Source organism: Membranihabitans maritimus (assembly GCF_021729145.1).
Lineage (GTDB): Bacteria > Bacteroidota > Bacteroidia > Chitinophagales > Saprospiraceae > Membranihabitans > Membranihabitans maritimus.
In genome coordinates this window covers 115343-173013 of sequence record NZ_JAJSLW010000010.1, presented here as the reverse complement: position 1 = coordinate 173013, position 57671 = coordinate 115343, and the positions used below count along the sequence as shown (strand labels likewise).

Annotated in this window: 38 protein-coding genes (2 of these 38 running past the window's edge); 13 read left to right on the top strand and 25 right to left on the bottom strand. The window is 39.2% G+C overall.

The window, feature by feature from the left end; translation table 11 throughout:
- Positions 1 to 846, bottom strand: partial view of a FecR family protein gene (locus tag LVD47_RS13615; protein ID WP_236977307.1) — the 5' portion only. It extends 84 nt beyond the left edge of the window; the window shows 846 of its 930 coding nt (coding positions 1-846); its start codon is at positions 844 to 846; its stop codon lies off the left edge, out of view.
- A gap of 204 nt (positions 847 to 1050) precedes the next feature.
- Between LVD47_RS13615 and LVD47_RS13610 the strand changes: the two genes are divergently transcribed.
- The gene (locus LVD47_RS13610; protein WP_236977305.1) at positions 1051 to 1593 is read left to right on the top strand and encodes an RNA polymerase sigma factor; all 543 of its coding nucleotides are present in this window, start codon (positions 1051 to 1053) and stop codon (positions 1591 to 1593) included.
- A gap of 100 nt (positions 1594 to 1693) precedes the next feature.
- Here the strand turns inward: LVD47_RS13610 and LVD47_RS13605 are convergent, their stop codons facing one another.
- Positions 1694 to 2317: a porin family protein gene (locus tag LVD47_RS13605; RefSeq protein ID WP_236977303.1), complete on the bottom strand. Its 624-nt coding sequence runs from the start codon at positions 2315 to 2317 to the stop codon at positions 1694 to 1696.
- Between the two features lie 641 nt (positions 2318 to 2958).
- Between LVD47_RS13605 and LVD47_RS13600 the strand changes: the two genes are divergently transcribed.
- The 5 genes from LVD47_RS13600 (at position 2959) to LVD47_RS13580 (ending at position 6582) form a co-directional block, all read left to right on the top strand.
- Positions 2959 to 3291, top strand: coding sequence for a hypothetical protein (locus LVD47_RS13600; RefSeq protein WP_236977301.1), 333 nt, complete (start codon positions 2959 to 2961; stop codon positions 3289 to 3291).
- A gap of 4 nt (positions 3292 to 3295) precedes the next feature.
- On the top strand, positions 3296 to 3595 hold the full coding sequence (locus LVD47_RS13595; RefSeq protein ID WP_236977299.1) for a hypothetical protein: 300 nt from the start codon (positions 3296 to 3298) through the stop codon (positions 3593 to 3595).
- 9 nt (positions 3596 to 3604) lie between these two features.
- The gene (locus LVD47_RS13590) at positions 3605 to 5224 is read left to right on the top strand and encodes a PepSY-associated TM helix domain-containing protein (protein WP_236977297.1); all 1620 of its coding nucleotides are present in this window, start codon (positions 3605 to 3607) and stop codon (positions 5222 to 5224) included.
- A 185-nt stretch (positions 5225 to 5409) separates the two neighbouring features.
- Positions 5410 to 5841 carry a hypothetical protein gene (locus LVD47_RS13585; protein ID WP_236977289.1) on the top strand — a complete coding sequence of 144 codons (432 nt, stop codon included), beginning with the start codon at positions 5410 to 5412 and terminating at the stop codon, positions 5839 to 5841.
- A gap of 24 nt (positions 5842 to 5865) precedes the next feature.
- Entirely contained in the window at positions 5866 to 6582 is a 717-nt protein-coding gene (locus LVD47_RS13580) for a rhodanese-like domain-containing protein (protein ID WP_236977277.1), read from the top strand.
- A 153-nt stretch (positions 6583 to 6735) separates the two neighbouring features.
- Here LVD47_RS13580 and LVD47_RS13575 read toward each other — a convergent pair whose 3' ends face one another.
- The 3 genes from LVD47_RS13575 to ileS form a co-directional block, all read right to left on the bottom strand.
- The gene (locus LVD47_RS13575; RefSeq protein WP_236977275.1) at positions 6736 to 7665 is read right to left on the bottom strand and encodes a hypothetical protein; all 930 of its coding nucleotides are present in this window, start codon (positions 7663 to 7665) and stop codon (positions 6736 to 6738) included.
- Between the two features lie 210 nt (positions 7666 to 7875).
- The gene (gene recO / locus LVD47_RS13570) at positions 7876 to 8604 is read right to left on the bottom strand and encodes a DNA repair protein RecO (protein ID WP_236977273.1); all 729 of its coding nucleotides are present in this window, start codon (positions 8602 to 8604) and stop codon (positions 7876 to 7878) included.
- A 5-nt stretch (positions 8605 to 8609) separates the two neighbouring features.
- A complete protein-coding gene (gene ileS / locus LVD47_RS13565) occupies positions 8610 to 11906 on the bottom strand; it encodes an isoleucine--tRNA ligase (protein ID WP_236977271.1) in 3297 nt (1098 codons plus the stop codon).
- A gap of 380 nt (positions 11907 to 12286) precedes the next feature.
- Between ileS and LVD47_RS13560 the strand changes: the two genes are divergently transcribed.
- The 3 genes from LVD47_RS13560 (at position 12287) to LVD47_RS13550 (ending at position 15518) form a co-directional block, all read left to right on the top strand.
- Positions 12287 to 13519 (top strand): glycosyl hydrolase family 18 protein, encoded by a 1233-nt coding sequence (locus LVD47_RS13560; protein ID WP_236977261.1) that lies wholly within the window; start codon positions 12287 to 12289, stop codon positions 13517 to 13519.
- Between the two features lie 131 nt (positions 13520 to 13650).
- Entirely contained in the window at positions 13651 to 14283 is a 633-nt protein-coding gene (locus tag LVD47_RS13555; protein WP_236977251.1) for an ABC transporter ATP-binding protein, read from the top strand.
- On the top strand, positions 14280 to 15518 hold the full coding sequence (locus tag LVD47_RS13550) for an ABC transporter permease (protein ID WP_236977249.1): 1239 nt from the start codon (positions 14280 to 14282) through the stop codon (positions 15516 to 15518). The genes LVD47_RS13555 and LVD47_RS13550 overlap by 4 nt, the downstream gene beginning before the upstream one ends.
- A 504-nt stretch (positions 15519 to 16022) precedes the next feature.
- Here LVD47_RS13550 and LVD47_RS13545 read toward each other — a convergent pair.
- On the bottom strand, positions 16023 to 17048 hold the full coding sequence (locus tag LVD47_RS13545) for a metallophosphoesterase (protein ID WP_236977247.1): 1026 nt from the start codon (positions 17046 to 17048) through the stop codon (positions 16023 to 16025).
- A gap of 209 nt (positions 17049 to 17257) precedes the next feature.
- On the opposite strand from LVD47_RS13545, the gene LVD47_RS13540 reads away from it, so the two are divergent.
- Complete coding sequence (locus LVD47_RS13540; RefSeq protein WP_369427798.1) at positions 17258 to 17518, top strand: RNA polymerase sigma factor; 261 nt, start codon at positions 17258 to 17260, stop codon at positions 17516 to 17518.
- 169 nt (positions 17519 to 17687) lie between these two features.
- Here the strand turns inward: LVD47_RS13540 and LVD47_RS13535 are convergent, their stop codons facing one another.
- The 3 genes from LVD47_RS13535 to LVD47_RS13525 all read right to left on the bottom strand — a co-directional run bounded on the left by LVD47_RS13535 (position 17688) and on the right by LVD47_RS13525 (position 23459).
- Positions 17688 to 18800 carry a Gfo/Idh/MocA family protein gene (locus LVD47_RS13535; RefSeq protein WP_236977235.1) on the bottom strand — a complete coding sequence of 371 codons (1113 nt, stop codon included), beginning with the start codon at positions 18798 to 18800 and terminating at the stop codon, positions 17688 to 17690.
- Between the two features lie 729 nt (positions 18801 to 19529).
- Entirely contained in the window at positions 19530 to 20381 is an 852-nt protein-coding gene (locus tag LVD47_RS13530) for a sugar phosphate isomerase/epimerase family protein (RefSeq protein WP_236977233.1), read from the bottom strand.
- 9 nt (positions 20382 to 20390) lie between these two features.
- Complete coding sequence (locus LVD47_RS13525; RefSeq protein WP_236977231.1) at positions 20391 to 23459, bottom strand: PVC-type heme-binding CxxCH protein; 3069 nt, start codon at positions 23457 to 23459, stop codon at positions 20391 to 20393.
- 150 nt (positions 23460 to 23609) lie between these two features.
- On the opposite strand from LVD47_RS13525, the gene LVD47_RS13520 reads away from it, so the two are divergent.
- Positions 23610 to 24488 carry an AraC family transcriptional regulator gene (locus LVD47_RS13520; RefSeq protein WP_236977229.1) on the top strand — a complete coding sequence of 293 codons (879 nt, stop codon included), beginning with the start codon at positions 23610 to 23612 and terminating at the stop codon, positions 24486 to 24488.
- A gap of 200 nt (positions 24489 to 24688) precedes the next feature.
- Positions 24689 to 25873 carry an AAA family ATPase gene (locus LVD47_RS13515; protein WP_236977227.1) on the top strand — a complete coding sequence of 395 codons (1185 nt, stop codon included), beginning with the start codon at positions 24689 to 24691 and terminating at the stop codon, positions 25871 to 25873.
- Between the two features lie 213 nt (positions 25874 to 26086).
- On the opposite strand, the gene LVD47_RS13510 is transcribed toward LVD47_RS13515, so the two are convergent.
- From LVD47_RS13510 to LVD47_RS13465, 10 genes are all read right to left on the bottom strand, one after another.
- Positions 26087 to 27757: a sodium:solute symporter family protein gene (locus LVD47_RS13510; RefSeq protein ID WP_236977225.1), complete on the bottom strand. Its 1671-nt coding sequence runs from the start codon at positions 27755 to 27757 to the stop codon at positions 26087 to 26089.
- 218 nt (positions 27758 to 27975) lie between these two features.
- Positions 27976 to 29421: a Gfo/Idh/MocA family protein gene (locus LVD47_RS13505; protein WP_236977215.1), complete on the bottom strand. Its 1446-nt coding sequence runs from the start codon at positions 29419 to 29421 to the stop codon at positions 27976 to 27978.
- Between the two features lie 20 nt (positions 29422 to 29441).
- Positions 29442 to 31202 carry a RagB/SusD family nutrient uptake outer membrane protein gene (locus LVD47_RS13500; protein WP_236977213.1) on the bottom strand — a complete coding sequence of 587 codons (1761 nt, stop codon included), beginning with the start codon at positions 31200 to 31202 and terminating at the stop codon, positions 29442 to 29444.
- A gap of 30 nt (positions 31203 to 31232) precedes the next feature.
- Positions 31233 to 34385, bottom strand: a complete 3153-nt coding sequence (locus tag LVD47_RS13495) for a SusC/RagA family TonB-linked outer membrane protein (protein ID WP_236977211.1) — start codon at positions 34383 to 34385, stop codon at positions 31233 to 31235.
- A gap of 654 nt (positions 34386 to 35039) precedes the next feature.
- A complete protein-coding gene (locus LVD47_RS13490) occupies positions 35040 to 36374 on the bottom strand; it encodes a dipeptidase (protein WP_236977200.1) in 1335 nt (444 codons plus the stop codon).
- A gap of 47 nt (positions 36375 to 36421) precedes the next feature.
- Positions 36422 to 38608 (bottom strand): dienelactone hydrolase family protein, encoded by a 2187-nt coding sequence (locus LVD47_RS13485; RefSeq protein ID WP_236977198.1) that lies wholly within the window; start codon positions 38606 to 38608, stop codon positions 36422 to 36424.
- Positions 38580 to 40664: an alpha/beta hydrolase gene (locus LVD47_RS13480; RefSeq protein WP_236977196.1), complete on the bottom strand. Its 2085-nt coding sequence runs from the start codon at positions 40662 to 40664 to the stop codon at positions 38580 to 38582. Before LVD47_RS13480 ends, LVD47_RS13485 begins: the two co-directional genes overlap by 29 nt.
- A gap of 88 nt (positions 40665 to 40752) precedes the next feature.
- Entirely contained in the window at positions 40753 to 42420 is a 1668-nt protein-coding gene (locus LVD47_RS13475) for a RagB/SusD family nutrient uptake outer membrane protein (protein WP_236977194.1), read from the bottom strand.
- Positions 42421 to 42431: 11 nt separating this feature from the next.
- The gene (locus LVD47_RS13470; RefSeq protein ID WP_236977192.1) at positions 42432 to 45863 is read right to left on the bottom strand and encodes a SusC/RagA family TonB-linked outer membrane protein; all 3432 of its coding nucleotides are present in this window, start codon (positions 45861 to 45863) and stop codon (positions 42432 to 42434) included.
- A 144-nt stretch (positions 45864 to 46007) separates the two neighbouring features.
- Positions 46008 to 46976, bottom strand: coding sequence for a FecR family protein (locus LVD47_RS13465; protein ID WP_236977185.1), 969 nt, complete (start codon positions 46974 to 46976; stop codon positions 46008 to 46010).
- 550 nt (positions 46977 to 47526) lie between these two features.
- Between LVD47_RS13465 and LVD47_RS13460 the strand changes: the two genes are divergently transcribed.
- Positions 47527 to 48102, top strand: coding sequence for an RNA polymerase sigma-70 factor (locus LVD47_RS13460; protein WP_236977183.1), 576 nt, complete (start codon positions 47527 to 47529; stop codon positions 48100 to 48102).
- 383 nt (positions 48103 to 48485) lie between these two features.
- Here the strand turns inward: LVD47_RS13460 and LVD47_RS13455 are convergent, their stop codons facing one another.
- From LVD47_RS13455 to LVD47_RS13430, 6 genes are all read right to left on the bottom strand, one after another.
- Positions 48486 to 49943, bottom strand: coding sequence for a hypothetical protein (locus tag LVD47_RS13455; RefSeq protein ID WP_236977181.1), 1458 nt, complete (start codon positions 49941 to 49943; stop codon positions 48486 to 48488).
- Positions 49944 to 50045: 102 nt separating this feature from the next.
- Positions 50046 to 52106 (bottom strand): heparinase II/III domain-containing protein, encoded by a 2061-nt coding sequence (locus LVD47_RS13450; protein WP_236977178.1) that lies wholly within the window; start codon positions 52104 to 52106, stop codon positions 50046 to 50048.
- A gap of 151 nt (positions 52107 to 52257) precedes the next feature.
- Complete coding sequence (locus tag LVD47_RS13445; protein ID WP_236977176.1) at positions 52258 to 53178, bottom strand: glycoside hydrolase family protein; 921 nt, start codon at positions 53176 to 53178, stop codon at positions 52258 to 52260.
- 13 nt (positions 53179 to 53191) lie between these two features.
- The gene (locus tag LVD47_RS13440; RefSeq protein WP_236977166.1) at positions 53192 to 54439 is read right to left on the bottom strand and encodes an FG-GAP repeat domain-containing protein; all 1248 of its coding nucleotides are present in this window, start codon (positions 54437 to 54439) and stop codon (positions 53192 to 53194) included.
- A 35-nt stretch (positions 54440 to 54474) separates the two neighbouring features.
- Positions 54475 to 56715 carry a beta-N-acetylhexosaminidase gene (locus LVD47_RS13435; protein WP_236977164.1) on the bottom strand — a complete coding sequence of 747 codons (2241 nt, stop codon included), beginning with the start codon at positions 56713 to 56715 and terminating at the stop codon, positions 54475 to 54477.
- A gap of 49 nt (positions 56716 to 56764) precedes the next feature.
- Positions 56765 to 57671: the 3' portion of a nitrilase family protein gene (locus LVD47_RS13430; RefSeq protein WP_236977162.1), read on the bottom strand. The gene runs 53 nt beyond the window's last position; 907 of the gene's 960 nt are visible here — the last part of the coding sequence; its start codon lies beyond the right edge, outside the window; it ends in the stop codon at positions 56765 to 56767.

Below are 57671 nucleotides of genomic sequence, written 5' to 3'. Positions count from 1 at the left end.
TGCATAGGGAAGTGTAAATTCCATTTCAGTATCAAGGACTGTAGTATCTACAACTTTGATATCTTTACCATATATTTCTTCAAGACGCTCGATAATCGTGGCTAATTTCATGTCTGAAAACTGCAATAACCCATCTTTCCAGGCTGCTTCATTTTCTACCATTTTATTCACCGAGACCTGTATTGCCGGTCCGGCCTTCTCAACTATAGCAGATTCACCAGGCCTAAGCAAAACCATTTCAGGACTTTTCTCTCCAGACTTTTCAAGTTGAATACTACCTTCTTCAAGAAAAATCTTATCATTTTCACGACTATTAATATTAAAGGATGTGCCTAATACTGTAATTTTTGATTGGTCGGTCTCTACCACAAACTTCTGGTCATCAATAGTATGTTTGACATTAAAAAATGCTTCACCGGACAGCTCTACTAATCGTCCATTCTCCGAATCATTACGCCATTTCAATGTCGAATTAGCGTTCAACTTTACCAAACTGTTATCAGGTAATTGTATCTCAAGAATTTCACCATTTTCCGTCGAATAAAAAATTTCGCCTTGTCCCTTTGCAAAAAACATATAGCTAAAAATCCCTATCATTCCCAATAGTAATAGAATCGATGCTGCCTTTATCGTCCACCTCCAGTTGAAGGGTTGCTCTGATCTATTCTTTAAAGCTAAATGGCTATCCAGATACTTACCAGCAGCCTCTTGATCCAACACTTCCTTTACCATATACTGATTCTCTGGTTGATTGATATATTCCAAAAATGATTTGAATTCTTCTTCTGAGATTGAACTGCTTTTCAACTTAGTATATAAACTTTTAAATTCTGATTTATTGATCACATTATTAGTTTAAATGATTTATCAAATGTCATTTTATCCCAAGGACGAAAACACAACAGGGGTAGGTCTAATAAATTTCATTTTTTTTTGTTTTTTTATAATTTTATATTTGCATATCCCGATTTTATAAAACTAATAACTGAATTAATTTTTAACCGAATCCGTAATTACCATTTTTGAAAAGATCAATCAAGGCTGTGAGGGATGAAGCGTAAAGCATTGGAAGAAATATTTTTAGCACACAGGGATGACCTTTATGACTACCTTATGCTACACATAAAGGATCATGACCTTGCTCAGGATCTCACCCAGGATGTTTTCCTGAAATTATCAAAACGGTCAAAGGATCAGGAAGTAATCGACCAGCCTTCCTCCTATTTATTTATACTTGCAAGGAATATGGTCATCGATTACTGGAGAAAAGCGGCGGTAAATGAACGGGTTCAAAAAGAATTTTGGTCAAACGTGGAAAAAGAGAAGTATGTATATCAATATCCTTCGCTTCAATACGACAAAAAGGTGATCTTCAATGAGATCACCCAATTACTTACCGAACAACAAAAAACGATATTTATACTCAATAGAAATGAAGGATTTTCCTATAATGAAATTGCAGACAAATTAAATCTCTCCCGAAGTACGGTGAAAAATCACATGGTTTCGGCATTAAAAAAAATTCGCTCCCATATCATTAAAAATAAATTGTATCCGGTTTTCCTTCTTATTTTACACTGGCTAGATTTATAATGAGCTTATTTCACTGGCACTTTTACCATGTATGAGCTGACGATATAATACTATCAGGAAAGATAACTATAGACATAACCATTACATAATTTTCAAAATATTAAATCGTGATCCTTGCGACCAAAGAAATATTTTGATTATACAAATTAATTTTGGTCCCGGAAAAAGGGCCAAATTCGTTTATATTCAAACTACTCAAAGGTGTCAAATTCCTATTGTATTGAACACCTATAGAGACCGGCGCATCAAAGTGGAAGTCAACACCTGCCGACACCCCCAATGAAAATTTATTTTCTATAGGACTGGCGATCATATTCAGAAAATCAATATTGGAATCTGCCAGGTAGGATAGTTCCGGACCAACTGAAATAGATACATATTCCCGCGGATACAATGAGAAGAGAATAGGTAACCGGACATAATCCAGTTTGATCCTGGTATTTAAATTAGTCATACCCGGCAATATACCTAATTGGCCACCCCTGCGGGCATACCCGGGTTCTACAGAAATACCCCATGACTCACCAACCCTGTAATCTAGTAAAGCACTGACCTGATACCCCACTATCGGATCATTACTGTAAAATGGTAAATCATCAATTTGTGAAAACTGTAATTGGGAAATCCCTACTCCTCCGGAAATTCCATAGGTAAAATTGGTTGATTGTGCAAAGGTAAATACCCCGGAAACCATCAATGCAAATGCAATAACATACTTTTTCATAGCTGTATTATTTTGAGTGATTAGAAGAATAATTGGGCTTCGAAGCTTGTATAATTATGACGGCAGCAGGTATCCCTATTGTCTCAAGTAAATATTAAAATGTATTAAGGAATTGGTAAATCCCATTCAATTTTTATTCGAACGGAAATGAATTCCTTTTGATAAATTGGGTCAATATCCAATGTTTGTTGCGGATTCCATTAATAGGGGGCCCTTTGACAGCTTATTCAATATCACCTTTCAGTTGGGAATAATCTTCACCGGTGTTGATCATCAACTCAATGGCTCCATCCGGGATCAATGATTCCCGCGGTGGAAAAGCCGGCTTGTTCGATTGGTCGGCCCAAAAGCATACTACCTATTGCGAAAGAACCGGAACATGGTCGAACTCTTTGTACTCCATAGGATCTAGATAACTAAAAGTTGATTTCAGAAAAAAAAACCGTGTATAACTCTCCTCGAATAATAATTGTCCAAATCCTTATTGAAACTCCAGGAGCAAGGTAATCGGTCAATTTAATTTTTTAGTCGGCATTTGGAATACAAAAAAAGTCATCTTATATTCGTCATTATTTTTAATTAATCTAAATACACATAACAGCAGTAGCAATTCGTCGAAACAACGCTTAAAGATTAATAATATGATTTCATTTACCATATGTATCACTTTTCTCGGCTTTTTTGTATTGTACAATACTTCGAAAAGGGCGAAATTGTCTTCACAACTTCAATTGGAAACATGGGTTCAACGACATGCGCAATTATCAAAAAAAATAGGATCGGGGATGCTAATTACAGGCTTAGTTTCCGGAGTTTTGGCCTTTGGTTTTGCATCCGGCATTTTCTCGTATTTAGTTATACTAATGACGATCGCCAGCCTGATAGTATTAGTAGCTCCTTTGCGGTTTCTAAACTATCACATAATAATTTTGATAGGGATTTCATCCATTCTACTTGAAATTTTCATCCAATAAAATTATGCCGGCAAATAAAAAACACCTAACAAAATCTCCCATGCAGCGGTTTGCAAAAATCAGTGCGGGATTTGCAGGTGGATACATAGTCACAGAAGCTCTTCACATGGTCCTGGCATTGTGGGTAGATGCGTCAGGTGCTTTGATTACGCTTCGGTTCGGAGGATTTATTCTTTGGGCTGTTTTACTCATTATTGCTTTCTTGGCTCGAAATGGATGGAAGGTTTGGTTGTGGTATTTATTGGTTACAGGGTTATTGGCTATTGCGATCTATTTTGGAAAGGTCGCCTATCCATTGGCGTAAAAATCCGATATGAATAAGAGAATTTATAACATTATGTTTCATACCCACACCATAAGTGGGATTATTATCAGCGCATTATTATTCATTATATTCTTCGCTGGGTCTATTGCTTTTCTAAGAGATGAGATCAATGCCTGGGAACGCAATGAACCTATTTCCGAATCGTATTTCGAACAGGAGGATTTTGACCTTGTCTTCGATAGCCTGGACAATAAATACGGCTTGTATGGCAGGGACATATCACTTACCCAGTTTTACCACGAGAAAAGAATTAATACTTCCCTGTCTGCATCTAAAGATACAACAAGTATAGAAAAAAATTCGGGTCGGGCCTTTTTCTACACCAATTTGGCCAACCAGAAAACCTATGATTACCGGAATAACTATTCACTGGGAGAGTTTTTTTACCGTCTACACTTTTTTGCCCAACTGAATCTATACGGCAGATCCGGATACTTGATCTCCGGTTTTGTTGCTTTCTTTTTCCTGTTTGTGGTTTTGACTGGCGTTATTGTACACTGGAATAAAATCGTTTCGAGTTTTTATGTTTTCAGGCCAAAGGCCAAATGGAAGACATTGTGGACGGATGCACATGTAGGTCTGGGTTTGATCGGCTTACCTTATCAATTTATGTTTGCCGTAACCGGCGCTTATTTGATTATAGGATATACCGTTATGCTGGAACCGGTCAAATCAATCCTGTACGATGGAGATGCCGATAAAATGTCCAAGGATGCTTACTACAGCTATCAATCGGATTTTGAGTTTACCGGTAAAAAATTGACAAAAGATTTTTCTTTGAACGACTATGTTCGACAAACGAAAGAACGATGGGAGAATTTCAGGATAAATCAATTGGAAATTTTCAATTATGGTGATGAAAATATGCACATCAAGGTAAAGGGGGCGTATGATTATGGAACAAAGTTCCTAGGGTCAGGTCACATGGTGTACCGGGCATCGGACAATAAAGTCATAGACGTCAAGGACCCTTCTGACAGGACAACCTACCTGGAAGGTGCAGCTAATACGATTCAACGCTTACATTACGGGGATTTTGGTGGATACGGTATGAAAATAATTTATTTCATTTTGGGACTGGTCTCTTGTTTTGTCATACTCTCAGGTGTGATGATCTGGTTGGTTGCCAGAAACAAAAAAAACGTACCAGAAAGAAAGAAAAAATTTAATACCTGGCTGGTGAGGATTTATCTTTCAATCTGCCTGTCAATGTATCCTATAACAGCGATTACCTTTATTGCAGTAAAATTATTTTCAGAAAATTACACCGGCACCAATATGGAATTTATATACAAAGTGTTTTTCTGGGGATGGCTGGCCATGTCCGCTTTATTATTGATCAAAAGAGATAATTACTTTACGAATAAGATTTGTTTATTTCTGGGAGCTATTTTTGGTTTTCTGGTGCCTATCTCCAATGGAATCACTACAGGAAACTGGCCATGGATATCTTTCGCCAAAGGCTATTCACAAATCTTTGTTGTTGATATATTTTGGCTGGTTTTATCTATTACAGCTTTACTGGTTACCCTAAAGCTCAAAAGAAGAGAGGAGGCAAATAAACCTATAAAAAAAGGGGCTATGAAAACGCAAATAGTCGCAACGTAATTAGCAAAATTCTTAGTTCGTATTTAACCCAAGGTTAAATGGTGAAAAACATAAGCCCAGTTAACTTGTTGTATTCAAATATATTGTAATATTGTTCACATATATAGAATTTAAATGTGACTTTAGTGGAAATTTTGCGTAAATTACTACGAAAACATATTTGTTTGAAGTTAAAAATTTAAGTAATGGATCATTTAATCTCAAAGTTCAACTCTTTTCAATTTTTAATGCTTGCGTTAATTGGATTTTCAATTACCTCTTGTTCTACAACAAAAATTGAATTTCCTATATCTGATATCGCGCCTGCCGCAGATGCTTCAGCTACAATCAAACAAGATGACAATAATAATTATGAAATAAATTTAACAGCTAAATACCTTGCGAGTCCGGACAGATTGAATCCTCCTAAGGACGCATATGTAGTCTGGGCAAAAACTTCGCAAAATGGGGTCAAAAATCTCGGTCAATTAGTGACGAAATCATCTTCTAAAGCTTCATTGCAAACCGTATCTTCCTTTCGACCGGTACAATTATTTGTAACCGCCGAAAATGCTGCTGACGTGGAATGGCCCAGTCGGCACGAGATTTTCAGAACTGAAATTTTCAACCTGGATTAAATATAATCTTCAAAAACATTGACTTTGTTATTTCTGAATTTTCGATATGCCTTTTTTTTATTTGCCTTCTTCAATGGAATAGTGGGCTTTGCCCAACAAGCGAATGAAGTATTAAATCCGGTTGCTTTTTCAAAAATGATCTCGGATCTGCCGGCTCCGGTTATTATAGATGTCCGCACCCCGGAAGAATTTCAAAGTGGACATATAAAAGATGCCATAAATGTAAATTGGAAGGATACCGATTTTGAAGATCACATTAATCTAATTAATAAATCAAGACCAGTCCTCGTTTATTGCCTAAGTGGGGGGAGAAGTGGTGCAGCCGCAGAAAAAATGCGTAAAGACGGATTTATCAAAGTATATGAACTCGAAGGGGGAATGTTGAACTGGCGAAGTGAAAATCTTCCAGAGTCTGAAAATAAATCCGGAGATGGAATTTCTATAGAGAAATATCGGAATATAACCTCCTCCAATAAATGGGTTTTGATTGACTTTTATGCAGATTGGTGTGCTCCTTGTAAAAAGATGGAACCTTATTTGGAGAAAATAAAAAAAGATAAAGAACCAGGGCTGAAATTAATTCGTCTCAATGCAGATGAAAACAGGACCATTAGCCAAAGTTTGGAAATACGCGCCCTCCCAGTCTTGAAGTTGTATAAATCCGGAGAATTGGTTTGGGACCATACAGGGTATTTAAGTGAATCAATTTTATCGGGTAAGTTGCATGAATACGGTTTGTAGCTTTAATACGAAACTCTACGCAAAAATATTTGCCCAGATGGGATGGCTTAATAAACTTACTCGAGCGCAATAATAGACAAACAATTTTAGGGGAAATAAAAAAGCCTATCCGGGAGCGACCAAATAGGCTTGAATTTTAATTTAATATTCTGATTACTCGGATTGTACAACTGGTGCATTTATCGGTCCATTTCCGGCTTCAATTATATTAGCTGTTTGCGCTGAATTGTAATCTGTAACAGACTCAAATTCATTATTATCGTAAATAGTAACACTCCATAACGGTGAATAATTGGAATCCATGGGCAGCGCTGCCAGAATATTATGGGTTTGGTCATTTCCCTGCTCAGTCATAAATCCGGAACCATTACCGCCTCCTTCTTCTCCTGGATTAGTTTTATACGATACATAGAGTGGAGATAATGGGATTTCATCCCGTGAAGTAAAATTGATGGCTCTTTCGTCGAATTGAAAGAAATACACTACCTGGCTACGATACCAGGCCCTCTTCAACTCACTACTTTCTCCGTCATTCCACCGAAGGCCGGCTGTACTGTTATTCGGTACAATCGGCATATTGATTAATTGATCCGTGGCTTGTACTTCATAGTTATTAGACTCTATTTCCGACAAACTTGCGATCGTATTAGCTTCGTAATCGGTAGGAACTGTGACTTTATACACTTGCCGAAAATCATTATACCCTATATCCCCGGGTTTTAAATTGACAATAGATAGTTGCCCTTCAACTGCCGTAGACTCACCTTCTTTGAAAAGGAAATAAATAGGAGCCGGTTCTACGGTTTTGACATCAAAGTTATAATACGACACCTTATCCCCATTAGGGCCCATGGCTTTGGTAATAAATGGTTTTTCGTCAAAATTAATCGGTTGATTGGCATCGGGCAGATCAGTATTGGCAGTTCGGGTAAATAAAACTCCGGCCTCATCAGAAAATCGATCAATTTCAGCTTCGGGAGCCGTATCGGGATCCAATGGACCAATATTTTCCTCTTCATTTTTACTGCAAGACATTAAAAGCAGCATTATACCCACGGGTAAAAAAAATAATTTCTTCAACATAATGTTTTGATTTTGATGTTTTGAATTCGTGAACTTGCAGTTTGTCGGGTTTTGAAACCGGGATAGGTGAATAACTGGATTTTAAGAAAAGGTGTTGTCCAATAACGACTTAAGAAAATGTAAAAAAAGGAGTGTTAAATTAATAATATTTGGTGCTAACTGCGCAGACCAGGGGTCATTTCTCGTCTTAGAAAAGGATCAAAATACCTATTACCACAAAGTCTTCAACACATCATACGACCGCAAATTCTCGAAAGCATGTGTGTGATACCGGATAAAATCTATTAAATGCCCCGTCAATTGATGCCTTTCAGCACGAGTCATTTTAATAGATTCCATATATTCTTTTTCACACCCTAAAAGTGCTCCCAGTAATTCGCACATTCTACCTTCCATAGTCAATGGATGAGCGGGATCCGTTTTTGTAAAATTACCGGACTTAAGGTCAAAATATGAATCTATGCCAGCCAGGCTCCTTTCCTCCGGGCCAAAACCCAGATATACAGATAACCCCACCAGAAAGTGAAGAAACACATTGCCCGGTTTTTCAATCTCGTCCAGAATTAGGATATACCTTTCCGTAAACAAAAAAAGTTCTTCGCTGGGATCGTAGCTATGCAATACTTTTTTCAATAATTCACATATGCACAATGCTGTGTTTCCGCGCAAAATATCATAGGGAGTATTCTTCAGGTGAATCGCCAGGCCAGCTTCTTTTATCCGCCACAATTTATTAGGGTCATTTTCATAATATACAAGGTCAAGTATATAACCTGGTGTAAATATACCCGGGGAAGTCTTTGCGGATTTCTTTCGAACACCCGAAATGATAAATCCTACTAACCCATGGTCCCTGGTCAGAATATCGACGATCATACTGCTTTCCCGGTAATTGATTCTCCGGATTACGATTCCTTCCGATTTCGATATTCTAGGCACGTAGATTAATTCTTATGAAGCCATATTCGTACCGAAGTCCCATCGATTAATTCCACTTCATTACCTTCTTGTTTGTCCTCTAGTGTCAATACATCAGCCAGCACTTCGTTCTTGATATACTGCCCGAATTTTTCGACTGCAGGAACGACCATATCGTCCGGACTTATCTTTACTTCGATCCGGTCAGTTACATTAAAGTCTTCCTGTTTTCTCAGATTTTGGATTCGGTTTACCAGTTCCCGGGCAATTCCTTCTGCCCGCAAATCTTCATCCATCTGGATATCCAGCGCCACTGTAATTTCAGCATCTTTCGCTACTAACCAGCCTTCGATATCTTCTGATGAAATTACAAAATCCTCCAGTGACAACTCATAGGATGCGCCATCTAATTCAAGTGCATAGCCACCGGATTTTTCTATAGCTGCAATATCCTGTGAGGTAAAGCTTCCAATGACCTGGGCTGCAGCTTTCATATCTTTCCCCAGACGTCTTCCCAGTGTTTTGAAATTGGGTTTAATATTTTTCTTTATTATCCCCTCCGTATCCGAAACATAATCTATGCTTTTTACGTTTACCTCAGCCAAAATAAGATCTTCTACGTCTCGGATCTGTTTTTCAAAACCGGGGTCCAATACCGGCAACATTATTTTATTTAGCGGTTGACGCACCCTTATCTGTTCTTTTTTCCGCAAGGAGAGAACAAGACTACTAATACGCTTAGCATAGTCCATTCTCTCTTCCAGCTTTTCATCCACCCATTCTGTCTGAACTTCCGGTATTTCAGACAAATGTATAGAGGCTATTTCTTCTTTACCACTTACATCATTGAGGTTTTTAAACAACCAGTCGGAAAAGAATGGAGCTATGGGTGCCATTAATTTTGATACAGTCTCCAGACAAGTATATAGCGTCTGGTAGGCTGCTATTTTATCTTCGGTATAATCTCCTTTCCAGAAACGCCTTCTGCACAGGCGAACGTACCAGTTTGACAGTTGGTCATCGACAAAATACATAATTTTACGGGCAGCATTGGTAGGTTCGAAATCCGCATAGAACTCATCCACTTCTTTGACCAGAGTATTCAGGGAAGACAATATCCAGCGGTCAATTTCGGGGCGATTATCCCGATCAATTTCTGCTTCTTTGTATTCAAAATGATCGATATTAGCGTAAAGTGCGAAGAATGAATACGTATTGTAAAGGGTCCCAAAAAACTTCCGACTGATCTCATCCACTCCTGCCAGGTCAAATTTCAAATTATCCCAGGGTTGGGCATTAGACATCATATACCACCGGGTAGCATCCGCTCCTTTATCCTTTAGTGTTTCAAACGGATCAATGGCATTACCTAAACGCTTGGACATTTTTTGTCCCTGCTTGTCCAGTACCAATCCTGTAGACAATACATTTTTAAAAGCAACACTATCATAGACCATAGACGCAATAGCGTGTAGGGTAAAAAACCATCCCCGTGTCTGGTCTACTCCCTCAGAAATAAAATCTGCAGGGAAGTTATCCTGAAACTTCTCTTGATTCTCAAAGGGGTAATGCCACTGGGCATAGGGCATAGAACCACTATCAAACCACACATCAATTAAGTCTGTTTCTCTCTTCAGCTCTTTCCCTGAATCAGAAACCAGAACGACATTGTCAATGTACGGCCTGTGAAGATCATCAGGCACTGTCTGATTTAATCCAAGTGCAGCATTGGCTTTTTCAATCTCTTCTCTAAGTTGATCAATACTTCCAATACACTTTTCTTCCTCCGCTTCTGCATCTCTCCAGATGGGTAAAGGTATTCCCCAAAAGCGAGACCGCGACAAATTCCAGTCCTGGAGGTTTTCCAACCAATTCCCAAAACGCCCTTCACCCGTATGCTTTGGTTTCCAATTAATGGTTTTATTGAGCTCGACCATCCTGTCTTTGCGTCCGGTCGATCGGATAAACCACGAATCCAATGGATAGTACAAAATAGGCTTATCAGTTCTCCAGCAGTGTGGATAACTGTGAACATATTTCTGAATATTAAAAGCGCGATTTTCTTTTTTCAGTTTTACGGCAATATCTACGTCTACCGGGATATAATTCTCGCCTTCATTCTGGTAGTCTTTGACATACCTTCCGGCAAATTCTCCCATTCCTTCAACAAACTTACCCTGCTTGTCCACCAGGGTCAAAGAACCAATTCCGTATTTCTGCGCTACCCGACGGTCATCCGCACCGAAAGAAGGAGCCAAATGCACTATTCCCGTACCATCTTCTACTGTTACAAAATCATCAACTAACACCATAAAGGCCAACCCATCCTCCGGCTGCACATAGGGCAATAATTGTTCGTATTTCACCTTTTCAAAGTCGACTCCTTTGAACTGTTTTTCAACCTTCCAGGGGATCATTTTATCACCCTTTGTATAGGCACTAAAGTCTTCGTCTTTTCCTTTTTCATTCAACCACTTGGGCATCAATTTCTCTGCAAGGAATATATTTATGGCGTCGCCTGTATACGGATTAAAGGTTTTGACCCTCACATAATCAATTCTGGGGCCTACCGCCAATGCAGTATTGGAAGGCAAAGTCCAGGGAGTCGTCGTCCAGGCCAGCATAAAGGCTTCCTCATCGTCTTCCAAACCTTCTAATAAATCAGCAGAATGGTCATCCCTGACCATTTTGAATTGGGCCACTGCCGTAGTATCCGACACATCTTTATAACACCCTGGCATATTGAGCTCATGCGATGATAGCCCTGTGCCTGCAGCCGGGCTATATGGCTGTATGGTATATCCTTTATAAATTAAATCCTGGTCATATAATTTTTGAAGCAATTGCCAGACCGATTCAATATATTCATTTTTGAAAGTGATATACGGATCCTCCAGATCTACCCAATACCCCATTTTCCGGGTCAGGTCATCCCACATATCCTTATACCGCATTACTGTTTCGCGGCACTTACGATTGTATTCTTCTATACTTATTTTTACACCAATATCATCTTTGGTAATCCCAAGCTCCTTCTCTACACTCAATTCCACTGGCAATCCATGGGTATCCCACCCCCCTTTCCTTTCTACGCGCTCTCCTTTCATAGAATGGTACCGGCAAATCAGGTCTTTTACCGTTCGTGCCATTACATGGTGGATACCGGGTTTACCATTCGCAGACGGAGGTCCTTCATAAAATACGAATGGACGGTCCGCATCTCTTTCCTCGATACTTTTTTCGAATATTCCTTCTTTTTCCCAAAATGCCCGGATCTCCCGATCGATATCCGGTAAATTTAAACCATCATATTCCTTATACATATTGAATATCTATCTATTACCATTTAAAAGAACCACAAAGATACTAAGAGTATGTGTAACCAGTAAAAACCTTTTCAAAAAGTTGGTTTATTATTAACCTTGGACTCAATAACGATCCAATCCTCTACGTATTGAGTATTTAGTGGTAGTTACTACCGATTGTATCAGGATACTTACAGAGTCTTCTGTAAGTATCCTTTCACTCTTAAAGGACCTGATGTATTGAATGTTTCAATAATTCCAAGCCCTAAATAAAATCAGAGATTAACCTCTATTTCCCTTATACCATTTCTTTACCTAGTCCTTCGATCAAAATGGAATTACCCAAGGCTCCCAACACGCATTCTTTCGGGTATTAAATTATTGTATATTTAAAGACCATGAAAAACATATTAATCTTTCTTCTTTTGGCAATTATATCATTCGGTTGTATCCAATCCGGGGAAAATAGAGATTCATTCAAAAAGCGGGATGCCCCCTTCTCCCCTAATGATACTCTCAGCGCACATTACCTTCACGAATTGAAATACGGTAAACTCAACGCTTCCTCTGAAAAACACTGGGACCGTATAAACAACACAATTCATACATCCGGACACCGGGGAGAATACGAAAGAGATCCTAACTACCGGACCTTTGGGTGGCATCTGTACTCCCGCGGTTCAACATATAGGGATTATAATTTTTCCCTATTGTGGGGGGTCGCCTATTTCGCATATATCGTAGATCCTGAAAACGGATCCTATAAAAATATACATCAATGGAAAACAACCGCCTTAATCGATAGTGCCAAAGCATATAACTGCAATACCTTTCTTACCGTAGCCAATTTCGGAAAAGAAAACAACGAACGGTTTTTAAACAACCCCAATGCCCAGAGCACTTTGATTGACAGTGTTATTCACCTTTTGTCCTTGCGTGGTGCGAATGGAATCAATATAGATTTTGAATCTATACCCACCGATAATAAAACACAATTTTCTGCCTTTGTAAGAAAGATCTCCCAAAGAATCAAACAAGCAGATCCCGAATATATGGTATCTATTTGTCTTTATGCCGTGGATTACAACCACATTTTTGAGATCACAGCTATTGACCCATATATTGATTTCTACACATTGATGGGATATGATTATTACGGAGGATTCAGCACAAATGCCGGCCCGGTCGCTCCTTTAAGGAAAAGCCATAACTTTGGTGAGAATTGCCTGGAATCTTCTGTCGGCAATTATATTGAAAAAGGAATCAAGCCGTCAAAACTAATTGTAGGCCTTCCCTATTACGGGGCGGAATGGACAGTAACGGACACCACATTTGCTTCAAAAGCTGAAAAATTCAACGATCATTTATCCTACAGTACCATACAGGAAAAATATTCTGACCTGTCACTAGGGAGAGGATTGTTTGACAGTATAGTATCTTCGGGTTATAGAAATATGCCTGATAACGGGAACCATTTCACACAATTGTGGTTTGATGATTCCTCATCATTATCCATCAAATACGACTGGATAAAAAGAAAAAAACTGGGCGGAGTAGGAATTTGGGCACTGGGATTCGATAATGGCCACCCGGAACTTTGGAATTTATTATCAGAAAAATTCGGAAAGTAATGACGATTCTCATTAAATAAGAGCGGCCCATTTACAATTATTTCCAACTCCGAATTTGACACACAATACCTGCTGGTAAATTATACTTATTCGTTTGCTTTTGGTATCATTGTATCCAGGCATCTAAGGATATGAATTTAAAAACCAGCCAACTATCAATAAAATATAAAAACTCAACACTCCTTCGTTTTCCTGACCTGGAACTGAAGGCAGGTGAACGCATATTGATCAAAGGCCCTTCAGGGTGTGGTAAAACCAGTTGGTTATATGCATTATGTGGAATCATTCCCTTACATAGTGGAAAAATAATGGTAGGTGATGTGGAATTTTCAACACTACCTATCGTCGAAAAAGATCGTTTCAGAGCCCGAAATTTTGGATTGATTTTCCAGGAAGCCAGACTATTGCCTTCTCTTACAGTAAATGAAAATGTACAATTGGCTACAAACTTTATATCACCAAAAGAAGTAGCGACTCAAATACCTGAGATTTTATGCCTACTAGACCTTGAAAAAGTAAAAAATAAAAAAATCGGACAAATCAGTAGTGGGGAAAAACAGCGTACCACCATTGCAAGAGTTTTATTGCAAAAACCTTCTTTTATTCTTGCAGACGAACCTACTTCCGCCTTAGATGATCAACGCACAGAAGATGTCATCAACCTCCTAATCCAATCTGCAAAAACCATCAATGCTGGCTTAATAGTAGTGACCCACGACCTAAGACTTGACCCCTATTTTAGTCAAAAAATGGATTTGTCATGAGTGTTATCAAAATAGCTATAAAGAATTTACTCCATCAACCTCTGGCTCCGATTCTTTCAATTTTACTGATTGGTTTGAGCGTGGCAATGATAGTTTTTAGCGTACGGCTAAACCAACAGGTAGAAAAGCGATTTAATGATAATCTGGCCGATATAGACCTTATTTTAAGTGCCAAGGGTAGTCCGCTCCAATCAGTGTTATGTAATTTATTTCATATTGACGCCCCTACCGGCAATATTGCTATCGAGGATGCAATACCTCACTTGCGCGAAGACCACCCCTTCATTGAGACAGCTATCCCTCTTTCTCTGGGTGATAATTATCAGGGAAATCGAATAGTGGGTACTACATTGGCCTTCTATGACCATTACGAACTAGAGCTCGCCCAGGGAAGAATGATTGAAACAAATAACGAGGTTATTATCGGATCTACAGTGGCAAAAGAACGCAATCTCCAATTAGGCGATCATTTCGTTAGCGGACATGGAATCCGAGATGAAGGATTCGAGCACGATCACGGCGGAGAACTGGAAGTAGTGGGTATTTTTTCTCCGGCAGGAATGATAACAGACCATCTTATTTTCACGAATCCCTCTACAGTATGGGCTCAGCACGAACACGATGAAGAGTCATTCCTCTCCACACCGGTGGTATTGTCCACCCGGGATTTGTCCAAATACCCAGACCATGAGATAACATCCGTTCTTATTACTTTTACCGGTAAATCCATGCAAATTCTCAATTTTGGAAGGAATATAAATGAACATACTAAAATCATGGCTGCGGACCCAGCGATTGAGATCAATAGGTTATATCAACTTATGGGAGCAGGATTTGATATTACACGACTGCTCGCATATGCCATATTGATTATTTCGTTGATCAGCATTTTTCTTTCCCAGCTTATGAATCTCAAAAACAGGATTCGGGATATGGCTGTAATTCGGATGCTGGGAGGAAAACGGAGTGATGTCCTCAAAATAATAGTTTTCGAATCTTTGCTCATCGGAATTACCGGTATTCTGCTGGGATATTTATTTACTTTCCTGGGTATTACTAAAACCAACCAATGGATGCAAGAATCCTATCAGGTAAGTATTCCCTTTTTGACTGTGTCCTCAGCAGAGTGGGGAATGGTCGTGTTGATTCTCATAGTTTGTTTAGTAGCAGCCCTGCTTCCGGCCTTTCGACTCTACAAGGTAAATTTATATGAGTCCTTGAATCAGGATTTATAATGAGGTTGATAGATTATTTTTGCAGTAAGACCACCGTAAACAAACCTATTCTTACAGAATTCAAATATCTGGTTCAAAAAATTAATATAGCACTATTATCCCGAGATTATTTTAGATGCCTGGAACAGGTTATTTGAACGAATTTTTGCTTTGGCCAAGGTCATATATACATCCAAAGAAGAATTATTTGACATACTTATTTTCTCAGTAAAATAGATAAAGATTACTGTTGGCCTAACCTTTCGGAAGGAAAATATATCCCATTTCAAAGTATAAAAAGGGTTTAAGATCTTTTCAAAAGATAGGTAAGTCTACAATAAGAACTGATCATTACATCTTGATTATTCTTTGTCATGCCATCCCATCACTGAAGAAGCTCCCCTGGGCCCTCGTTTCTTGCAACCACTTTTTTTTGGCAAACCCAACATTGTCCCTTTAATTATGAAATCAATCCAAATAATATGCACATGCTAACGACCGATTCTCATCGCTCAATATTATGGGTTAATAACCATAGTCCTCTTCTCGATAGTCCGGAGATACATTCTTCATTTGAATTTCTGCGCCATCTCCGGGCAAAGTAATTAATTTACCTCCCGGGGGCCAGGCATATTTTGTGGCCTCTCCACTGATAAATCCATAAGCAAGGATGATACCTCCTTTGTAAGTTCCCCAATAATTATTATAATGATCGTGCCCTACAAAAACAGCTTCTATATTTCCTACATCGAGAAAAGCCTGATAAACTGATCCATCATCTTCTTCATAATATACTTTTTCCCGGCTTTCCCCATATTTTTTAATAGTATTATCATCTTTTAAATATTGATACTCAATTAATGGAATGTGAAAAATTGAAATAGCCCGGACAGGTCCTCCATATTGTCTAACTGTTTGTTCCGATACTTCTTTGTACCACTGCAACTGATCCTCCTTAATCGACTTAAATCCTTCCTGAGACCCTGAATCAAAACCATAAATCTGCCAGGCAGGGGCTTCACCACCCTCATAGATCAAATCCACCATATAATCATACTTTTTTGTGTGTTCATTTTCTACGGTATGCTTACCCAATACACCCCATTTCGAGACAGCAAACACTTCAGCAATTTGATCCCGTCCAAAACCTCCCTCCGGATCGTGGTTCCCAAATACATAAAGCCAGGGTCGTTCCAGTCCGTCAAAAAAATTAACAACGGAAGCACAAAGCAAAGCTCCAAATGGCTTTTCGCCTGTCAGCAAATCACCTGTAATTGCTATCATATCCGGATTATAGGTATCTACCAACTGTTTGATCCGGCGAAAGGTGATGATATCCTTCTTCCATTTACCTTCATCGGTACTACCCAGATGCAAATCTGTTACCTGTAGGATAGTAATAGGTGAGGAAGATGGTTTATTGATACGGATTTGAAAATGATCTGTATCATGTTGGCTGATCTCTGGCAATAAATTCTTATTAATTTCTTGCCCTACACTTATTTGGTAGATGTTAATTACAAAACAGATAATGACTATTGCTCTAATCATATTATATGGATTTGATTTTTTTCCAAATATGGCAATTTATATGGTTAAGTTCTATTATTTACCCTGGTAAATATGGTTGTTATCTATTTTTCAATCTGGACATTTACTGAATTTTGCAAAACCCTGATATCACCCTGAATTATATTCAAATATATCTCCCCTATCAAAGCAATTGATGATCACTTTTTCTTTCGAACAGGACCCTGTAAATGCCAATATTCCTGTGTATAACTGTGGTTAATAAATGGATGATCATCTTCTTCTTTCAAATCGAAAGAAATACACAAAAGATTATGTCCATTATTGACAACCTCCCCGACCGGTGCCGAGAAATTCTCACCCTAAGCAAAATCCAGGGACTACCTTACAGGGAAATAGCAAAGAAACTGGAAATTTCTGTAAAAACGGTAGAATCTCAAATGCGCATTGCTTACCAAAAGATCAGGAATCAAATGGAAGAGGAGACATGACATTATATAATTCTCGATTGTCGCCAAATTTCACCTCAATCCATAGATCAATGCCCCTGCATTCCACACTGAAAACAAAGAGTTTTCCATACGACTAGAAACAAAAAAAAACCGGAACTGTCTTTACAGCCCCGATTTTACTCAATAGAAATTTATATAACACGTATTCTTACTTCAATGTAAATTCCGGCATTTTTATGATTTCACCACCTTTCAAAGCTGATTCATGGGCAAGTATACCCACACACGTAATGTTAGCAGATTCTACTGCATTGGGATACCCATCGCCATTTCCTTTTACAGCCTGAACAAAATGATGTACCAAATGGGGATGAGAGCCACCGTGACCTGCACCTTGCGTAAAAGACAAATGATGATTGTCGTCAGAATCATAAACACCCCCTGTCGTAAAGGGCTGTATCTCTTCCGGTAGTGAATGTGCATAATCCGGGCACTCAGTTTCTTCAGGGATTTCAGGTTCCGGTTTCTTTGCTGTATGCACTACCAAAGGATCGTGCTCAATCAAAGGCCATTCTACCGACTGCTTCGATCCGTATACTTCAAAACTTTCCCTGTATTGTCGTGCTACATCAAATAACGAACGATAAACGTACCCGGTCAAATCCGAATCTTTAAACTTAACATGGGTAGTTTCTACCGCAAAAGGAGAATTATAATAACTGTGAAGCTCTTCCCGTATCGTACCCGATCCAAAACAAGATACATATTCAGCCTGATCACGTGTCAATCCGAGAACGGGCCCTACACAGTGTGTTGCGTAATGCATTGGAGGCAAACCAGGCCAGTAATCCGGCCATCCATCCATATCTTGCTGATGGCTAGCTTTCAAAAATTGGACTTTCCCGAGTTCCCCTTTTTCAAATTTTTCTCTCATAAAAAGGAATTCCCTGGCATAGACCACCGTCTCCATCATCATATAGGTCAACCCTGTATCAGTTGTTAGTCGTACTATTTCTTCACATTCTTCAACCGTTGTAGCCATGGGGACAGTACACGCTACATGTTTACCCGCTTTTAGCGCTTTTATGCTTTGTTCACCGTGATTAGGAATCGGGGTATTAATATGTACAGCGTCTACATCGGGATCGTTTAACAGGTCATCGTAGGATGTATACCTCTTTTCAATATTGAATTGGTCACCCACCTCATTTAATTTCGACTCGGTTCTTTGGCAAATTGCATACATATTCACTCCAGGATACCTTTGGTAAATAGGAATAAATTCTGCACCGAAACCAAGACCGACAATTGCTATATTCATTTTTTATTCTTTTATATTTTTATAATTTACCTAATAATTAATTCTTTAAATAATGCGACACCCTACGGGGTCGATCACATTGCCTAATCACTCTTCTTTTCTAACATAATGTGATCCCTCCGGGATCCTTCTTAATTCTTTTCCCCAGTATTTCCCCTTTTTCCTACATTTCATCCTACAAACCTTATCCACCAGACAATTCTATTAACTTGCCTTTCTTTTATCACTTTTCTAACTTTTTCCGATCCCGACGGCATCCTTCTTATGTTGGCTATTTATCCGTTCTATCAGTTTTTTTTACTCCTACACCCCTATGGGGTTGGCTGGATTTTTATGGTCCTTTGCTAACATATTCTGACACCTACACGAGTCTTTAATCCTCAACAGCCCCCTGAGGGCATGTCCAGGCTGAAACGCCTGGGGTCACATTTTGTTAGCCTTCGCATCCTGAACAACCTCAACACCTCATTTTTTCCAATATAATCTTACCCTCCTTCGGCAACTATTTGGACCGGAATCCTTTTGACAATAAGCATTAATTCTGCTTTCTTAATTTTTAATTTGACAAATTCATCACCATCCTGTATCATTTAGGTACTAAGTCATATTTCTGAATAAATACAATTTGTCCGAAGACCCCAAAGGAGTCACATTATGTTAGTCATCTCGCCTGGATCAGATATCCGACCTCAACGAGGTCGCATTACTTATCTTATTTCTCATTCAATTTTATGAATCGAACAAACTATTCAAAAACCGATACCCTCGCTCTGCAAACTCGTCCTGACTATCGGCAAAAGTCTTCCATATACATACGGCACCAGCCAATTCCTTAATCGCCGGGGTAAAACTTTCAATACTCACCACACCTTCGTAGCCTGCTCGATCTAAACCTCTTTTTATACTATTCCAATCCGTCAACCCCGTACCGGGTATTCCCCTGTGGTTCTCAGAAACCTGAAAGTGCAACAAATGACTACCTGCGTGTATAATGGCTTCTTCCAGGTTCACCTCTTCAATCGTCATATGAAAAGAATCCAACATTATACCTGCGGAAGGATGGTTAATATCTTTTACCAATCGAACCACATCAGTCGAAGTATTTACCAAATCCGACTCAAATCGATTGAGTGGCTCTAATGCAATCCTAGCATCGTGACTATAGGCTAATTCACACGCCTTCCTCAAGTTTTCTACCGCTCTCAGCCATTCTTCCTTTCTCTTATCTGCAGGTAACATCCGTACTTTGCCGACGGCAGAATACATCGGTCCTGCAACAAATCCGCCCCCCCATTCCTTACAAAGGTCAAAGCACTGTTTCAAGTATTCGAAGCAATTTTCATGATCTTTTTTATCCTCACTGGTTAAATCCCGCCCCGGGCCAAAGGCTCCGCAAACGATGGGCACCAAATCATTGTCTATCAACGCTTTTCTTATTTCCTTACCATCAATCTCTTCTGGGTATTCAACAGGAATCTCTACTGCATCATATCCCATTTGTTTAATTTTTGGAAATAACCTTTGTGTTTCAGTTTTAAAAGGGGACGTCCATATCCAGGTACTAATTCCTAATTTCGGCATATTTTATCTTTACAATTTTTCACTACCCACGACCTTCATAACACCATTCATAATCCTCCAATGCCCCGGAAAAGTGCATACAAATGGGTATTCACCGGCTTTTGATGGCGCAGTAAACTTCAATACATATTGTTCTTCGGGATTGACCAATGGAGTAGAAAACAAGACTTCATCGATGTCAGGTACATACTGTTTTTCAGCCCCATCCGGATCCAAAGCCATTTTATCAGCAGCAGCCCCGATGGTCTGCAAGGCACCCATTTCACCAATCACCAGATTGTGTTGCATGAAATCCGGATTGCTAAAAGTAATTTCTACCGACGCCCCGGCCGTCACCTCTATCTCAGATACATCGTATTTCATTTCATTTTGAATCACTCCAACCTCAAATGATTCTGTAGCTGCTGAACTTCCCTTTTTGATGCTGGCAACTTCAAAATCAATATCATCACTCCAATAATTAAGCAGAAAGTTATTCAACCATTCTGTTTTTTCTTCCTCGCTTAACCCAGAACCATCAAACTTACCATTTTCAATGACATACCCTTTTAAAAATCCGGATTTGTGTTTTGCAGCGGCAAGATATAACGCCTGAGAGAGCCATTCATCTTCTACCACCTTAGGATCATTTCCATACATATTAAACAACTCCATTCCTATATCAGGATTTTCCTTCATTCCTACAAGACTGATTATTCCTGCGAGCCTCACCTCTGGGTCCGAGTCATTCCAAACATTACTTTCCAATAAAACTTTCTTTCCCCTGTCAAATCTTTCCAGGATTTGAATCGCTGCTCGCTGAACAGGGACGGAGGCATGGTTCAATGCATCTTGTAACAACCTAACATTATCCTCTCCTAACGATGCAAAATACCCCAAACCCTCCAATGCCCAAAATGCATGTAATGCACCGGGATTTTGATGAATTTCATTCAATTCCTGGTTGGCCACCATATTAACCAAATCATCTTCAACATCAATTTCCCCTCTTTCTACCAGCAATCTTTGCGCAGTTGTCCGCCAAAACATATTGGAATTATTCAATTCATGTATAAGCTCCTGCGGATCTTCTTTACTTAACTCTAATTTATTTCCCTGCTTATCACTTTTTTGTACCAACCTCCATATTCTACCGTGTTCTTTGTCCCGGAGGGGATTTACATAGGCATTCCCATCCCCATTTTCTGCCTGATATCCTCCGCGATCCGGAGATGGTGTAGGATTATGCTGAACGATAAAATTATACCAATCTGCTATCCATACATTTCCATCGGGACCCACTTTAGCCTCCACCGGAGAAAACCATTCATCAGCTCCGGCGACCAGATTCCAACCATCTTTTTCAATATAACCAGCGCCTTCCTTTTCAATTCTTGCGATGTGTACCAGGTGCCCCGTAGGTTCACATACAAATGCATATTTATTCCAATATTCTTCTGGATATTTTCGGGCCGTATAAAATCGATGTCCGGCTGCGGCTGTAAATCCCCCAAAAACATCTACCTGTCGGACTTTATCAGTAGCGGTATGCATTGCATAATGTCCATCAATCTTTGCGCTTCCAAAAGGCCTGATTCCTTCAATTCCTTCGTAATATCTATTCGGGATACCCATAAAAACACTATGTGTATTATTTGCTGTGGATCCAAAAACCGAATTCCCTTCGGAGAATCCAAGCCCCCAGGTATTGTTACTTGTATAAGTCAAAACTTCCAACTCAGTCCCATCTTTATTAAAGCTATAAAAACCTTGCCTGAATTTTAACTCTTCCCCATCAATATTACCCTCAAATCCTGAATACCCCACCGTCCCCCATATCCGGTTATCTAATCCATATTGCAAATTGGAAGGACCGGCATGGGTATCAAAAGTACCCCAACCTTCCATAAGCACTTCCTTTACATCTGCTTTATCGTCACCGTCCGTATCTTTCAAAAACAAAAATTGCGGCGCCTGGGAAACAATAATACCGCCATTGGCAAAAGTAAAACTGGTAGGAATATTTAACCCCTCTGCAAACACAGTAAACGTATCTGCCCGGCCATCGCCATCCGTATCTTCACAAATCTTTATACGGTCATCCCCCTGGCCTTTATCATTCCTTACCGTATTGGGATAATCTACTGTCTCTATTACCCAAAGGCGGCCTTTTTCATCCCAATCCATGGATATGGGATTGACAATATCCGGTTCGGAAACAAATAGCTTCAGTTCAAATCCCGGTGGGACTTGTGTTAACAATCTGGACTCCCTTGGACTTAGTGGTTTTTGATATTGTGGCGCTGGATCCCTCTTTTCATAGTTAGGGATATTATCCATTTCCACATATTGTAATTGAGGCAAAGTGTCGTTGTATTTTGTCCAGAGATCCTTAACATGATCGTTAACTACCCATTTGATTCCTTCCTTTATCAGTTTTTGAAACCCCGGATTATTCCAGGTTCTTTCATCGTGTCCATAAGCGGTGTAGAATACCTTTCCATCGCCATAATCTTTCACCCAGGTCCAGGGCTCCCTATGCTCCCCTTCTACCCGTTCCATCAAAACGGTCCTATCCTCTGATAGTTTATGATGAACATAGGTTTCATCCCAGGTGGAAAAAGTATCAATATCTGTCATTAACGGATGTTCATTATCCACTATTTCTGCTGTAAAAATACCAGTCTCGTGTTCCTTGAACTGGCCACCAACCATGTCAATATACTCTTCAGAGTTTTGAAAACAAAAACTCGCGCAATGAATAGGTACAAATCCTTTTCCTCCTTTTACAAAATCTAGTAACGCCTTTTCTTGTTCCTTCCCTATTTCTTCGTGATTCGCATAAATGATTAATGCATCATAGGATTCCAGATTTTTATCGTTTAGGTCAAGCGTATTTTCAGAGTAGGAAATATTGATACCATCTTTGGTAAATGCTTTTACCAGAATCGGAGCACATTTATAGGAATCGTGGTGTTCGCTGGCATGCCCGAGAAATAGCACCTCAATCGGACGAGGTAGATCATCCTGCTTTTCACCATCATTGGAAGAACATCCCACCAATAAGACAGAAAACAAAACAATAATACATATTTTCATTCTCACCATTGTATTCAAAATTGTCAATATGACAAATATCAAAATAATTAACGGAACCAACATACACTATTTTCACTAAAATAAACTATATTTTATCATTGAATTAAACTGTTACTTAAATTTGATGACAAATTATTTATGTAAAAAAGAATGAAAGCACCATTATCAAAATCTCCCATACCCGATTCTCATGCATTTATATGTAAAAGGTTACAAGATCCTCACTTCGATGCTAATTGGCATTTTCACCCGGAATACCAATTATTCACTGTCCTCAAAGGTTCCGGTACGCGTTTTGTAGGAGACAACGTCCAGACATTCGGGCCTGGTGATCTTGTTTTTACAGGTCCGGACCTGCCCCATCTTTGGCGGAGTGATCCAGAATACTTTCAGGGTAATAATTCATTGAATACCGACGGAATTGTTATCTATTTCAATGAAAATCTGGTAGGAAAAAAATTACTTGGCAAGTCAGAATTAGTACTTATCAGAACTTTGTTTTATAAATCGCACAGGGGGATAAAAATAGATGGAAGTGTAACAAAATCCATCAAAAAAGATATGCTGCAACTGGTCGATAAACAGGATTTTGACAGTATTATTCACCTTCTCAATATTCTCAATAAATTATCAAAAATCGAAAACATCGAACTTCTGGCCAGTCCGGAATACCAAAATAACTTTAATGCCGGGGACACAGATCGTATGAACCGGGTTCATTCTTATGTCCTTAAAAATTTTCATAAAAAAATCACATTAAAAGAAGTGGCTGAAATCGCCAATATGACTCCATCGTCTTTTAGCCGGTACTTTACCGCTCACGCCAATAAAACTTTTTCCAATTTTGTCAGTGAAATACGAATCGGTTACGCCTGCAAACTTTTGATCGAAAAAAATGCTATGGTATCGGAGGCTTGTTATGCCAGCGGATTTCAAACGCAATCCAATTTCAACCAACAGTTTAAAAACATCACTGGAAGAAGTCCATCCGAATACAAGGCAGCTTTCGAGAGAACGAACTGGGTATAAAAGTCTTCTCCAAAGAGAAAAATTATCCGGATTTTCCATAAAAGGTCCGGTCTCACAGTATATTGCAAATAAGTAAAAAACCCTTTTCAGGGAAATTACCGGACCGTTTAATTTTGCTTTTTCTATTTAACATTGTCAAATTTTGCTTTTTCTATTTAACATTTATTACTTTTGTTATTTATAAAAAGCATTAATACGGCTTGGAAAGACTGCAAAACATATCCGGGAGAAAAGTAGCGGACACGCCCATTCAATTTTCACGATTTTTAATTGACAGAGTTGACTGGACACAACGCCTTGTAATTATTCTGGGACAAAGGGGTACCGGAAAAACAACTATGCTATTGCAAAAGATGAAAAAGTCACCATCTCAAAGTATTTATCTTAGTTTGGATGACATTTATTTTGAAAGCAATCGACTTGTCTATTTAATTGATTCCCTCCATAAAATGGGCTATCGTCACTTTTACCTGGATGAAGTACATCGATATCAATATTGGTCCAGGGATCTAAAAAATATATACGACAGCTATTCGGACATCAGAATCAGAGTCACCGGATCCTCTATTTTAGAAGTTAAAAAAGGTCACTCAGACTTGTCGAGAAGAGCATCTCTATACTACCTCCCAGGGTTATCATTTAGAGAGTTTTTGCAACTGGAATACAACATCAAAACCGAGTCTTATAATTTGGGAACCATTCTGAATAATCATTCCCAAATAGCAAATACAGCCAGAGATTTATTCGCACCGCTACCCTTTTTCAAAACATACCTCCAATACGGATATTACCCATTCTTTAAAGAAGGTAAACAAATATTCGGGCAAAAACTCCTGGACACCGTTAATCTTGTATCCGAAGTCGACATTGCTCCTGTCGTTAATATGAATTATTCTTCCTTAAGGAATATGAAAAAGTTACTATATGTAATCAGTCAATCCGTCCCTTTCACACCGAATATCAATAAATTATCTCGCAAGCTTGACATCCCGAGAAATTCATTACTCAAACTTTTGGATGTATTAATGCAAGCAGGCTTATTGCTCTTACTAAAACGTGAAACGAAAGGTGTAAGTCACTTGCAAAAACCTGAAAAAATCTTTTTGCAAAACCCTAATCTTATTTACCCCCTGGCAGAAGGGAAACCCAATGTAGGGAATCTGAGAGAAACATTTTTTTATAATCAACTTCAGGTTCTTCATTCTGTCACATCACCAAAATATGGAGATTTCATGATAGATGATACCTATATATTCGAAATAGGGGGGGCATCCAAAACAAAGAAACAAATCATAGGTATTCCAAATGCCTATATAGCTGCTGATGATATCGAAGAAAGTATAGGAAATAAAGTTCCTTTATGGCTGTTCGGCTTTTTATATTGATTCTCCACTGTCGCAGCGAAATTATTCCATAGATGCTTAACACAAGAGAAAAAGTTACCTCCACTTTTTTGCATTAGATATTACTCCTCGGGATCTAAACACCGAACTTTTTGCGATATTGGGAACTAAGGTGATTTCAGTGTTCACATCATAAGTCTTGAAGCCCGGTCTGCCGCCTACCATTTACCAAAAACCAACTTGATGCAGTTCTCCCTATTTGATCTGTAAAATCCCCCAGGCGAATAATATAATCACACCGATAAATATCCATCCCAATGCAAATCCTACCAAATCCTCACGATACCGGGTAAAGAAATTATTCCAACGTTCTTTCTTCAACCAACCCGGCAAATCCAACAAAATTAAATCGTGTCCGGATTCTGCACCCAAAGGAGGTTTGCCATTCTCATCCACTTCTTCGACATCAGATCTTCGCCTCATCTTATCAAAAAAGGCTTCCATTCTGTTGGTATCTTCACGTCGGGTAAGTACACTAAACAACCAAAAAGAGAAAAATCCCAGTAACATAGCCCAGCCAAACGGTGCCGGTTCCCATTTATACACCAACACCAATTCCCCTGTGTTGAAATAATTAATCCCGTAATAACTGGTCAATGAAACTAATAATGCTGCTGCAGCACCGTATCGATTTGCGCGCTTCCAAACAATACCTCCTAAAAATATAATACCTACAAACGCAGCTATGGTCTCGGTAAATAAAAAGGCATGAAGGACATTTTTGATACTCAATGCAAACAATGCCGCTACCAGGGACAATACCAATCCGGAATATCGCCCCATCGATAATAGCTTTTTATCCGGAGCATCAGGATTAATATACTCTTTGTAAATATTTTGCGTAAAAAGAGCTCCATTATTTACCATAAATGTTGAACACGTTGACATATTTGCAGCCACTATTGCGGCAAACATAAGTCCCACTAGCCCTGGTCCTAGCAATTCCCTTGCACCATAACCGAATGCCATTTCAGGGTCTTCCAGTACGTCCCCGTTTTTAATCACCAATGCGGCGACAATTAACCCCGTCAACGCCCAGCCAATCGTCACCATTCGCTTCACCATCGAACCAAATGTCTGTCCAATTCTTCCCGATCGCTCAGTATTTCCCGTAGCACACATTGACACCATGTGAGGCTGGGCGGTGATCCCTACAAATCCATTTACAGCTAACATCGCCAGGGTAAAACTATTAATTCCACTCGCATCACTCAATAAATAAAAGAAGTCTTCAGGAAGCACCTCTTTCATCCCTGAAAAACCATCCACTTCATTCAATCCAAGTGGGATCAGCATAATAGATAGTACAATAATAAGGAGGGCCTGAAAAAAATCAGTGTATGCCGCAGCCAATAATCCCCCGGCAAAACTATAAATAATGAAAGCCACTGTCATGGATATAACGACGAGATTAGGTGAAAGAAGTCCATCACTGATTACCGAAATAACTTTAGCAGCCCCCTGCAACATCGCCCCCATATTAAAGACGAAAAAAAGTATGGCGAATATAGAGTAAACTAATCCAATTCTTCTACCATACCTTTCTTCCAGGATTTCCCCTACTGTGGTTTTGTCACTTCTCCGGTAGAAGGGTGCCAACAACCAATAAAATGGGGTGATCAGCATATTTTTCCATTGGTACCAAATCGTCGCAAAGCCCAAATGATAAGTCACTCCCGCCTGAGCTACAGGCATTTCCGCATGGGTCCCAGTACCAAAAGCCTGCCCCATCATAATCCACCACTTAAATTTCCTGTTCCCCCTGAAGTACGAATCACTACTTTTCACCTGCCTTGAAATCCACAATCCGAAAAGGACTACACCAATAAAGTAGCTAAAAAGAATAATATAGTCAATTGTAGTCATGGTAGCTGGGTATTAGATTAATGGGAATGAAAACAGGCATTAAAATCGTCTAAACTAGTTTATTTTTAAAGACTAAATGTATTGATTTTTACTTAAAGAACAATATCTAAAACCCCAAAAACCACCTAATTCCAGGGATTAAAAAATATATCATTTCATAGGTATACAAGCAAACTTATCCTGAAAGTTATTTCATGGAGCAGGTATGGATTTAGGTGTTATGAAATTACTACACCTGTAGAAACACCATTCTTAAGGGATTTATCTACAGGAGCATTGTTTTCCCAGGCACCACCCGTAAAATCAGGGAAGTCAATGGGTGCGGAACGATTATTTACAGACCATTCACTTAATGGAAAGATAGCACTCCACGAAGCCGCATCATACACATCATGGTCCAGTGGAAGTCCATGTCTTAAACAATCAATTAACCGCCAATCCATCAAAAAATCCATTCCTCCATGACCTCCAGCTTTTCGAGCCATATCACCTAATAATTTCACCATTTCCGGTGTATATTGTTCTTCTATTTTCTTCATTTCTTCTTCAGAATGCCATCCTTCATGTCCTAATGCAATCTTTCCCGGAAGTGGCCATTTTCTTGCGGCCCCCTTAGTACCACTTATTAAGTGAATACGTGAATACGGTCTTGGTGAGGATACATCGTGTTGAATCATAATGGTCTTGCCTTGATGGGTCTTAACAACAGACGTATTCATATTGCCCCGGAATTCTTTACCATCAAACTCAGCAAAACTTTCGTCTTCAGCAGCTAATTCTTTAACCTTGGCAGCCATCATGAAGTCATTAGTAGAAGTAGAGGTTAAATAATCCATTTTATCCCCACGATTTACATTCATTATCTGACAGATTGGCCCCAAACCATGTGTGGGATATAAATTTCCCCTTCGATCCATATTTTGTCTTAGGCGCCAACTATTAAAACGCTTTCTTGAACCAAAGGCATCCAATATGTCGTGAATATAGGCACCTTCCCCATGAAAAATCTCTCCAAAATACCCCTGGCGCGCCATATTTAGTGTCAGCAATTCAAAAAAATCGTAGCAACAATTTTCCAATATACAGCAATGCTTTTTGGTCCGTTCCGAAGTCTCAACCAGTTGCCAGCATTCTTCGAGAGTAGTAGCAGCTGGAACTTCTGTGGCCGCATGCTTTCCTTGCTCCATGGCATAAACGGCCATTGGTGTATGCAGGCTCCATGGTGTTGCAATATAAATTAAATCCAGATCTTCGCGCTGACACATCATTTTCCATGCATCCTCCCCGTCAGTATACAACTCCGGATCGTGATTTGTACCCTTTAATAAATCTTTGGCCGCTTGAGCCTGTTCAGGTCGCACATCACAAAGGGCTTTTATTTCCACCCCTTCCAAATAACTCATTCGTTTTACAGCTCCAGGTCCTCTGCTACCCAGACCTACAAATCCTATTCTCACAGTAGGAATCGCTGGGGCTCCATACCCACACATATTAAACGATTGATTATATTTTCTTTGAGCCAACTTCACCACGGAATCCTCGGATTCTGTCGATTGCGCTTCCGAATTGGCACATCCCGTAATAAATTGAGCCCCTACAAGCCCCATCCCAGACAAACTGGTCAGCTTCAAAAAATCTCTTCTGTTATTATTTTTCGGATCCATAACTTCTAATTTTTGATTAATTATTCAATGGTCTCAAGGGGTGGAACATTATTTTCAACTCCATCATAACCTTCATTTTGGTTAATCGTAGCCAAAGTGTTGGCTGTAATAATTCTATCCGGAATAGGCCACAACACATGAAACGGTGCCATATTAGCGGTGTTACCTAATAGTGTAATATCTTGTTCATACGTTTTATTGTACGCCATTACCCGGTCAAAATAATAATTATTCTCATGAAAATTGCCTTCAGAATATCCCATTTCCCCCAGTCCTGCCAAAATATAAGAAACTCTTACTAGTTCTGAATGACGCGGTTCTTCAGCAAATAACTCACGTGCCCGCTCATCAAAAATAAAGTCAATGGTCACTTCATCAGGAGTGATATTCAATGCCTGCGACCTGGACCGGACGACATTTATATCAGCTGCCGCTTCTGCTAATTGGTTTTTCCAATAATACGCTTCTGCCCGAAGTAAATACGTCCCTGCCAATCTAAAGAGATACCAATCACCATTCCCTCCGACGGGTCGTGCCTCCGCATCGTCCATAGGCACATACATTATGTAATGGGGTATGGCATATAAGTGTTTGAAGGTATCCAATTGTTGGGCAAAATATTCCGGGTTCACCACTTTTCCATAATCCACCGACTCCGGATTATTATACCGCAACTCATCAATATCCACCCAATTAATATCAGCCCTCCTCAAGTCTGTAGTATTTCTCCAGTTTTGATCTTTATATTTCCATATATGATATTGATAACTTGCAGTAAGACGCACATTCGCATTTCCTCTTCCCAAAGAATCATACTGCAGTCCATCAGCCACCATTCCGGGCTTTCCTTCACTATCCCGGGTTTGTGCCTGCATCCATTGCGGATTATATAAACGCATCGTAAATAATCCTCCGGATCTGGCATCGGGTGGGGCTTCATATCGATCCACAAATGTCAGGATTGTTTCTGTATTTTGTGATAGGTTAAAGTTCTTAGGCCTGTGCAAATCCCAAATCACATTGCGCAGTGGATCATCTGCATCGATCCCAAACCTTTCATCCATCAAGGCAAACGGACCTTCAATCACTTTGGTAGAAGCTTCAATTGCTTTATCAAATTCCTGATCCGCCAAATATACCTTAGTCAACAAATGCAAGGCTGCATATTTTGATATTCCTCCCGGACCTACACTTTCCGGCAACCAGTTTTCCGCAAACTCCAGATCTTCCTGCAATTTATTAAGTATGGCGGTTCTACTATGAGTTTGAAAATCCAATTTTACTTCTTCAATTTCAGAACCAATAAATGGAACATCTCCATACGTATGAACCAGTCTATAATACCAATACGCACGATGCCATAACGCTTCCGATAAAATCTGATTCCTCACATCCTGGCTCTCCCATTCGATATTATCAATCCTCGAAACAACGACGTTCGCATTTTTAATAAATTCATATACATCCGTAAACATACTGAGGAAAGGATAATACTGTGATGTACTTGGGGTTAAATTAAAAAAATCAAGTTGCGACCATGGCGACCCCAAATCAGAGGCGGCAAACTCTGTTGCAATCCAGTGGAGCCCACCACTGTGCTCCTGTTTTATATTCTTACGCAAAGTAGTTAAAATAGACTCAAAACCTTCCTGATCCGTATATACATTTTCAGGCGTAAAAAATGATTTGGGCTTAGGTTTTAATCGTTCTTCCCCACATGAAGAAAATAGCAGACCGGCAAAAACAATAATAAGGATGATATAAGTATTTCGATTTTTCATTTTCATTGATTTTTTCGCATTAAGAAAAAATTATTGCAATGTTATATTTAAACCTATCGTAAAAGTTCTCGGCATAGGTTCATCTAATGATTCAGGATCCCAACCGGGCCATTTATCAAAACTATATAGGTTTCTGACAGCTGCTGACATCCGTATATTTTGAGATTTTAAAACGTTTGTCAATTCTTCCGGGAACGAATACGAAATAGATAAATCCTGGATTCTCACAAATGAAAGTGGTTTATAAAACCCTAGTCCCCCTCCATATACGCTAGCATTATTTGTCAGACTGGGAAAATCATTTATTGGATTGGAAGGCGACCAATATGGAGTCTTATACGTATTTCGTCTATCATAAGTATCTATACCTCCTGAACGAAGCCCTTGACTAAAGGAACCCATGTGTCCCAAATCTCCACGAATAAATATATTCGCTTGCCAATTTTTAAAGAAAGTAAACTGATTTCGCAGCCCTAATCTAAACCTGGGTCTGCTATAACCAATAAACTGTTTGTCCTGCAATGCCTCATATTTACCATCGTCATTAACATCCGTCGCTTTGAAGTCACCGGGGACCAGGCGATATCTACTCGCTTCATCCGCCTCATCTAACTGCCAAATCCCCAATATATCATAATTCCATATATGGTCTATGGCATGCCCCGGAAACCACTCATTGGAATAATCCGGTATTTCTCCGGTTATTTCCTCTCCTTCGAGTGTGTAGGTTCCCACATCACCGAATAATTCAACTATTTTATTCCGGTTTAAAGAAAATACAAAATTGGAGTTCCACTGAAAGTTTTCGTTATCGATATTAAAAGAATTGACCGTAAGCTCAAATCCTATATTCGACAACTCTCCCAGATTAGCCGTGACGCTTTGGTATCCTGAAATTTCAGGTACTAATCGATTCAATAGGAGATCTGTAGTATTCATTTTATAGAGATCTGCATTAACATTGATCCTACCGCTTACAAATCCCATATCAACACCTACATTAAACGAGCGGGTTTTCTCCCACCTCAGATTTCTATTTGCAAGTGTATTGTTAAACACTCCTACTTTTACATTACTACCATCAAAGTACAGGGTAGAAGACAATTGGGCTAATGAAGAATAAGGGCCTATATCCCGATTACCATTCACACCCCATGAAAATCTCAATTTCATATTATCAATGACGTTGGAATTGAAGAAGGATTCATCTGAAATTTTCCATGCAAAAGCCGCTGCTGGGAAAGTAGCCCGTGGGTATCTATTACCAAAAGCCGAATATCCATCTCTTCGAATTGATGCCGTAAATAAATATTTATTCATCAACGTATAATTAAGTCTGGCCATAGCCGCATCACCTGTTGTTTCAGAATCTGTCGTTCTCAGAGCCGGATTCGTACCGAATTCCAGGCCACCAAAACCGAGGTTTTGATTCGGCACAAACGATTGATTATTCAAATACGAATTCCAGAATTGATTTCTTTCCGCACTATATAATAAAGTTACATCAAAATTGTGAATACCAATTTCTTTATTCCAACTCAATATATTATCCACGATCCAACTATATGAAGACCCTTCTTCTCTTGTGGCGTATCCTCCACTTCTATCTGACCCCCCTGCAATGGTTTTCGATGACCAAAAGTTATAATCTTTTGCGAATTCAAATCTCGGTTGGTAAGAAACATTATAATTAATACCGAAAGGAAGAGTAATATTGGCATATAATGAAGAAAACATAGTATTGATCCTATTTAGGCGATCTTGTCCGTAATAGTTGATCAAAGGATTTTGAACGACGAAAGTATTAGGAAACCATTTTACATCGCCATTTTCTTCAAAAATAGATCCGTACGGACTCATATTATACATACTTCCGAGACTTGCCGTGACAGACCCTTGATCCCGATTTGAAAATTGAGTATTTAGACCTACATTCAACCAATTATTTACTGTGTAGTCCAGATTCAATCTAGAACGAATGGTTGTAAATTTGTCCCCTCGAATGACTCCTTCATTATCCTGATACCCAATTGACCAATAATAATTGAGATCTTTAGTCCCGCCGGAAATACTCAAATCATAATTTTGTCTAAAACCGGTCTGAATAACTTCATCATACCAATTTACGACATTACCAGCCTTGTAATTATCAGCTTCAATTTGGAAAAAATTCAGTCTGGCCAACCATTCATCCGTATTATCAGCATTGGGGTTACCACTGGCATTTCGCCATTCTTCAATCGATACTCCATCCGGCAAATTTTGAGGATCATTGTAGTAAAAATCAGGTAATCCCGGATTAATAAATCGCAATACATCTGCTCGATATTGCAAATATTCTTCACCTTGGAAATGCTCAAATTTTCCTGTGGGGTTTGTCAATCCCAATTGACTATTAAATCGAATAACAGGCTTTCCTTCGCCTCCCTTTTTAGTACTTATAATAATCACACCAGAAGCTGCCCTAGCCCCATATACAGCAGCTGAACTAGCATCTTTTAGAATGTCTATCGATTCGATATCTGTCGGATTTATATCACTCATGTTTCCATTGTATATCACTCCATCGAGCACAATCATTGGCGTACTGGAAGCATTCAATGAATTGGGGCCCCTTACTTCTAACGAGCCACCCCCTGAAGCCGAATTCCCCTGATTGGCATAAAAGCCCGCTACAGTTCCGGTAAGCATCTCCGATACCTGGGTCATTGGCTGGTCTTGAAACGTACTTCCATCTATGGTCGCTACTGATCCAGTCAAATCACTCTTTTTGACCGACCCATACCCTACGACTACTAATTCTTCAAGCATCTGGGCATCTGAAGACATTTGAATATCAACAACAGCCCTTCCGTTTACTTCAATCTCCTGAGATTGATAACCGACATAAGATGCAATCAATACGCCATCTTCAGGAACATTGGACAATTCATACTTTCCGTCAAAATCTGTTGAGGTGCCATTATCAGTACCCTTCAACAATATATTAACGCCGATTAATACCTCACCTTCCTGATCTGTAACTACTCCGGAAATATCGAGGTTTACACCCCTTTTTCCAACTTCCACTTTCCCAATTTCCTCATTATTTCCAATTTCAATATACTTTCCAAACGAAATGCTAGCGAAAAGACATCCTACTGCCAGCAAGAATAATCTAAATTGAGTTTTTCTTCCAATCATAATTCAACAATTATTTAAATTTTTATTCACCTTCACTACATAAAAAGTTCCTATTGGGACGTACCATTACCATCAATGATTTACACATTGAAAAACAAAATTTATTTTAACGGTAACGTTACCGAATATAGGTAAAAATTTTACATTTCACATAATCGAACAACAAAATGTTTTAAAAAACACTTAATATAAAATAAAGAAAATAAAATAATGTGTCAAACAAACATCTAAAAACCAAGGAATTATATAAAAAACCAAGGCCTTGAAAACAACAATCTTGAGGACTATTTTTTTATAAAAAAATCCAAATAAAATTTTATCAAAACATTGTCCAAATTTCAATTCAAAATAAAAATTCCGCATTATTAATAATCTTTTAATCATCCCCAAATATCCATTGTCTCAGGATTCAAAAATGAATTAATAAAAAACGGCTCTGATATCCAGTATATCGCTGAGAGAAAAATATAGCTTCTTTCGGGAGATTACAAAATCACTGAAACCCTTTGCGAACCCTGTACAAATAAAATGTGAAAGAAAATGTACCGCCCCTTGTTTTTTAGCCATAAAATTACATGTAATAGTCCGAATACTCCACTTGAGCACTCCCTCTTCACCTGAAACTACTGCTAATCATCAAGCTTAGGTCCATAATCAACTGATACTATTTCCCTTAAGGACTCGCAGGGCATTACCTCCAATGATTTTTTGAATATCCTCATCCGAATACCCCATCTGAACTAAGCCCACGGTAAATAGCGGCCAATTGGTCCAGGCCATACTATCCCTCATTTCGGAAGTTTCTTCAAAACTATCATCGGGCCACAATGCTTCCCAGCGGGTTCTGCTTGTCCTATATCCTGGTATTTTTTGATTTTCCTGTCCTGAGTTTGAAGATGTATAGGCTACATCCGTTCCAATCCCAACGTACTCCGCTCCAAATTTTTGAGCGATATAATCTATGTGCCTCATCATATCCTTTATATTGCCGATCCCTCCTAAAAACCTCGGTATACAACATATACCAACATAACCTCCTGTATCGGCAATGGCCTTTATGACTTTATCCGGTTTTGAACGGATATGCTCTTTTACCGCAGTGGCTGTAGAATGGCTCGCGACCATAGGCTTTTGTGACAATTTAGCTGCTTCAAGACTGGTTTCCCAACCGGAATGGGAGATATCTACAACCACTCCCAACCGGTTCATTTCTTTCACGACGGTACGACCAAAATCGCTCAAACCGGCATCAGTTTTTTCCCCACACCCATCACCTATCAGATTTCTCCGGTTATAAGTCAAATGCATCATCCGGATCCCGAGTTCATAAAAGACTTTGATATAGCGAAGCTCTTCTTCTACAGATACCATATCCAGGGGCATGGGTACACCATTACCGGAAAAATAAAGCATATGGCGCCCTTCTTTCTTAGCTTCTACCACCTGGTCCGGATGAATCGCCTTCCCCACTAAATTCGGGATCATATCAGTCACATATGTAAAACGCGCCAATCTTTTAAGCAAGACTTTCACGGTATTGCTTTCTTCACCGGCATTTTGAAAAACCGCTGTCACCCCAGACGCTTTCCAGGCATTCTCAAATTCCTCCTTTTCATGCTGGTCATGAACAAACCGTGTCATAGACTGGTCTTCTTTCAAGTCTTTGAGTTCCAATTCCGATGCCCCACCTTCAATAGCAGATGCAATAAGATCCCCATCATAAGCTGACCGTGGCATAAATCCGTAGGTGTCAAAAACTACCGAATTTTTATGCAATTCCAGGCCGTGCTCAAGATCCTTCTTGGAAGGCTTGAGAATACGAAGAGCAATATCTCGGTTTCTTTGTATCTTTTCATTTAGGATAGCTTCATTAAATACAACACTCTCATCCGGATTACTCCTTCCATATAGGGCTTCTCCGCTACCGATCATCAATGAAATGCCTAAAGCTCCACTATTTTTTAAAAATCGCCGTCTGTCATTTTTCATTTTCATGTATTTTAAGATTTACAGGACTATACTTTGGGGGAATGATACTACCTAAATTCAACCTTACTTTCCGTCAACCACTTAGTATTCAATTCCTGTAACGTTCTCATGAAATCATTCTCATCTTCGAAAAGAGTCCCATCAAGATTTCTAGGATTTATGAACAGAATTGGGGTTTGGGATAACGCCACTGCGGTTGAAACCTCTCCCCATTCCAAAAAACCGGGAATATGCACTCCCATTGTAAAAAAACCTTCTTTGATTTCCTCTTCAAACAAATAGCTTACAGGCACATCCTCTACGGTCAAAGACTTTATTTTATCGGTGTTCAAAGCAGTAAAGAACAACGATGCCAGGCCAAGGTCTTTATTGGAAAGGATACTTATCCCCTGCGATTCAAACTCTTCCATCAACCAATCTACTACTATTTCCATTTCACGGACCCATACCCCTTGTAGGGTATTACCCAACCACATTAAAGCTCTGGACAAAGTATGAAATTCAGGCAAGTGATTCCCGTTTAATCTTTTTGCAGATTCGGAACTATTTTCCCCTAATCCCCAAAAATCAACCAAACAAATTCCTTTTCCTTCCTTTTCAATACGAGATATCCATTCAGAAGTAATAGAGGCTTTACCTTCAGTATTTCCAATAAGAACAAATTCTCCGGAACCTGAGGCAGGCGGCTTCACCAGGACTGGTAACAAGGATCCATCTGAAAGTTCCAGTGCATAGCGGATCCAACCATTGAGTGGTCCATATTTATATTCTTTATACAGTATTGTATGATCCGGTATTTTCAAAACCCCACGCAGTTGTTTCCTCTTTTCACTTGCATTGCCAAATATCTTGCCAGCTAATTCCCTTTTGATATCCTCTCTTTTCCATTTACAATATTGAATGGTATTCATTACTTCTTCCGGTCGGGTTCCTGGCTCAAAAACCATCATTGCTTGTTTTTCCGGGAGTAAGTACTCCTCCGTTTTTCTGGGAGAACCATCTCCTTTTCCCAATAAATGCAAATCCATCCAACCTATCAGGTATTCTCTGTATACAGGATGATAACCATGTGTTGTACTTCCTATTTGGTATTGCAATTTTCCGCCGGCATCAAGAAAATCAAACACAGGTTTTGCTCTCTCCAGGGATCTCAACATTTCTCCAGGTAGAAATGCCTGATTGGACTCTTTTTCCGCATTACATATCAAAATGGCCCGGGGTGCTATCAACCCCAATATTTCAGATTCTTCCGCAATGTTCAGGCCGTCCGGTAGCATTTCACATACACAATTGCTACTCATGATATAAGATTCAAAAGTTCCGACACTAACCACGGGCATACAAGCTTTGACCCTTTCATCCATGGCTGCCAACCACATTGTTTGGTTGCCACCCCCACTTGCTCCAGTAGCTCCGATCTTCGAAGCATCCACAAATGGAAGTGAACAAAGCAAATCCACTCCCCGCATATTATCTGTCAATTGCATACCGAGTAAAGTCTCTCCAACATTAAGTAGAGCGGCGCCGAGTTGTGCCCCATGGTATTCAAAATCACCGTGCGTAGTCGTCCTCTCCCCAGCTCCCCAGGGATCGATGTGCAGCGACACATAACCGTTTCGAACCAATTCAAACCCCACAGACCTGTACATATCGTATAGTTTTCCATCTGTGGAGTGCCCCATCATAGTTATTACAGCCGGGAACGGACCTGGTCCTTCGGGGATGTAAAGATTGGCGGTCGCGTATACTCCTGGGCGGGTCTGGAAATAGATCGTCTTTACTACTCCACCATCGATTTCACATTGTCCCGTTACACGGTAGTCTAAATCCAAACCGGAAAATTTCCTGGCACGGCTTTTCTCAAAAATGAGGGTTCTCAACTCTTTTCGCCTCTCTTCCCATTCTTCTCTTGTTCCCGGAGGAGTCAACCTTTGATATGACAATGAAGCCTTATGCCTTAATTGGGCATTAATCACATCCGACCTTTGATCACCAAATACATCCGGCAGATCCTGAGACCAACCAATAAAATGAAATGCAAATAGTAAAAAAAATACAAAGGATATATTTCTTATCAAATTGGCTAAATGCCATTTATCAAAACTTAATTCATGCATTATCTCTAAATTATACATTAAGAATCCATACTCATTCCCTTTTTTCTTAGATTTTTCTGATACATACACAGTTAGAAGAACGGACAAATTACTGTCCAGCCATTGCATCCCATGCATCAACAAGTTCAATATTTTTCCGCTTCAGCTCACGGTAACAATCCGGTAAATCAAAATAATGTAAAATCTTCATTGGTAGCGCTGAAACGGGCCAATTATAAAAAGTAGATTCCGTAATATCGCTGAAACTTTTTAACGGATTCTTTAATATAACCTTATCAACATGATCACTTAATAATGAAGCAAATGTAGCAGGTAGGCAGCCCCATCCATTTCCCAATATCGTAATTTTTTGGTGTCCAAAGGAGTTCAGCCAATTGATAATACATAATAAATCATACGTTCTTTTGCCCAGTATAGGTTCGTTCAACATATTTGATACCATTCCATAAAAATATTCCGTATTATGCGGAATTGAATACCCCACACGTGTGTTGGGTAAAGTCTGACCAATACCTCTTAGATCACAGGTATAAACAGCGAAGTCTATATGTTCTTTAATCACTTCTCTAACCATAGAATCATTGATTAATTCATCGTCCATAGCATTGTGTGATACATATAAAAGAGCACTTTTCGGGTTTCCATACGGTCTCGAATATATATTCTTTTCATTAAGACGGTACACCGAGTTATGGATACCTGGTTCCGTTTCAACAAACATATCCGTCACAAATGGTTTGGGAAAAAGCTCTTCTTTCCTAGACCTGAAAATCCGGTAATCCGACACTATAAATTGGCTTGGCAATTGCAAAATCTTACCTAAAGAATCTTTAAGTTCTTTATATTCAATGTCACCCCTACTCCGTCTTAATCCCAGGGATTCTTCTTTAAGAAAATCACTGAGAGTGAGAGAATCCTCCTCTGACAATTGACCATTGGGGGTACACCATAATGTTTCATCTTTTTCTAAAACGATTTCCGGTTCATTTCCATCGTTACTTATTCCAGTAACCTGGTTAAAAAAATTGTACATAGCTTCTCGCCCAGGTTGATGATACCCATGATAATCATCCCCTCGAAACAATTGAACGTTATTTTCTGCTCCCATCAAACCATAAAAATGCTTTAACTTCCTGTAAGTTTCTTCCGTACCCCGTGTATCGAAGAAATCCAATTCCTGTGTTATGATGATAACAGGTTTTGGGGCCATAGCCGCTATAAAATCAAAGTGATCCATTTCCTGCTCCAAAACATTCATAACATATTGCTCAGCATCCTGCACCTCCTGATTTTCCAAATTACGGCGTATAGTCGTCACAAAGCAGCTTGGCGCAGCCATAGTTAATCGGGGTTCTACACCACATAACCAGGTGGTCTGAGTCCCTCCCCCAGAATTTCCTGTGACGCCGATGTGCTTTTTATCCACTTCCGGACGAGAATATAAATAATCAATGCCTCGAATAGCATCCCACACAAACCAACCAGCCATTGAATCCCCCGTCAAATTTAGAGGAGCACCTGCATAAATATGTTCGACAGTTCCCCAGCGTATTGCACTTTTCCTACCCTCCACAGGGAATTGTAATCGTTCACCCTGGCCAATACAATCAATAATCAAAACCACATACCCTTTTCTCGCAAGGCCTTGTGCAAAATACTGATACGAACTTGACTTGGCTTCCCGAGTATGTCCACAGGTACCCAGAATTGCCGGCATAGGCTTACCATCAGATTTAGGGATATAGAGATTGGCCGTCACTTTGAATCCGGGACGGCTTTCATAAATAACTTTCTCAACTGTATATTCATCCCGGTCCAAAACACCTGTCACTGTGGGATTCAAAGGAGTTTTCTCAGGAAAAGGCCCCAGGCAATGTTTGATTTTCGCCTGAATTTCATTCTGGTATTGGACCGCTGCTTCTTTCGAATGCAATCCATAAACTTTCGTATCGTGCTTTTTTGAGACTTTCCGTACTTTATCTATGTAATAGTCCTGGAGCATAGTCGGATACCGGTGAGGTGCAGTACTAGCCTGTCCACCATCTATACTTTCAGTATATAAACGATACTGATTATTTTTGCCTTCCCATTTTGATAGTGAAGAAATCCCAACACCCATACTTAGGCCTGAAAGTCCTGACCATTTTAAGAAGTCCCTTCTATTATTTCTCATAATTCCAAATGATTGTGGTTACCGTAAACCATTACCCACAGAAGATAAATTAATTTAACTTAACCATCCTAAAAGTGTAAATCACCGATCAATACCCCTGGTTTTGGGTCAGATTTTCATTTTTTTCTATTTCTGACTGAGGAATAGGAAGCCAATAATTTTTATCGTTGAACCTCCTGGTATTAAACGGAACAATCGTATATGTCTTCTTTCCTGTAGACGGATCCCTTTGAATATCCATTCGGGCAGCATCGACATTCAATACCTCCGGTGCAATCATCCATCGGCGGACATCGAAATATCGATGTTCTTCAAATGCGAGTTCAATTCTTCTTTCATGTCGGATGCGATCTCTAAGCTCTATACCACTTTCCGCTATAGGAGGCATGGAAACGCCAGGCCTGCTCCGAATCATATTTACATACTTTCTGGCAGCCTCTTCATCACCCAACTCATACATGGCTTCAGCATAATTCAAAAGTATTTCCGCATATCGGATAAAAATATATGGCGAATTCCCTTGATTGGTAGTATTAGGGTTTACAATTTTATCGTCACAAAATTTCCGTATGTAATATCCTGTTTCTGTAGCATTCCATGGCGAGATTGGACTTTCCCTGGAGTCCAATCCACCTGGTAAAAAGGTTTCAACCGTGCGCCCCTGAAACGGAGCACCGTCATAAAAGATGCTGGCATAAAACCGGGGATCCCGGTTTACATATGGATCCTGGGGATCATAAGAGGGGTCTTCCGCCGGCAATAATCCACTAGTCATTTCGTAATCATCTATGATCGCCTGAATGGGATGAGGTTGACCGTACCCCCCATATCCGTTTGGATAAAGGGCCAATTCCATATATGCCGCTTCACTGACCACAGGATGATTGAACGGACGGGCCCAAAGGACTTCTGTGTTATAAGAATTTTCCCTAAGGAATAAAGTTTTGTAATCATCAAATAAAGCGTATTCATTTAGATCTATTACTGCTTTGGCAGCGTCTGCTGCTACCTGCCATTTGGAAAGATCACTTCCACTGTTGACTAATGGACTGGCAGCATACAGGGTCATTCTGGATTTCAAGCCCATGGCAGCTCCTTTGGTGACTCTACCAAGATTGTCATCATTATAATTCAACGGTAACAACGCAATAGCTTCTTCTACTTCATTCAAGGCAAATGCAAGACATTCTTCGTAAGATTTACGCGGAATCTTGAAATCACTATCCAGTTCAAACGGTTCTGTAAATAAAGGGACACCGCCCCAAAATTGAGTTAGCATAAAGTACGCATATCCACGGAGCATTTTCATTTCTCCCTTCATACGTGACTTTAATTCCCCATCGATCTCTGAATTCTCGATATTATAAAAAAAGATATTTGCATTAGTAACTACATCCCAATAGTTCTTGGGGCCATTCCACCGATCCAAGTTATACAATCGATCCGGTGTAATATCACCAGCATTAATAAAATCAGTACCTCCTCCACGATAATAAATTTCATCCGCATAACAACTGAGATTATTGCGATAAGGATAGTAAAACCCGTGAGGAATTTTGGCATATGTATTATTGACGAAAGCTTCAATTAATCCTCCATCTTGCCAAACTTCGATATCTGAATATCGATCAGAAGGTGTAATATTCAAAACTTCATCGTTACAGGAATATGTAGTGCATAAAAATATAAAAAAGCCCATAATGTATCCAAAACAAGGAAAAACACCATAAAAGGCTGGGTATTTTAGTGTCTTCATTTTTTAATTCTTTAAAAAGTTAGATTAAATCCTACATTAAAAACTCTGCTCTGTGGGTAACTATTTGCCAAATCACCCGTAGCTTCAGGATCTGCCCACTTTAATTTATCTATCGTCAACAAATTACTCCCATTGATATAAACATCTAACGATTCAAACCCAATGGCATTTAGTAGGGAAACGGGTAGTGTATAACTTAATTCGACATTCCTCAACTTCAAATAACTGGCATTTCTTTGCCAAAATGTAGATGGAATTCCGCTGGGCTCACTCTGACTGCTCAACCTGGGTAGTCTGGGGTATTTGGAATCCATACTACCTTCTGTATATCTGTTGCTCAATAAATCTTCAAGTGTGCTAAGACCTTCCGAAGCATAATGCCGAAACCTTTGCCAAAAATTGGTTGCTCCCGCAAAATTCATAAATAAGGTAAAATCCTTATACTCCATTCCCGCATTAAATCCAAAAGTGATCTCAGGAACGTTTGTCCGGTCAGTCCTTACCCTGTCAGAAGCAGAAATCACACCATCCCCGTTCTGATCCTTGTAATAAAGATCACCGATTCTAGTTCCTGGATATAAAGGAAGGGATTCGAGTTGCTCTTGGGTACGAATGATACCCAGACTTTCGTAAAGAAGCTCCGCACCTAATATATGCCCTTCAGCTTTTTGCCAGTCCGGGACATTCTGCGCTTCATCGATATCAATGATCTTATTCCTGGCATAGGCAATATTCGCACCCAATCTATAAGAAAAGGTTTTAGTATGTTTTTGATGATTCACTTGAAATTCTATTCCCTTGTTCTCTACAACACCAATATTTTCCAACGGTAATTCAAACCCGGTAAATCCTGGAACGGATAAATCACGACGTGTTAATATATTTGTCCGCCGCTGCTTGAAAACATCAACTACAAATCCAAGTTCCCCACCCCAAAAGCTAACATCTACACCCAGATTGGTCAAATTGGCCTCTTCCCAGGTAATATTGGGGTTGGGGACCACTCCGGAAACTAACCCCAGGTCAGGAACAAAATCTGCTCCAAATGGGACTCCTGTATTTCCCAAATTATAGGTTCTCAAATATTGAAAAGCACTTATAGCATCATTTCCAATTTTTCCTGCGGAAAATCTAAGTTTTAAATTGTCCAAATTTTGAAAAGTACTCATAAAGGTTTCTTCTGAAAGTCTCCAGCCTACGGACAAACCTGGAAAAAATCCAAATTGACGCCCTTCGGGAAATGCGGAAGACCCATCGTAGCGATAATTGAAGTCAAGTAAATATTTTTCATCAAAAGAATAATTTATCCGTCCAAACAGATTTTTACGACCAAACTTATCGCTAACCCCATCCGTCACCTGATCTGCAAGACTACCAGCGAATAACTCATCAATGGAAGATGATAAAAAGTTTATTCTTTTAGCAGAAAAGTTATTTTCCCGCGTAACTTCTTGTTCTACAGCCACGAACGTATTGATCTGATGTCTATCCAAATCCACATCATACTTTACTCTCAGGTTAATCAGATTTCTTTCATAACCTCCCTGATATTGGGTTAATTCAGGGTTGGAAATGCCTCCACCCAATCTGGGAATATACTCATCATTCGTCACGTCATAATCGTACACCGTCCAGGGGGTTCTCCAGTTTTTTTCATATTGACTATTTTTAGTATATGCGTAATAGCCATCCAGAGCTAATCCTTCCAACCAGGGAATCTGAAAATTAAATGAGCCCTTCAAAATATTATTCTGATTCTTTTCATTTTCATTCCCTGACAATGCAGAAGACATAACAATAGGATTCTCCCCCCGCTCAATTCCTGCCGATGGCAAACCATTTGCCCAATAAACCGGATATAACGGTAATTGACGCAAAGCTGCAAAAGTAGTACTGGTTCCAGCTGTTGGGTAATTCCCGTTTTGATATATGCTATTGACATCGATCCCTACGTCCAGATATTCATTGATTTTGAAATCCAGGTTAGAAAATAAAGAATAGCTTTTAAAATCAAGACTACCTTCTTTGAAAAGACTGTTTTCATGTGAATAGGTTCCGGATACGGAGTACTGAACCGTTTCACTTCCCCCTCTCAAATTGAGATTGTGATTGCTTTGTGGCGTAGCGCTTTTAAGCACTTCACCATACCAGTCCACGTTCAAATAATTAGGATCAGTTCCATTTCTGAATTTTTCAATTTCCTCTTGGGTATAACGAGGATCAGTTCCCTTTTCTACATCAAGTTGGTTCACATACCCTGCATAAGTAGCTGAGCTGGCCAATTCAGGAATTCTTGTAGGTGTACTTATTCCTTGATTAAAGGAGTAACTAATTAAAGGTTTATCCTCTACCTTACCTCTTTTCGTAGTAATTAAAATCACACCGTTTGCTGCACGAGCTCCATAAATGGCAGCAGAAGCGTCTTTCAATACAGTAATAGATTCGATATCTTCCCTGCTGATTCGCTGCCAGCCCGGAAAACCCTGAATACCATCCACCACCACAAGGGGACCAGTACTCCCTGTGGTATTACGACCTCTCACTAAGACTAAGGCATTGTCTCTTCCGGGTTCTCCTGAAGAACTTCTCGTAATAATACCTGGCAAAAGACCGGACAATGAATTACTCAGGTTAGTACCGGGGTTCTTGTTTAGAGTTTCACCTTTTACATCAGCCACAGAACCTGTTAATGTAGCCTTTTTCTGTGTGCCATACCCAACGACTACCACCTCATCCAAAGTTTGTGAATCCTCCAGTAATGTAATGGTTATTTCCGATTTCCCTGCTATGGGGATTTCCTGCGTTTGGTAACCAATGTAAGATATGATCAATACCGCCTGTTCGTCCACATCTTCCAGGGTAAAATGGCCTTCAAAATCAGTGGAAGTCCCCCGATTTGTTCCCCGGACCAATACATTTACACCGATGAGAGGTTCCCCATTTGCATCCTTCACTATACCCGAGACAGTCAGGACGGGCTTTTTCATATGCAACTTCTCAAAATCCATATTCCGGACAATGATCGGTGCAGGTCTTGAAGACATCCTGAGAACCTGGTCGTAAACCAATATTTTATCATTAACAACTTCATACCGCATCGTCGTACCCTTGAAAATAGAGTCTAAAGCTTCCTTTAGGTCAAACGACCGGTGTTCAATACTCACGCTGTGTGATCGGATATGGTTCGGATTATAAGCAAATCGGTAACGGGTCTGATTTTCAATCATTTTGAATACCTCCCTGATATCTGTGTTTTTCACATCCAGGGTGACGGTTACCTCTCTCAGCTTCTGACTGTAAACTTCATTGGCTGTAAGAATTTGCAATCCCAATAATAAGACAGTAACCAATGTAATGCTCATCCTCATCCAAAACCGTGTTTTGTGCAAGGGACTTCCGAATATTAGTATATCCGGATAACCCCGAAAATCTAAAATTTTCATAGCTTTGTTTTGTATTAAATAGTTTTACGTTTCAAAATTATTTAAGAAATCAACCGTTCTGACCCCCATCAGGACGGTTTTTTTTTGCGATACCCTCATCTGAATTTTTACGTTCACAGGTGGGATCACGAAATTATTTAAGTTTTATCTACATTTGTCTCCATATATAACAACTTTTTGATTTTCAATACGATATTGTACATTATTAATACCACATAAAATAGTCAACACTTCCTCAAGCGAATCCTGTTCATAAAAAGAAGCAACAACCTTACAGTCACGGATATTTTCATTCTCAAAATCTATGCGGTATTTCCATCGGTTTTCGATAAACCGAACAGCTTCTTCCATAGTTACATCAACCAATTTATATTCCAAAGACTCCTTGGATGGAATTTCAACGGGTTTAGGTGCCAAGCGTCTAACGGACTTTGTCCTGACATTGTAGGTCAATCCTTCATCCCTAACCAACACTCCTAACTCCCTGTCCTCTTCCAGCACCCGAACTTTACCTTCAGATACAGACACCATTACTTCCTGTTGTCTTGGAAGGGCACTTATGCTAAAGGTAGTCCCCAGAACTTCCGTAACCACGGTGCCACTGAATACCGAAAATGGTCTTAATGAATCTTTTTGAATATCAAATAATGCCTGGCCTATTAATTCCACTTCGCGTACTTTTTCATTAAATCGGTCGGGAAAAACCAGCTGGGAGCCTTCCTCTAAATATACATAGCTTCCGTCTTCTAAAAGAACTGTCCGCTCCATCTCTTCGGCCACAACTACCGTTGTGCCTGTAGGAGGTTCCGAGATTTGCTCAAAATCACGTTGAATAAATATGTTAAGAAAAACACTTCCAATCATTAGTATTAGAACCGCTGCTGCTGCCCACCTCCGCATGAAAATCATCTTTCTTTTCCGCTTAATTCGGGACTTTATTCGATTGTACAATCGCTGTTTAATTCTCTTTTTCTCTTCTATGCTCCAATCCTCCCATCCGGATTCATCTGCCTGGATCTTATTGTAAAATTCTTCGACCATATAGGATTCTTCCACTGTAGGGACCCCTTTAAGATACTTTTCAATTAAGTTGGATAATTCTTGCTTTGTCATCGAATCTTACACTCGCTTTATTATATGTCCCTTCAAAAAGGAAAAACACTTAGTAGTATGTAATTTTTTTTTTAATTTATAGATTGAGGTTTTAATTTTTCCTTAAATAAAACTAGACATAGGAGATAGTAAAGTCTTCTGCATGGTCTTACTTCGGAAAATGTGCCTATTTATTTCCGAAGTAGCATTTTAATTGAACTCTTTGCCCCGAAAGTCGAAAATACCAACTATTCGGTCATAATTATTTTATAATGACATAACTAGGAGGCCACAGGCGGCAAATATTGGCATAATTGACTGTAAATCCAACGCTTACAATCATTCCTCCCTGTTAATTATAGCCTACAGTTATTGAAGCGTATTAAGAACGTGAATATAGCAAGTAACAATTCTTCCGCAAAATAGCTGTTACACCGAATTAAAGCTTTTTGCAATTAGGATAAAAAAATGAAATTATTTTTTTATCTGAAATAAAATTTCAATATTGGGACCAATACTACTAACTTTTTTAATCTTGAACAAATGGTGAATTATTAAATTTCTTCGCTCTATGTCACAAGAAAATAGAGATCGCCCGGAACATAAACCGGTTAAAAAGTTGGGGAAACACGATGAAGCTGTTTTCAGGGAATGGTATGATCTTTATTGGGACAACATGTTCATACAGGCATATAAAGTACTAAAGGACAGCAACTTAAGCGAAGATATTGTTCAAGAGGTTTTTACGGATCTTTGGGACAAAAAACAATTTAACCGTATCGAAAACCTTCCGGCCTATCTCCACCAATCTGTCAAATACAAAGTGCTTAAAGCTTTGAGAAAAAACCGTATCCGACAGGATCATCTCCAGACATCCAAAGAAATACAGAGCAAACTATCCAGTACGGCTCCACTGACATCAGAAGAACTTAAAGAAGAAATTTTACACCATATGGAAAAACTCCCCAGCAAATGTCGAAAAGTTTTCTACAAAAGCAGGTTTGAACATATTCCAAACCGGGAAATTGCAAAAGAAATGGGTATTTCCATCCGAACTGTTGAAACTCACATCAGTCACGCATTAAAACTCTTGAGAAGAATCCGCAAAACAATGATTTGGCTTACGATCTGGTGGTATTGGTGGTAATTTTATTCTATCTCATTCCAAATTCTCTGCCGAAATCCGATCTTACACTAACCCAAACAAAATTTCCATAAATAATATATTTAGTCCCCCTTCTTATCAATAAATATAGCCAATTAACAACAATCCCCATATAAGTCCATAACGCCAGAATGTTATCTTTTCCAAATAAATCCGCTATTAAAGCTCACCTTAATCTTACACCCATCAACAATACTTCTTTTTCTCTAAATGTGATTTGGAATATGGTATAAATGCCCACCTCGTGAACTGACATTCCGTGTCATTTTGAGAATGTGCGGTCAGCGACAGGAAGATACTTGACGCAACACTTCTACAATACTATTATTTTTATATCTAATGTAGTTTACAAAAAATATACTCTTTTACAAGCCGCCCAAATTCGACAAATTATATCCTACTGCCGTCAATTTTTGGCAGGAGTGGTAATAAGGGTTTCTATAACGCTTCCTTGCAACCGGAGTATCAAAAGCTTTCTTATCCGCCCATATTTTCACATCGCCATTTGGGTAATAGCAAAGTATCTGTTCTCCGGGCAAGTCCATAAATTTGGAAGCCATCGCTACATATGCTCTTTCTCCCAAGTAAGATATGGCTTCACCCCCCACAGTGTACAAATTCCTATCAGCTTGTTCACCCAACCCAGAAATAAACTCATGATATCCATCCCCATTTATATCTACAGGAATTGTATTGTAAACATTAAAAGAGAGTTCCATTTTATCCCCGGTTAGGGCATGGTAGATATACTCTTTCACATCAAACCTAATAAACCCATCAGGACCCGCAACCTTATCACCTCTACTTATAGTATATGCCAATACGTTCGCCTCTCCTGAATTCACGTGTGCAGTCCATCCCATATCCATATGTCCAACCTCCAGGTCCGTCCAAACCCGGTTTCCTTGATCGTCAAACATTACTACCCGTGGCTGAATGCTGCCATCCTCACCGCTTTCCCGACATGTAAATAGATACCAATCCTGTGTAGACCGGTCAAGAGTTGGCTGAATAACATCAGAATGACCATTGTATCTATCTTTATCGGCAATAAATAAGTATTTCCCACTATCAATACTAATACATCGCTCACCCCATAATATCTCGTCGACATTATCTCTATTAATATCCAACACCGGCGACATATGGCTTCCTCTTGCTCCTTTATTATCGTCTGGAATTAAAAGATCCCATCGCATTTTCATTCCCTTATTCCAGGCTTGCAAGCCCATTTTACCATACGTTCCCTGAGCAGTAATCAAAACAGGCTCCTCCTCTACATATCCACCTATAATAAAGTTACGAAACATAGCACTATTCGATCCATACACTGTTTTCTTCCAAGGCCATTGGCCAATTGTTTCTCCATTCCGGGAATCAAGAGCTACTAATCGAAGTTTGTCATAACTTAAAATATGAACAGAATCTGTATTCTTAACAAAGTAAATTTCTTCTGTTCCGTCAGAATCCAGGTCAAAAGGATATACGGGAGTAAACCACACCCCATTGATAGTGCCGTATTCGAGCTCTTTTCTCCATAAAAGTTCTCCATTATGGTTGTACATAGCAAACTTTAGATTATCAGTCGGCGCATAAAACATTTCATTCCAGGGATCTATCTCTTTATCCTTGGAATACACTAAAAGCAAACCCGATTTTTCTTTATCAATATTTACCGGGACAGCCCGAACCTGGCCTACAGCCTCTCCTAGCGAAAATTCCGTTACCGCTTCCATTTGATAACTACTTTGGGACTGACAGTTCCCCTTGTCAAGCATCACAATTGATACACAAAGTAGAGTGAGAAAAATTAATTTTTTCATCATTACATTTTTTATCTTATTCTTCAAAATATTCTTGGGGTCTACACTCTTAAAAAATTCTCCAAACATTAGTTTTTATAAATAACTTCCGGATCAAAAACATTAATCCAAAAATCCCTTTTGTGACTTCAGATCGGTTGTGAAATTTTCTTCCAGTATTTTACGACCTTTCCGGAAGATGGTGATTTCACCACCTGTATCCCCTTCTTTGAAAAAAGTAACTTCAAATTCTTTTTCTCCATATTGAAATCCAACTCCCAATGAATTACCACATGCAATAGCTTTGGAAACTGTCATTTGTTCCATGGCCCCATCCCCTACTTGTATCAAATGCAGGAAATAATCTTCTTTGGCAGCCTTCTCCGGAACAACTTCCACCCTCCATTGCCCAAATAGATCGTGCTCATTATCCAGCCAATTCATACCTTTGTAGTTCCAGTCGTCAGGCGTTAACTCTGGTAATAACCAATTTTTTCCATCAGACCAAAATTGTTTTCCTTCACCACCTACCTTGGCAATTTTTGCCCTTTTCGGGAATAATGTTCGACAAAATAAAACACCCTTTTGATGACTCGCCTTAAACTGTAATGAATTCATCTCCGGTTCTGAAGCTGTGTGTAATAACCACCTTTTTGAATATTCCCGTTTTGTAGACCTTACTCTATCAAAAATCACAAAGTGATCCGGTGGCACAAAAACGAACTGTCTGATTACTTCCTCTACTTTTGCCTCATGATATGAATTTGTGGCATTACTCGCCACATAGGCATATTGTTCGTTTTCATCGAAGGCAAAAATATGGCCACCAATCAATTCATTTTGGCCACCATCATTCGGAATCGGTAAATCTTCTTCTTTCTTTGATGGTCCGCCCCAATATTTGGGCATTTGTTCTCCAGGCATTTTAACTGTTATGCAATTGTGGGCTACCGTCCTGCAGTAATAGTGAGACAAATGAATACCGGGTTGCGGTCGTGTTCCTGAATCCAAGGCTAAAAATCCATTTCTGAAAATTACAAAATTATTGTCATCAAAATGCTTGTGTTGCGCACTTCCACCAGCGGTAAAAAGGGCATAGGTATCGTCAACTCTATTCCCAGACCTGAAAAATACCTGCCCCATATTTTCAAAATGCCTGGCGATGGGTACTTCTTGTAAAAAACCAAGAGATGCTTTCTTATCCACACCAGGATTTAATAAAAATCTCATGTATGGAAAATCTTCTTGTCGAACATCGCTTAATTGCTTTATCAAATAACGAGCTACTTTTTCCATTTGCGGAAAGTCATCTTTGTAAAAATGCAAAAGTTGTTCAAGATGAAGAGACAAAAGGCCAACTGGTAATGCATTATCCAGATGTTTGGCATCGCCGTACCCAAATTCCAGTTTGTCTGGCAACCAATTCCAAAATACATAATTGACAAAATTCGGTAGATAATCCCATCTCTTAGATATGTCTATACCCGTCGCAGAAAAAAAGGTATGAAAAAAGTTGAATGCAGCCCAGGGATACGCTCCCAGCGCATATCCTATAACTCCAGAGTTTGACCCTCCATCATCGCCAGCTCTTTTACTTCTGTGCTTCAACATTTTAATATGGTCTTCAAAACCTGATGTTAATAGTTTTTCAGCTAATAAATCATTGATTCCAGTTCTGTAAAAAACAACCCCTGCATACCACGGCAATGCATTAGGCCCGTAAAACCCTGACTGTACTCCTCCCCCATTCCTCCTGAATATATCTCTTCGATTAGGGTGGTCGGCCATAAAGGCGATTGCCTCCAATAATGGTCTCCCCAATTCATCTTTCTCTGACTTTGAAAGGTAATTAAATATCCAGTCAAACGCGGCCAGAGCATTGATCCTGCTGAAATTATACCAATGAATATTGAGATTATTATCATTCCTTATTTGATAATACTTAATCGTTATCCTCAACAAGTCTTTAGATATTTCCAGGTATTTCCGATCTTCCAAAATCAAAAACAGAATAGCTGCTTCAGCAGCTCGCGTACCAAATTTATGACTTGGGCTTTTATGGCCATCGCGTATTAAGGGATTTTCCAGTTCAAGATCAGATCCTTCCAGTTTATCTACATTTTCTTTTATCTCTTTAAAAATATCTTGATCCCGAAACAAGGCATTCCTTTTAATTTCAACCATCAATTGTAAATTCAGAAACAATCGGGGATGTCCATCTTTCACTTTTAATAAAGGCAATTCCGTATCCAAACCGGACTGGCTTACCAAAGGATTAAGCCCAACAAAAAAATAAAAAATAAAACTCAATAGCTTCAACTGGCAAATCAATATCTTAATTCTTGTGTTCAAACCGGTCTACGCGTGCATGCATTGTATACAATACTGGCTTGCCCCCTTCGAAAACCAAAATTGGACTGGAGAAATTGCCATCTATAATCGGATTATCAGGATATTTCTCCCAGTTTATTAAATCTTTTGATCTAGCTACATTAGAAGACCAATCTACTTCTTTGGTCATCCATTCCGGATGTCCAGTGGCGTGATAATATAAATAGTAATATCCGTTTTGTTTCACAATCTGATTGGCAGCGACCGCTTCTTTATCATACTCCCCGGGTCCCATGGGTAATACCGGATCATCCTGCACATTCTTCCAATGTAATTTATCGTTTGATGTTGCTAACCATACTCCCATGTCATTTCTTTCATAGAAAAGGTACCATTTCCCATCTTCAATCCACAAAGTCGGCGTTCCGTAGGGAGGCTCTATTATTTCACCATCTCTTTTTTCAATTACCAAATCACCTATTTCCTCCCAATGAATACCGTCTTTGGAAGTTAACAAATGAGCCCTGTCATTAGTACCTTCGGCATACATATAGTAAATACTGCCCACCTTTTGAACAAACATATCCTCTGTCCATTTCCCTCTGAATATTGGATTGTCTTTATACCTCTCCCAATGGATGCCATCTTCTGAAGTTGCATACCCTAAATATTTAATATTTGATACAGTATCTCTGTACCCCGTATACCACATTCGATATAGATCTCCATCGTGTAAAATAAACCCCCTTTCGCGAATCATTTCATCCCAACTTCCCTTACCGCCTCCTTTGAAAACGGGGTTCATTTCAGAAGGTTCAAATTCAACCAGTTCGGCTGGAAATTTATCAATATCATTTTTTATGTTTGAATCACCACAACTACAAAAAAATAAACACAAAAAAGAAAGGGCAAAGAATTTCTCCATTTTTAAAATTTGATTAATTCACAACTTTATTTTCTAACAGGTCTGCATGTTCCACTCCGTTATTACCACTTTCCGGCCAAAGGTTCCATACTTTCGAAATAATATCAAGGTCTCCATCATTGTCCAAATCACCAACTAGGGCATCATGTCCACCAATTCGATTATTTGCAATTACCCGTTCTTCAAAAATGGGATTTTGACTATTCCCGAAGTTTTCCCAAACATACCATCTAGGCGAAGCCCCCTCCGGCGGAATAGAATCGTCTTCCTGGTCACAAGTCATTATGTCTTTATCCCCGTCATTGTCCAAATCACCAACAAATAAAGAATGAAAAGATCCTCTGATTCCAGGTGCTGAAAAGGGTAAGAATCGCGTAGTAAAACGGGGAATAATTCCACCGTCATTTTCAAGCCAGGCAGCCCGCGATGCGACCTGATCACAGTCTGTCATAACAATATCTGCATCTCCATCATTGTCCAAATCAGTAATCCAACTTCTGGAAGACAAACCGTATGGCCCTCTTTTGCCAAACGGCAAGGGATGTCTTTTCCAATTTTTCCCGTTATCGATATTCTCCAACCAGCGGTCAGGTAAAACGACATCTGCATCGCCATCTCCATCCAGGTCATCCACTCCTCTGGGAAAAAATCCTGCATGAATGTGATCTTTGGACTCTAACACATCCAGAGTAATAGTGAATTTAGTCCATGGCCCCTGAGAATTTTCTGGAATTTTGTACCAAAACAGCCCTGCATCTTCTCCCAAAACAATAACATCTTTCTTTCTATCGCCGTCAATATCCTCAATTACTATATCATGAATATTTGAATTAATTTCAGGATCATAAGTATACTTATAAAAACTCTCAGTTGTAGGGGATTGAGGGTTTCTAAACCAATTTCCTCCAATTACTATATCTTTCCAACCATCATTGTCAACATCAAAAGAATTAGCTCCTAAGGCACGTATATCCAATATTCCAACATCATGTCGAGTCCATGAATCCACCCCTCCGTTTTCGAACCAATACAATCCTTCCGGGCCGGAAAAAGAATAATCCAGGTCCCCATCATTATCAAAATCAGCCAATGTAGGACATCCATACCCCCAGTCTGAGCTACCGGGTAGATCACGAGTTACATAATGATGTTCAAAGCTTGCTTTGAAATATTGATGATCAACTCTTTCCGTACTATTTTGTGTTATTTCCGTACATGACACAATGTAAAATAATCCGATAATAATAAATATAAGTTTCATTTATGTATTAAAATAACAAAGTTTATGAAACTTTTTTAGTCTTCCAATCTTTTCTTTTCCTTTTCCGATATTTTCACATCGTGATATTGCGCATAATCTTTAATTAATTGACCCATTTGATTTTTCCATTCAGGTATTTCCATTCTCTGAAACGGGGCCAACATATAATCCAATCCTACTCTTCTGTCTGCAAAATGGTCCTTCACATCGTCGAGTATGTGGACAAAATGCTTACCATTGACACTCATTCCTTTTTCAAATCTACTTTTTTGCCACACCGTCTTTAGATTATCCCACATTTCATTTTGATTACTTAGTATATCACCGACAGCCTTATTTACCTCTAGCAGTTCCTGGACTTTTTCCAAATGTGATCTTCCTCTTTTTTCCAATCCTACCAGGGTGGTTTCCAGCTCAGCAATTTTTATTATAGTCTGTACGGTAAATAACTCGAGTTCGGCAATAGATAAGAATACTTCAAGATTATATCTATTTCTAGATACTTTGTTCATTTTGTAATGAAGCTGGTCAATTACTTGCTCCAATATAGGTTCTAGTTGAACTGCTTCTTCTATTTTATCACCGTATTCCAATTGAAATACAGGTCTTGTATCCAACGTCTTCGCATGTGGAATTTCCGGCATTTTCAAGTAGGGGTCATATTTATCGTAAGCCCCTTTTCCATACGAACTTCCATATACGGGATCTCTTTCATCAGTAATTCGCGTATCCCAAACGCTTTCATAAAACCTTGCTCCAACTTCTAAATCCCTGTATAAGTTTACCATGAAAGGAGCGTCATATCCGTAAAATGCATCCATAAAGTCGGCATTATTTTGATTTAATGACGGTTTGGATACTGTCCAGGAATATTGGGTTACTGTAGCCCACCCCAACCAAAATGTTTCATTGTGTAATCCAGCATCATCCCAGGCAGCAGCAAATGATCCAATGGGTTTGGCTCCTTTTTCTCGAATGACCTGAACTTTTTGAGACGCTTCTTTCAAACGTCCTTCTGTTTCGCCATTTCGGTATTTTGTTGGAAAATAATTCGGAAACAAATATTCAGCCCCCTGCATCGAACTATAAGCTAATTGTTTGATCCCTGCTTCATTTTCATTCTCAAGCCATTCTTCAGACCGATTAGGAACTGTAATACCATCAATTAATCCGGCAGGTAACAATTCAATATGTTCAGGCCATAAAGGATATTCAACCCATGCCACTACTTTTCTATTTCTTTCTTGCATCCAATCGTATACCCTGTTGACAAAATTCACCCATGTAAGACTTCTGTTTTCTTCATTATACTCTTTTTCACATTTATCGCATATTCCAGCATAATACACCTCATCCGTAGATACAAAAAAGTATTCTACTCCAGGCGTGGCATCAATCATATCCTGATACATATCAAAAATCAACTCCATTGCCTCCTCATCACACATACAACTATGGTAATTGCTCCCATCAGCCCTTACATGCGCAAACTCCTCGTGCTTGAGCACAAAGGCCATATGAGAAGGAGCTTGCACAGATGGCACTAATTCAATAAATCGTTTCAGTGCATACTCTGTAAGCTCTTGCATTTGTTCTTTTGTAAATGCTCCGGGAGCACCAATAATAGGATGGCTGGGATATTCGTACTTATCTTCCATCTCAAAAGCAATGGCATTAATCTTAAAATATGAAGCTTGATCAATAAATCTTTTCAGGGTTGCCATTCGATCTTGGTGATGCTTGGTATCCCAATGAATAAACCGCAACTCCAAATCCGGCCAATCTGAAATAGATCCTTCTGGTACAATATAATTTCCTACTCCGGAATTTTGCCTGACCAATTGCTTCAATGTTTGAACTCCGTACAAAAGGCCTGCATCAGAACCCCCAGTTATAGAAACCTTCTCCTCACTTATATCTATGATATATCCCTGTGATTTTACTGCATTAGACAAGTCGGAATCAAAAATGTTCTCATTGATCGAAAGCTCGATTTTCTTGTTCCCTTTCCCATCTAATTCAATCCCAAACCAATTCTCAAAATCAAGTTTTAGTGTTTGAAAGGCAATATGGTCGTCAGGCAACCGAGAATCTATGGACCATGAATCATCTAAAACAATATCATTCTCGGTAATTTTCACATTTTGAGGTGATGGAATCACACTGTATCCCCTTTCTTTGAGAGGCGTAATAAAATTAGCCAAACAGTGGACACTTGTGAACAAAGTCACTATTAAACCTATCAATACAATATTAACTATACTTCTTCTCATCATTTTTAATTGTTTATTACAATTACAAAAAGCCCACACAATCAAAAGTGGGTTATTTTACTCTATTTTTTTCTAACCAATAAGGTTGTGTATCAGAATTATGATCCCTGGCCAAAATATCCTTGTACAATTCGGGACGCCGGGCATTTCTATAGCGATAACCACCTGCCTTTTCCAGTTTATCACTCGTCAGAATAGCCGTAGTAATTTCATCTTCAAAACTACGTACTTCGGAAAGCACTTCTCCATAAGGGTCAAATATCATTGAATTACCATTTTTGAGGTGTTCTCCATCGTATCCTATCGGGTTTGAAAAGATATAGTATACTCCATTGTCATAAGCTCGGGCAGGCAACCACCGCATCAACCATCCTCGACCTTTAGGACCATCAAATTCTTGTCGTAAAGCCACTGGATCCAGACGGCGATTATCCCACAATTCTCCATCGACAAATCCTCTACCGGGCATCGAAGACGGTGTACATCCCGTAACGTGGGGTGCAAAAATAATTTCTGACCCCAGCAAAGTAGTGGCGCGAACATTTTCTATAATATTATTGTCATAGCAAATTAATATTCCACACTTCCATCCTTTTATTTCGAAAACTGTATAATTTTCACCGGCAGACATATAGGAACTGATAAAAGGATGAATTTTGCGGTGATTAGCAATCAGTCCGTTTTCATCTAAACAAACGTAGGAATTGTAAATATTTTCATCCTCACTTTCAAGAATACCGGCCAGTATGGTTATTCCATAGCTTTTGGATAATTCTACTAGTTTGTTAAAAGTATCCCCTTCCGGTATAGTTTCAGCAATTTCATAAACAGATTCTCTATCGAGTTCTTTCAAAAATGTATATCCTGTAGTGCATAATTCGTGAAAACTAATTACATCCGAACCTTCTAGTGCGGCTTTTTTTATTAAGTTTTCCATTACCTCAAGATTGTATTCTTTG

Bases quoted from the DNA above. Each gene is read 5' to 3' on its own strand.
- LVD47_RS13610 (WP_236977305.1), top strand. From the start codon at position 1,051: ATGAAGCGTAAAGCATTGGAAGAAATATTTTTAGCACACAGGGATGAC.
- LVD47_RS13605 (WP_236977303.1), bottom strand. From the start codon at position 2,317: ATGAAAAAGTATGTTATTGCATTTGCATTGATGGTTTCCGGGGTATTT.
- LVD47_RS13600 (WP_236977301.1), top strand. From the start codon at position 2,959: ATGATTTCATTTACCATATGTATCACTTTTCTCGGCTTTTTTGTATTG.
- LVD47_RS13595 (WP_236977299.1), top strand. From the start codon at position 3,296: ATGCCGGCAAATAAAAAACACCTAACAAAATCTCCCATGCAGCGGTTT.
- LVD47_RS13590 (WP_236977297.1), top strand. From the start codon at position 3,605: ATGAATAAGAGAATTTATAACATTATGTTTCATACCCACACCATAAGT.
- LVD47_RS13585 (WP_236977289.1), top strand. From the start codon at position 5,410: ATGGATCATTTAATCTCAAAGTTCAACTCTTTTCAATTTTTAATGCTT.
- LVD47_RS13575 (WP_236977275.1), bottom strand. From the start codon at position 7,665: ATGTTGAAGAAATTATTTTTTTTACCCGTGGGTATAATGCTGCTTTTA.
- ileS (WP_236977271.1), bottom strand. From the start codon at position 11,906: ATGTATAAGGAATATGATGGTTTAAATTTACCGGATATCGATCGGGAG.
- LVD47_RS13560 (WP_236977261.1), top strand. From the start codon at position 12,287: ATGAAAAACATATTAATCTTTCTTCTTTTGGCAATTATATCATTCGGT.
- LVD47_RS13555 (WP_236977251.1), top strand. From the start codon at position 13,651: ATGAATTTAAAAACCAGCCAACTATCAATAAAATATAAAAACTCAACA.
- LVD47_RS13550 (WP_236977249.1), top strand. From the start codon at position 14,280: ATGAGTGTTATCAAAATAGCTATAAAGAATTTACTCCATCAACCTCTG.
- LVD47_RS13545 (WP_236977247.1), bottom strand. From the start codon at position 17,048: ATGATTAGAGCAATAGTCATTATCTGTTTTGTAATTAACATCTACCAA.
- LVD47_RS13540 (WP_369427798.1), top strand. From the start codon at position 17,258: ATGCCAATATTCCTGTGTATAACTGTGGTTAATAAATGGATGATCATC.
- LVD47_RS13535 (WP_236977235.1), bottom strand. From the start codon at position 18,800: ATGAATATAGCAATTGTCGGTCTTGGTTTCGGTGCAGAATTTATTCCT.
- LVD47_RS13530 (WP_236977233.1), bottom strand. From the start codon at position 20,381: ATGCCGAAATTAGGAATTAGTACCTGGATATGGACGTCCCCTTTTAAA.
- LVD47_RS13525 (WP_236977231.1), bottom strand. From the start codon at position 23,459: ATGAAAATATGTATTATTGTTTTGTTTTCTGTCTTATTGGTGGGATGT.
- LVD47_RS13520 (WP_236977229.1), top strand. From the start codon at position 23,610: ATGAAAGCACCATTATCAAAATCTCCCATACCCGATTCTCATGCATTT.
- LVD47_RS13510 (WP_236977225.1), bottom strand. From the start codon at position 27,757: ATGACTACAATTGACTATATTATTCTTTTTAGCTACTTTATTGGTGTA.
- LVD47_RS13505 (WP_236977215.1), bottom strand. From the start codon at position 29,421: ATGGATCCGAAAAATAATAACAGAAGAGATTTTTTGAAGCTGACCAGT.
- LVD47_RS13500 (WP_236977213.1), bottom strand. From the start codon at position 31,202: ATGAAAAATCGAAATACTTATATCATCCTTATTATTGTTTTTGCCGGT.
- LVD47_RS13495 (WP_236977211.1), bottom strand. From the start codon at position 34,385: ATGATTGGAAGAAAAACTCAATTTAGATTATTCTTGCTGGCAGTAGGA.
- LVD47_RS13490 (WP_236977200.1), bottom strand. From the start codon at position 36,374: ATGAAAAATGACAGACGGCGATTTTTAAAAAATAGTGGAGCTTTAGGC.
- LVD47_RS13485 (WP_236977198.1), bottom strand. From the start codon at position 38,608: ATGCATGGGATGCAATGGCTGGACAGTAATTTGTCCGTTCTTCTAACT.
- LVD47_RS13480 (WP_236977196.1), bottom strand. From the start codon at position 40,664: ATGAGAAATAATAGAAGGGACTTCTTAAAATGGTCAGGACTTTCAGGC.
- LVD47_RS13475 (WP_236977194.1), bottom strand. From the start codon at position 42,420: ATGAAGACACTAAAATACCCAGCCTTTTATGGTGTTTTTCCTTGTTTT.
- LVD47_RS13470 (WP_236977192.1), bottom strand. From the start codon at position 45,863: ATGAAAATTTTAGATTTTCGGGGTTATCCGGATATACTAATATTCGGA.
- LVD47_RS13465 (WP_236977185.1), bottom strand. From the start codon at position 46,976: ATGACAAAGCAAGAATTATCCAACTTAATTGAAAAGTATCTTAAAGGG.
- LVD47_RS13460 (WP_236977183.1), top strand. From the start codon at position 47,527: ATGTCACAAGAAAATAGAGATCGCCCGGAACATAAACCGGTTAAAAAG.
- LVD47_RS13455 (WP_236977181.1), bottom strand. From the start codon at position 49,943: ATGAAAAAATTAATTTTTCTCACTCTACTTTGTGTATCAATTGTGATG.
- LVD47_RS13450 (WP_236977178.1), bottom strand. From the start codon at position 52,106: ATGGTTGAAATTAAAAGGAATGCCTTGTTTCGGGATCAAGATATTTTT.
- LVD47_RS13445 (WP_236977176.1), bottom strand. From the start codon at position 53,178: ATGGAGAAATTCTTTGCCCTTTCTTTTTTGTGTTTATTTTTTTGTAGT.
- LVD47_RS13440 (WP_236977166.1), bottom strand. From the start codon at position 54,439: ATGAAACTTATATTTATTATTATCGGATTATTTTACATTGTGTCATGT.
- LVD47_RS13435 (WP_236977164.1), bottom strand. From the start codon at position 56,715: ATGATGAGAAGAAGTATAGTTAATATTGTATTGATAGGTTTAATAGTG.